The organism is Clostridioides sp. ES-S-0054-01, assembly GCA_021561035.1.
Lineage (GTDB): Bacteria > Bacillota > Clostridia > Peptostreptococcales > Peptostreptococcaceae > Clostridioides.
In genome coordinates this window covers 155,001-212,671 of the sequence record CP067346.1, presented here as the reverse complement: position 1 = coordinate 212,671, position 57,671 = coordinate 155,001, and the positions used below count along the sequence as shown (strand labels likewise).

Here is a 57,671-nt window from a genome sequence, read left to right as displayed (position 1 = left end):
TCTTTAAATATTTTATTAAAAACTTCATTTGATACACATGCACTTGTTTCAATGGCAGTGTGTATATTTACCTCATGACATTTCAATAATACTTCATGTAAAAATTCATGTTGAAGTAGTGGCTCACCTCCACTAAACGTTACTCCTCCATTACTTCTCCAATTATTAGAATCACGTTTAATTACCTTTACAAGTTCATCTACAGTATAAGGTTTTGCACATAATTTAAACGCATTATAATAACATGAGTTGACACATTCAAAGCTTTCACAGTTCTTACATATGCTCCATTCTATGATTGGCTTATTATCAAGGTCAAAACCTAATGCACCATTTTTACATCTACCATGACATACGGTACATCCATTTTCATATTGACATGATAACTCACTAAACATCATATGTGGTTTAACAGTCCAACTTTCTGGATTTGCACACCATTTACAGCTAAGTGGACATCCATTTAAAAATACAGTTGTTCTGCAACCTGGTCCATCATGGACTGAAAAACTCTGTACATCAAAAATCATTCCCTCTAGTTGATTTTGACTACTCATTAAACACATGTCCTTCACAAGTAATTGCATTCAATGTTGAATATACCCAATCTTCCTTCTCTAAACCAACACATTTACCTATGCCTTCATCATTAACATCAACAAAATTTTTACAATTTTTACATTTTGGCATTGCTTTTATTTCTGGACATGCTTCATCATCTAAATTAATCATTTGTTTTGATAATCTACAAATTCCTTTGGTTGCATCTACTGCACAAAAATTCATACAATCACTATGCTTTCTCATATTTTACACCCCTTCATACTCTGTTCTAGCAATTACTTCATCTTGTATTGGTTTACCTAATTCACACCAATATTGAGTAAATCCAGCAACACGTACCATTAATTGACGATAATTATCAGGATTTTTTTGTGCATCTTTCAATGTTTCTGAATCTACAACATTATATTGAATATGGAATCCACCTTTTCTTAAATAACTTCTTGTTAAATCTAATAATTTTTGAGTACCCTGTTGTCCTTTTATAGTTGTTGGATGAAGTTTTAAATTCATCTGAGAATTTTGAACTACTGCTTGATCCCAAATAGTTGCAGATTCAAATAATGCATATACACCATTTTTATCTGTTCCTGCATATGCAGAAACTGAACCATCTGAATATGTTGTTCCACTTAGTCTACCATCTGGAGTAGCCAACGTAGCAGCCCCTTGTGGTCCATGTGTAGAAACAGATATTTGGCAAGGATACATCTTCTTAGCATATAAAGATTGTGCTTCTTCACATACTTTTGATAACCATACCTCATAGTTTTTAAGAATATTATCTGCATACAAATCATTATTTCCATATTTAGGTGCATCAAGACAAGCCTTATAAATAGCATCATACTTACCAGTCTTATCTACTTTTATTTGGTCTGCCATAGAGTAATTTCCTACTTCTAATGCATCTTTAAATCCAAAATTATTTAATATGGCATCCTTCATCTCCTCTATTGTAAACGTTTTGTCATCATATACAAGCTTTTTAAGTGCTGCAAATGAATTGACCATAGTAACAGTACCACAAGTTTCTACGTTTAATGTTGCATTATAACGATACCCCATATTTCCTATATGTTGACCTTTGTCTAAACAATCTGGCTTTAATAGTGAATTTATTATAGAAGTATCAAATTTTCTCCATATATCTAACTCAATATTGTTTGCTCTTTCTAAAACATTTATTGCTTGTTTATAGTAATCTTTAAATACTTCTATAACTTCTTCATAAGTATCTAGTGACTTATTATGAGGTTCAAATACTTGTATATTCATACGATGGTCTTTACCATTCATAAGAACAAGTTCTAAGATTTTAGGATTAGCTATAAAGTGGACTCCAGAGCCAGCAGATTGACCTGCTCCTCCTGCAATAGAATATGTCTTTCCATTTAAAGTCAACTGTTTCCAACACCCTGGAGATGTTTCCAAACATCCACCTAATGCAAATGCTCTTGCTTCCTCAACAGTCATACCTTCATCAGCAAATTGTTTCATCATAAAGGTTGTCCCATTTGAATTATTCACCCATGCTGGATAACCAGAACCAAGCTTTGTACATTCCGCAGCTTTCATTAAGAAATCTTCTGGAAGCTTTTCATCATATAACATAGTTAAACTAGGCTGAGGAGTTCTACATCTCATACTTGCTTCTAATAATAACTCTTCTAACTCGTTAGCTCCTGTAGAACCATCTTCTCTTAATCCACCTATAGATAACGTATTAAATGTGTTTCCTGATAACACTCCTCCATTTACACCTGCTGAGGCAAAACAGTCAATACAAGTGATTTTTATTCTATAAAGCTCCAATAATTCGATAACCTCTTCTTTTGTAATTAGTCCTTTTTCCATATCTTGTTCATACCAAGGATATAAAATTTGACCAAAACGACCTATAGACATACCAGATATAGCATCCTCATTTACTGATGCTATATGAATTGTATAAGTTAACTGAAGAGCTTCCCTAAATGTACGAGGTTGTTTATGTGCAATATGCTCTAATATCTCCACTAAATCTGAATATTCTTTTTTAGCTCCTAAATCCGTCTCTATACTTTCTAAATATTTTGCATGTTTTGCATAATTTAAAATCCAAGTTTGTAATCCTTCAATAACTTGAATAACGGCCTCATAGAAATATAGGCGGTCCATACCAATAAGCCCATCTCCAGATGCATTTCCTGCAACTGCTTTTTTACATTCTTTTGCCATTTCTATAATTCCATCTAACCCATAATTTAAAGGATAAAAATAATTTATAACTTCTCTACCTTGAGGAAGTGTATACCCTGAATCAAACATACATATAAGCGTACTCATTAGATTTTCTTTTAAATCATAATCTGGCATCATTTTTTCATAGTGAAAACCTAAATCTTCAACAGACTTTCCAACCCATTCTTTTGCCATTTTTACAAGTACAGGTACTTCTTCTTTTCTCATTCCGAATTTACCAGCTATTGAAACGACATTTCCAAAGCTTTCAGTAACATTTCCTCCACCAGACCCAAATTTTGTAAGCTCATCTGCTGTATTACTGGCTAACTTCTTTGCTTCTTCTTTCATTTGTTCTCCTTGAGCAACAAAGAAACTTTCACTTACCCAAGGCATTGGAAAAGAGCCTCTATAATGACGAGTCTTTTGCATTACTATTTTCTCGCCAGGTATTATGTTTGGTGTCATATGTGAAAAAGCAGCTCTAAGAGCTTTAGCTCTTCTAACTACTGGTATATCACCATCCGATTTTCTATATTCTCTATTATACCAATATGGAAATTCCATATCAGCAGTAGACAATGTATTATAATATACATCTAATAAGTCTTCTGCTCTTTTACTTGCTTTTTTTTCATTAAATTCATTTAAATTTTCTTTATTCTGAAAATTCGACTTAATATTTTTTGCTTTCAAAATACTTCTTATTTTGTCTTCTTTACTTTGACTCATCTCTTCCCCTCCTTATACTTTCTATAATTAGTATAAAACTTTTTAATAACGAAAAAAAAGGGTATATTACCCACTTTTTAAAATAATCTTTCTACAAAAAAATTAAACTTGAAGCAAATTCAAACCAAAGATAACCTTTATACCCTAAATATGTTGCAATTCATTAGAATATAAAGGTTATACGTAGTTTTACTCCAAGTTTAATAGATACTATGTTGATTCTTATTATATTTAATTTTACTTCTATTTACTTCTTTGAAACAATGACTTAACATACTTATAAATTTAGTTTATTCTACTGATTTATCTTTAAATTTGGAACTGCATTTAAACTCATATCATGTATTTTACCATTTATAAAATTATAATATCCTGCACATCCTATCATAGCAGCATTATCTGTACATAAAATTAGAGGAGGATATTTAACAATAATATCACTCTCTTTTGCAAGCTCTGTTATTTTAGCCCTAAGCCCTGAATTAGAAGCAACCCCACCAGAAAGAGTTATGATATTATATCCTTTATCTTTTACTGTTTTTAGTGCCTTAGTAGATAAAACCTCTATCACAGCCTCTTGAAAAGATGCTGCTACATCTTCAACTACTATTTCTTCATTTTTCATTCTTTTTCCATTTAGGTAATTTAGCACAGAAGATTTTAATCCACTAAAACTAAAATCATAACTATCTTCTTCTAAATAGGCTCTTGGAAATTCTATAGCATGCTTATTTCCTTTTTTTGCTAGATTATCAATAATAGGACCTCCTGGATAACCTAAATTCATTGCTCTTGAAATCTTATCAAATGCTTCTCCAGATGCATCATCTCTTGTTTTTCCTAAAATTTCATACTTACCATAGTCTTTAACTTCAACCAAGTGAGTATGACCTCCAGATACTATTAATGTTATAAAAGGAGGTTTCAAATCCTTATGCTCTATATAGTTCGCACTTAGATGACCTTCTATGTGATTTACTCCTACAAGTGGTATATTCAAAGTATATGCAAGTGCTTTAGCATAAGATAAGCCTACTAGTAAAGCTCCTACTAGCCCAGGTCCATATGTAACTGCAATATGGTCTATATCATTAAATACTATATTTGCTTTATCTAAAGCTTCTTGAACAACTATATCAATATTTTCCACGTGTTTTCTTGAAGCTACCTCTGGAACTACACCACCAAATTTTTTATGTGTCTCTATTTGAGTAGAGATTATGTTTGAAAGTACTTCTCTACCATTTTTTAAAACTGATGCAGCTGTTTCATCGCAACTACTTTCTATAGCTAATGTTATTATATCACTCATAAACTCTACACCTCTTTTATTTGGTTCCACATTATAATTGCATCTTCTTTATTATCACTGTAGTATTCTTTTCTTATTCCATCCATTCTAAATCCATATTTTCTATATAAATTTTGTGCTATTTTATTTGATACTCTAACTTCTAATGTAATAGATGAAATATTATTATCTTTACATAAATCAACTATACTTTTTATCAACTTGTCCCCTATTTTTTTGCCTCTATAGTCACTATGGACAGCCACATTGTTTATATGCCCTTCATCAAGTATAAGCCAAATTCCCACATATCCAACAATTTTTCCATCTAACTTAGCTACTATATACCTTGCTACTTCATTAGACAACTCTTTTCTAAAAGACTCTTTCGACCAATAATCTTCAAAACAATTTTTTTCTACTTCAAAAACTTCATCTATATCTTTAACGGTCATTTCTTCTATTTTTATATCATCCACTATTAATTTTGTATTATCTTTCATTGTTTAACCTCTTCATTTTTTCATCATATTGTACTTCAGCTTGAGATTTTCTGATGTACATAGGGTTTATTGTATAACAAGTATGTACATCTATATTTTTATTATATTTATTTAATGCCAAAGAACATAAGCTTCCTGCATTAGATACATTGTGAGATGGCGAAGATATTTTTATGTTTTTTATATTCTCTAGCTTATCTTTATATTTGTATACAGCTTCTCCAACTATTATAAATTCTTCATTACTTGATACAATTTCCTCTACTAAAGTATTAAACTCTACAACATCAACACCATCTAATTCTATAAGCTCTCCATTTTTAAACTTGTATTTAGCTGAATAAACTTGATTTTTCTGTGCATCTAATATACAACATATCTTTCTATCACAGAAATTCATGTTATTTGCTAGAGATTCTAAAGAATTCACTGCTATTATTGGTATATTATTTACATGAGCCATAGCTTTTACTGTAGCCATACCTATTCTAAGACCTGTAAACGAACCTGGACCTATACATACAGCTAACAAATCCATATCTTTTATACTTAAATCACTCATGCTCAACATATTTTCTATCATCGGCATAAGCTTTTGCGAATGAGTTTTTTTGTTGTTTACTGTAAATTCACATATTAAGCTATCATTTTCTACAACTGCTACACTTGCTGCCATAGAAGAAGTATCCATACCTAGTATTTTCATTATTTAGTCAACTCCTCAACTATCTCTTTATAAAACTCTCCTTTTGGAGTTAATATCATTTCTCTTCCTTCATCTTTGTATCTCAACTCTATATTTAAATATTCTTTTGGAAGTATATCTTCTATTAGATTAGCCCATTCTATTATACATATTCCTTTTGAGTTTACATATTCATCATATCCAATATCATACATCTCATCACTACTACCTATTCTATAAACATCAAAATGATACAAAGGTATTTTTCCTTCATATTCATTTATTATAGTAAATGTAGGACTTGTTATATAATCTTTTATCCCTAATGAATCTGCCAAACTTTGTGTCATTGTAGTTTTACCAGCTCCTAAATCTCCCACTAAACAGATAACGCTACCTTCTTTTAAAAGTTTACCTAATTTATATCCTATTTCTCTAGTTTTATTTTCATTTTCTAAATATATTTTTACCATCAATTCATCTCCATTTTGATATAATCGTCATGTGAATTTATATCACTGCTTAATTAATTATAGTATAAGGCTAGATGATTATAAAGTACTTCTATTTATCTTTTTTTATCTTTCACTATTGATAACTTATATCTACACCTTACATACAATCATCAATGGCAATTTTTACGTACTCTTTTGCTTTATAATTTTGCTTTAATGCTTCTTTGCATATTCTCTCAGATTGCTCTTTTACATACTTAAGAGACTTATAATTCTCTTTTACTGCCTCAATACACATTTTTTCCGTTTGATTTTTTATATACATAAGCATCTTCCCATTTTGTCTTACAATCTCTATACATATATCCTCTGTATAGTTATCTATGTAGAGTAGCACGTCTTTAATATTATATCTTTTATTTAAATATCTTATAGCATTTATACATATTTCTTCTGTCTTATTATTAACAAATTGTATACTTCTACCATCTTGTTTAACAGCTTCTATACATATTTTGTCAGTTTGTTTATTTACATATTGTAATGCCATACCATTTTGCCTCACAGCTTCTATACACATTTTTTCTGTTTGATTTTGTACATATTTTAATGCTTTATAATTTTGCTTAATAGCTTCTATACATAATTCTTCACTATGTTCTCTAACATATGCAAGACACCTGCCATCTTTTTTAATTGCTTCTAAACATATACTTCTTGTTTGAACCTCCAAAGCCTTTAATATACTTACAACATCTATATTGGAAGAGTGTCTTATTGCTTTTACAATAAGTTCCTCTGTTTTATTTCGTACATACTTAAGTGCATTACAATCTTTTTTTATAGCTTCAAGACATAGATATTCTGTTTGTTCTTTTACATATTCAAGTGCTCTATAGTTGTACTTTATTGCCTCTAGACATAATTCTTCGGTTTGACATTTTACATACTCTAGTGCCTTATAATTCTGCCTTATAGCTAAAATACACATACCATCAGTTTGATTTTCTATATTTTTTAATTCACGATAATCGTATTTTACCCTTTCCATATTTTCAATATATTCATTAGTGATATACTTTAAAGAATCTCCTAACTTTGTATCATAAATACCAATATGAATATTTTCCCAATTACTATTAAAATAATACCCTTTATCATCTAAAAATAGTTTTTTTATCTTTTTAGATAAGTTCATGAATATACACTCCTATCATTATTAAATTAGTTATTATTAAAAATTTGATTACTAATCTTTATATACATTTAATAATAACTTTACTTTTTGTTTATTATGAATTCGCTCTGTATATTGTAGATACCTTTTTCGTATTTTAATAGTTAATCGCTTTAATTCTTCCTTTATTTTAAAAATTAAATCTGTCTAAATATTTCTTATTTTATATACATTTTTTGATAAATTAATAAAGCCATAATATATTTAATATATCAATCACAGCATAGGACTGAAATTATAAATAAATTATGGCTATTCAATACATTTAATTTTAAAATCTTATATTTTCTTGTCTAATTATTTTTTTATTATATTACCCATTTTCTTATAAAGTGGTAATGTTGCTAAAGATATTATTACAGCTTTTAATACATTAAAGGGAGCTATAATCCAAATTACAAAAGTGAATAAATCATGAACTTGGGGATTTATAGCTGAACCTAGTCCTATTATAGCATTTAATCCCATAAATTGACCATAAAGTGGCATCATTACAAAATAGTTTACTAATGAACCAATTATAGTCATAGCTACTGTACCTAACACAAAACCAATTAACACACCTTTTAAATCTTTACTTCTCTTATATGAATAACAAAGTATCATTACATAAGAACCACCAATTAATATATTTGCAAATTCTCCTATCCCTCCAGTTGTTGTTGCTGTTATTGCTTGTAACACATTTTTTACTACAACTATTCCAAATCCAACTAATGGTCCTAAGGACATTCCTCCAAATATTGCGGGAATATCTGATAGGTCAATTTTTAAGAAATCCGGAAATATACCTGGTATCGGTGCTTGAATAAACATTAATAAATAAGATATTGCAGATAAGATTGACATTACTACTAAAGTTCTTGTTGAAATCATATTATTTTTTTTTGCTGTGTTTTGCATAATTATTATCCTCCTAATCAATATATTTATATTTTTTAGGAAAAACAAAAAACTCGAAGACCCCATCTTCGAGTTTTTATGGATATAGTTTAAACAAACTAAAATAAACTTATTTATATTCCATAAATATCTTCTCCCATCCAGACTTTACTGTCGGCTTTGGAATCTCACCAAATCAACTACATAAGTAGTTCGCGGGCTATACCGCCGGTAGGGAATTTCACCCTGCCCCGAAGATCTTCTTTGATTTTTAATTTTCCTTACATCCTCATATTAGTTAATTTTTTAATAATTGTCAAGTTATTTTTTCTCATACACTACTTTACCATTTATTATAGTGTAAAGTACATTACTTTGAATTTCTAGTGGCGAATTATCCCAAATTACTATATCTGCATCTTTACCAACTTCTATAGAACCTACTCTATCTTCTATACCTAAAACCTTAGCTGGATTTATTGTAATTGATTCTATTGCTTTTTCTTCTTTCATACCATGTTTTACTGCTATACCTGCACATATAGGAAGATATTGAACTGGTATTACTGGGTGGTCTGTCATTATGCATACATCTAGACCTGCATTTGAAAGTATCCCAGCAGTATTAAATGTCAGATTTCTAAGTTCAAATTTAGACCTTTCTGATAAAGATGGACCTACTATCACAGGAAATCCTTCTTCCAACAATTCATCTACAATAAGATGACCTTCTGTACAATGGTCTAATGTAAGTTTTAAATTAAATTCTTTTGCAATTCTCATTGCTGTAAAAATATCATCAGCTCTATGAGCGTGTGCCTTGAAAGGAATTTCTCTCCTCAGCACAGGTATTAAACTTTCCATTTTTATATCATATTCAGGTTTTTCACAGTCTTCGTCATCATGACTTTCATACATATCAATATCTTCTAGATATTCTTCTGCTTTTTTTATGTTTTCTCTAAGTAAGGCTGCTATAGCCATTCTAGTTTGAGGAGATTTATCATCCTGACCATAACAGCTCTTTGGATTTTCTCCAAAAGCTATTTTAGATGCAACTGGATTTTTTATTACCATTTTATCAATTCTTTTTCCATACGTTTTTATAGCTATACATTGCCCACCCATAACATTTGCACTTCCAGGAGTTGTACAGACAGAAGTTATGCCACCTTCAAAGGCTTCTTTAAATGTTCTATCCATTGGATTAATTCCATCTATAGGATTTAATTGTGGTGTTATTGGGTCAGTCTCTTCATTTCCATCGGCTCCCTCAAACCCTATACCATCTTCCCATAAACCTAAATGAGTATGAGCATCTATAAATCCAGGAAACACAAGTTTATTACTAGCATCTATTACCTCCACATCTAAAGGCGCTATCAAATCTTCTCCAATTTCTATTATTTTTCCTTCATCTATAAGGATGTCTCCATGAATTATCCCATTTGTTATGGTGTTTATTTTACCATTTTTTATAAAAATCATTCATTTTCCTCCTGATTTTCAAGACTATTGTACTTCTTTTTAACATTATTTCCTTACAACACACTTTTAAAATTTTTTAATATTTGTACCTTCTATGAATTTCATTTGCAGACATAGAGTTCAAGCATTATAATCATATATAAACTTATCTATTTTTTCATTGATAAAGCTACTCTTTTTTTGTTTAAGTCAATTCCAATCACTTTTACATCTACTATATCACCTACTGTAACAATACTCATAGGGTCTTTTACAAAACTATTACTCATTTCTGATTTATGAACTAATCCGTCATTTTTTATTCCAATATCTACAAATGCACCGAAATCTACAACATTTCTTATTGTACCTTTTAAAGTCATACCTTCCTGTATATCTTCAATTTTTAAGACATCAGTTCTCAGTATAGGTTTTATACCTTCTTCTCTTGGGTCTCTTCCTGGCTTCTTGATTTCAGCTATGATATCTTTTAATGTAACTTGCCCTACTTCCAGTTTTTCACTTAAGTCTTTCAAACCAATCTCTTTTATTTTTTCATCTATTTCTTCTATATTTTTATTCTTTACATCATCTAAAGAATATCCAATTATCTCAATCATTTTTTTACATATCTCATAACTTTCAGGATGCACACCTGTATTATCTAGTGGATTTTTGCCCTCTAAGATTCTCATAAATCCAGCACATTGAGTAAATGCTTGAGGTCCTAGTCTTTTTACCTTTTTCAATTGTGCTCTTGATGTAAAATCTCCATTTTCTTCTCTATATGCTATTATATTTTTTGCAATAGCCTTACTTATTCCTGCAACATGTTCTAGTAGAGAGTATGATGCTGTATTTAAATCTACTCCAACACTATTTACAGAATCTTCAACAACTCCATCTAGTACTTCTTCTAATCTCTTTTTGTTTAAATCATGCTGATATTGACCCACGCCAATACTTTTAGGGTCTATTTTTACAAGCTCTGCCAATGGGTCTTGTAATCTTCTAGCTATAGATATAGCTCCTCTTATTGATACATTTATATCTGGATGTTCTTCATTTGCAAGTTCAGATGCTGAATAAACAGATGCTCCAGCTTCACTAACTATAACATATTGCACCTCTCTATCTATATCTTTTATCATTTCTGATACAAAAGTCTCCGATTCTCTGGATGCAGTTCCATTCCCAATTGAAATTATATCTATATCGTATTTTTCAATCAATCCTTTTAAAACTTTCTTTGCTCCTTCTACATCATTTTGAGGGTCTGTTGGATATACGGTTGTATAATCTAGTAGTTTACCATTTTTATCTACTACAGCTATTTTACATCCAGTTCTAAATGCAGGGTCAAATCCCATAACCACTTTGTCTTTAACTGGCGGTTGAAGTAATAAACTTTTAACATTCTTTCCAAATACACTTATAGCTCTTTCTTGAGCTATTTCTGTTAAATGATTTCTTATTTCTCTTTCTATAGATGGAAAAATTAATCTTTTATAAGAATCTTCTATTGAATTTACAATTTCTTCTTTATTTTTGAAATTTTTATCATTTACATATTCATTTATTATGTAATTTAAAACTTTATCATTATTTATTTCTAACTTAACCTTTAAGAAATTTTCTTTTTCTCCTCTGTTTATTGCCAAAACTCTATGTGGAGCCATGCTTTTTACTGCTTCACTATAGTCATAATACATATCATAAACCGATTTCTCATCAGTAGAACTTTTACTAACTATCATTCCTTCTCTTAAAGCCAATTCTCTTATATATTTTCTAATCTTAGCATCATCTGAAACTAATTCTGCAATTATATCTCTAGCACCTTTTAACGCATCTTCAACAGAAAAAACTTCTTTCTCTTCATCTATATAGCTATTTGCCTCTATTTCTATACTATCCAAATTATTCTCTAGTATTGACAATGCTAGATTTTCTAATCCTTTTTCTTTTGCTATTGTTGCTCTAGTTCTTTTCTTTTGCTTATATGGAGCATATATATCTTCTACTTCTTGTAGTGTCTTTGCTTTTTCTATATTTTTGCTTATTTCATCAGTTAATTTACCTTGTTCATCTATTAGCCTAACTACATCATCCTTTCTACTTTGAAGGTTTCTCAAATACATCAATTTTTCATAGAATTCTCTTAGTGTAACATCACTCATTTCGCCAGTCATTTCTTTTCTGTATCTAGCTATAAACGGTATTGTATTCCCTTCATCAATAAGCTTTAATGTATTATTTATTTGTTCATCTCTAAGATTAAATTCTTTTTTTAATATTTGATTTATATCCAATTTATTCACTCCTAATGTTAGTTTTTTCATAAGTATAACAAAACAGAACGAAGGCTGAGGGTTGTCGTCCTCAGCCTAAGTGCTGTAAGTGCATAGTAAGCACTAACCTTCTTATACATATATCTTAATTACAGTGCATATTTATTAAACTGTTTTATTCATTTTTAAGTATTCATTAATAAACAAGTCTATATTTCCATTCATTACACTATCTACATTTCCAAACTCAGCATTTGTCCTATGGTCTTTAACCAACTTATATGGTTGAAAAACATATGACCTAATTTGGCTACCCCAAGTTATTTGTGAGTATTTTCCTTGTATATCTTCTATTTTTTCCTTTTGTTCTAACTCTTTTAATTCTATCAATTTTGCCATTAAAAGTCTCATAGCTCTATCCTTATTTAGATGTTGAGACCTTTCATTTTGACACTGGACTACTACACCTGTAGGAATATGTGTTATTCTAACTGCTGAATCAGTCGTATTTACATGTTGACCTCCAGCTCCAGATGCTCTATATGTGTCTATCTTTAAATCTGATGGATTAATTTCTACTTCTATATTCTCATCTAGCTCTGGTGTTACATCTATAGATGCAAATGAGGTATGTCTTTTTCCTGATGGGTCAAATGGAGATATTCTTACCAGCCTATGAACTCCTTTTTCACTCTTTAAATACCCATAAGCATTTGTTCCTTCTACAAGAATTGTAGCTGTCTTTATTCCCGCTTCAGGGTCTGATATTATATCTAATAGCTTAACTTTATATCCCTTACTTTCTGACCATCTTATATACATTCTCAAAAGCATCTGAGCCCAATCTTGAGCATCCAAACCACCAGTACCAGCGTTTATAGATAATATAGCATTATTTTTATCATACTCTCCATTTAAAAGAGTTTTTATTTTCATTTCAGATAATTTTTCTTCTATTGATTCTATAGACTTTTCTATATCTCTTTCTACAGAATCATCCTCTTCTTCTAGACCTATTTCAATCAATACTTCTATATCTTCTAATAAGTTTTTTAAGCTTTCATATTCTTCTAGTGTCTCTTTTAAAGATTTATTTTCTTGAAGTACTCTTTGAGCGACTTCATTATCGTCCCAAAAGTCTTGTTTATTCATCTTTTCTTCATTAATTTGTATCTCTTCCATCAATGAAGCTATGTCAAAGAGAAACCCTCAATTCTTCTAAATTTGAAGCTATCTGCTCCATACTATGTCTGTACTCTTGTAACTTTAACATTTAATCCTCCAAGATTATCTTCCACAACAGTTTTTATATTTTTTACCACTTCCACAAGGACATAAGTCATTTCTTCCAACTTTTTCATCTTTTTTAACAGTTTTACTTGTTGGAAGTGTTCCATCTGATGGAGAAGATAGATTTTCAACATCTACAACAGCTTTTCTTTCCACTGGAGTTTCTATTGTTATATTGAATAAATACCTTACAGTATCTTCCTTGATATGTTTATTCATTTCATCAAACATATCAAAACCTTCCATTTTATAAGCAATAACTGGGTCTTGTTGACCTATAGCACGAAGACCAATACCTTGACGCAATTGGTCCATAGCATCTATATGGTCTATCCAATGGTTATCAACAGCTTGAAGTAAGATTACTCTCTCAACCTCTCTCATTCTCTCATAGCCAACTTGTTCTTCTTTTGAAGTATATATCTTCATAGCTATTTCATAAACTTTTTCCGTTATTTCAACTGGATTAAGTTTTTCTATTTCTGGTATTTCTATACTACCTTTTGGTAAGAACAGATTATACATATGTTCTTTGAATCCTTCTTCATCAAATCCTTTATCTTGTGTATAAAGAGTAACTGCCTCTTCTATTATAGAATGAGTCATTGATTGTATTTGTTCTTGTAAATCTTCACCCTCTAATACACGTTTTCTTTCTGCATATATTATTTCTCTTTGTTTATTCATAACATCATCGTATTGAAGTACATGCTTTCTTATACCAAAGTTTTTGCCTTCGACTTTCTTTTGTGCTCCTTCAATAGATTTAGATAATATTCTATGTTCTATTGGCATATCTTCTTCAAGACCTATTTTATCTACAATTCCAGATATTCTATCACTTCCAAACAATCTCATAAGGTCATCATCAAGACCTATATAGAATCTTGAACTACCTGGGTCACCTTGACGACCAGCACGACCTCTCAACTGGTTATCTATTCTTCGAGATTCGTGTCTCTCTGTACCAATTATAGCAAGTCCACCTGCTTCTACAACTTTTTTTTGTTCTTCTTGTGTTTGTTGTTTAAACTTTTCAAATAGTTTTTCATACTCTGCTCTAGCTTCAAATAGAGTTTCATTCCCTTTTACAGGTATCCCTTCTATTGGAGTATCTACTCTATTTACTATTTCTTCTTTAAATCCATTTCTTCTCATTTCTCTCTTAGTTAAGAAATCTGGGTTTCCACCTAGAACTATATCTGTACCACGACCAGCCATATTAGTAGCTATCGTAACAGCTCCAAGTCTACCAGCTTGTGCTATTATTTCTGCCTCTTTATCATGATGCTTAGCATTTAACACTTCATGTTTTATGCCTTTTTTCTTTAGTATTTGTGATAATAATTCTGACTTTTCTATTGATACTGTACCTACAAGTATTGGTTGATTTACCTTATGTCTTTCAATTATTTCTTGAGCCACAGCATTAAACTTACCTATTTCACTTTTGTATACACAGTCTGGTAAGTCTTCCCTTATCATAAGTTTATTGGTAGGTACTTGAAAAACATCCATTTTATAGATTGCTTTAAACTCTTCTTCTTCTGTTTTTGCTGTACCAGTCATACCAGAAAGTTTTTTGTACATTCTAAAGTAGTTTTGGAATGTTACAGTAGCTAGTGTTTTAGACTCTCTTTGTATTTTAAGACCTTCTTTAGCTTCTATTGCTTGATGTAAACCTTCTGAATATCTTCTACCAAACATAAGTCTACCTGTGAACTCATCTACTATTACTATTTCTCCATCTTTAGCAACATAATCAACATCTTTCTTCATTATTACATGTGCCCTTAAAGCCTGATTTATATGATGATATAACTCTGTATGAGATATATCTGTTATATTATCAACATTAAAATATACTTCTGCTTTTTGTATACCTGATGCTGTTAGAGATACAGCCTTATCTTTTTCTTCTAATTCATAATCATCTGGTTTTAAAGTTAAAACAAATGTATTTGCATCTGAATATAAATGAGTTGATTTGTCTCCTGGTCCAGATATGATAAGCGGTGTTCTAGCCTCATCTATTAGTATAGAGTCAACCTCATCCACTATGGCATAATTTAATCCTCTTTGAACTCTTTGCTCTTTGTGTATTACCATATTGTCCTTTAAGTAGTCAAATCCATACTCATTATTTGTACCATAAGTTATATCACAATCATATTGTTCTTTTCTAACTTTTGGGTTTTGACCATGTATAATAACACCTACACTCATTCCTAAAAACTCATAGATTTTTGCCATTTGGTCTCTATCACGTTTTGCAAGGTAATCATTTACTGTTACAACATGTACACCTTTTCCAGTAAGCGCATTCAAATAAACAGGAGCAGTTGCAACCAAGGTTTTACCTTCACCTGTTTTCATCTCGGCTATTCTTCCTTGATGTAGCACTATACCTCCAATCATTTGAACTCTGTAGTGTCTAAGTCCTAACACTCTCTTAGAAACTTCTCTAACTACTGCAAAAGCTTCTGGAAGTATATCATCTATACTTTCACCATTTGCTAATCTCTCTTTAAATATATTTGTCATATTTTTAAGTTCCGAGTCTGCCATAGATTCAAACTTAGGTTCTAATGAATCTATTATATCAACAGTTTTATTGAACTTTTTTAATTCTTTTTTATCTGCCATGTTGAATAAATTATCCATAAAGCTCATATTTTACATCTCTCCTCGTTCTTTATTGTACTATTATTCATTTTACCATAAAAACTATACTTTTAATATTAATTTAAAAAGCTATCGATAATTTATTTATCGATAGCTAATATGATTAAATCTAAATTGCTTTATTCATGTTCTATTATACCATATCCACCATTATTACGCTTATAAACTACTGCTATTTCATCTGAATCTATATTCTTAAACATATAAAAATCATGTCCTATTAACTCCATCTGTAATACAGCTTCCTCTTCGCTCATTGGCTTAACACTAAATTTTTTACGTCTTTGAATTACTAACTCTTGATTTTCATCCCCATAATCCTCTTGCTCGTCAGCTAGATTTATCTCTGCGTCTTGGAATCTTATACTCTTGTTGTCTTTATGTTTATCTTGTAGTCTCTTTTTATATTTTTTTAATTGTTTACTTAATTTATCATATACAACATCTATGGCTGTGTATAAATTTTCCTGCATATCTTCTGCTCTAATTATAGGTCCATTTACAGTAGCTATTGTTACTTCTATTTTTTGTCTTGCTTTTCTAGCACTTACTGTAACTTTTACATCAGTGTCTGGATGAATGTAATTATCTAACTTGCTTAGTTTGCTTTCAATTTTATTTTTTATTGCATCAGTTAATTCGATTTGTTTTCCAGATATAATTATGTTCATAAGTACATCTCCCTTCAATTATGCCAGTATAAGAAAATTTATACTTTAATAATATATTCTACACGAACTCTCATAATCCTCTTTTCATTATTTACTTTTATGATTTTTTCTATTCAATTGATAGAATTATTTATCATTTTTAGTTATCTTAATACTCATGTGGATTAATATTATTACAAATACCTGTGGATAATGTGGATAAAACTGTTAATAACTCTTGTTTTTGTTTATTTAAAGCTATTTTTACTACTATTTCTATCCACAAAAATCTCCATTAATTGTTTATTAATATGTGAATTCATGTCATAAGATGGTAATTTTAGGAAATTATATGTATTATATGCCATTTAATCTTTATAATTTTTTACAAATATAAACCCTCTAAAACCTCCATATTCTATCTCTTCTTTCATTATTTATATTTAAGACTCTAAAAAGTCGTAAAGCATACTAAACAATAATTTCATATTTAATACCTATTAACATTCATATACCCAAATTATAATTAACTCACACTCTTTATTTAGACCAAGTATTTCATATTACTATCTTGAAATTATATTTACGAGTTGTTTAAGCTTTTGTCTATCTATATCTTCAAAAGGACTGTTATTCATTCTAATAGCTGTACCAAAGTGAAAATTACTTGCTTTAGTTGAGTCTTTTATCTTTTCTATATTATCTAAATTAAGCCCTCCACCTAAAAGAATTTTTATGTGATTAGAACTAAACATCATATCCTTTATTATTTGTATATTATCAACTATACTTCCCTTCCCCCCTGATGTTAGTATATTTGTAATCTTATCATAATCCTTCAAAATTTTAACACTATCCGTTGTATTTGATTCATCTATAGCTCTATGAAATGTAACATCAAGATTATCACAACATCTTAATAAAATATTTAGATTTTTTTCATCTATTTTATTGTTTTTATCTAATACACCAAATACAACTCCATTAGCACCAATCTCTTTAATCACACTTATATCTTTTTGCATTATACTTATATCTTCTTTACTGTATACAAAACTTTTCGCATGATGTCTTATCATTACGTTCACAGGTATCTTTACACTGTTAACAACCCTTTCTATAAGACCAAAACTTGGTGTCAACCCACCTTCAGTTAAAGCACTAACTAGCTCTATTCTATCTGCACCACAATCTTCTATAATTTTAGCGTCTTCTACTGACATTCCTATTATCTCTAACATAACTACTCCTTTGCCAATTCATATATTGCATTTGCAAATATCTTTGCATTTAATATTATATCTTCTATATCCATGTATTCATCAGGATTATGAGCTATTCCTTTTTGTCCTGGAAATGAAGGTCCAAATGGAACTATATTTGGCATTACTTTTGCATATGTACCTCCATTAGTCGTTACTGGAGTTCCATCTAATGATGTGACCCTTTCATAAGCTAGCTGAAGTTTTTTAATGAGATTACTATCTTTATCAAAATACACAGGATTAAAATTAGAAATTACCTCTATCTCTATATTATCTGGAAAGCTAGATTTTATTTCATCTAACACATCTTTTAGTTTATAGCTAAAATCGTACTTTACCTTTATATCCAATATAATATCATTATTTTCTTTATTTAAATCTTTATATGTAACAAGCACATTTTCTGACATACTTTCTATAAAACCTAAAAATGTATCTTCTTCATAATTGTTTTTACTTTTTATTCTAATCTTTGCCATACCTTTTTCACCATATACAACAGGATACTTACAATCCGGTGTAAAACCCATAACAGGAGCTTTTTCTTTTTTTAAATAATATGGTATATCTTCAAATCCACTTTCTTCATTTGTACCAAATATTATCCTAACTTTTTTATCTAATTTTAAATTTAATTCTTTAATAGCATATAATCCATATAAAGCAGAAATTATAGGTCCTTTATTATCCAGTACTCCTCTTCCATAAATTCTTCCATTAGTTTCTTCTCCCTTATAGGGCTTATACTTCCAACCTTCTCCTTCATGTACAACATCCACATGCCCAATTACACAAACATAATCTTCGCTATCTCCATGTTCTGCATAACCAATATAATTATCCAAATTTCTAATCTTAAACCCCAATTTTTCTGATATTTCTAATGCTTTATTAAGTGCTTCCCCTATTTTTTCGCCAAAAGGGAAGCCATCTTCTGACTCCCCTTTGACACTAGGTATTTTTACAATATCTATAATATCACTTAATAAATCTTCTTTTAATTCATCTATTTTATTACTTATGATATTCATAAAAATCTCCTCATTATAAAACTCTATTCTAATTATGTAACTACTACTTTATTCACTTACTTCTATTGGTGCTTTTATTCTAGCTTCATATGCTTCCATCCACTCATTTGATATAACCTTATGTATAGTTTTTCCATTTACTCTATTTGAAATATATACAGTAGGGGACTCTTCTCTAGTTACTACTGAAAAAGTAAAATCAGCTATATTTGTAGCTACTCCCCATTCACCCTTATTATTCATGGCAACTAATGATAAATCACCAGCTTTTCCTCTTCTTTTGATAAGTTGTTTATCAAGTTCATTTACTGCTATATCACACGCTTCTTGTGGATGTTTTCCTTCTTTCATAAGTCTAACTATCTCATAAGATATACATCCCTTCATTAAATCTTCTCCCAAACCAGTAGCTGTAGCTCCTCCTATATTACTATCAACATAGAATCCTGAACCAGATAGTGCAGAATCTCCTATTCTACCTCTCTTCTTCATAAATAATCCACTTGTTGATGTAGCTACACACATCTTTCCATTTTTGTCTAAAGATATCATACCAACAGTATCATGACCAGCATATGGGCTTAATCCTTTGTCTAAAGTTTCTTGTTTTCTCTTTTTATAATGTAACTTTGCTCTATCAGTCAACATATTTTTTCTTTCAAATCCATTTTTATGAGCATACTCTTCAGCACCTATTCCAACTAAGAAGTTATTTACCTTCTCATAACTTAACTTCCTAGCTATACTGACAGGATTAGAATAATCTTTTATACCAGCAACTGCTCCAATATCTAACGTGTTACCATCCATAAATGCAGCATCAAGTTCTACCTCGCAGTTTTCATTTGGAAGTCCACCATATCCAACCGATTTATAGAATGGATAATCTTCAACTCTTCTTACAGCAAGCTCCACAGCATCACCTGCTTCCATGCCTTTTTCTAAATGTTCTGATGCCTCAGTTATTCCTTCTAGGGCCATTCTCCATGTCGCTATCATTCCCCACATGTTAAAATTCCCCTCCTTAAATTGTATAGATTTTAATAATGTATATTTATCATAAACAGTATAAACATTCAAACTTGTTAATATTTAATACTCAAATCAATAACAAAAGTCTTCTTTCATCAAAGTTATATCTTCTTTATTTGCCATTGCTTTCGCTAATTTACATATGTTATTTAATGAGTCGTTAAGACCAATTCCACCTTTTTTTGGAGTCTTAACTATACATATATCGTTTTTATATTCGTTTATCACATCTACATTTTCTTCTGACATAGCTGCAAAAGCTGGTATGTCTGCCTTATCATTTATATTTTTAGATATTATCGCTGACATCTTAGAAAAATTTTCATAATTAAAACTTGGTCCACAGATTACTACATCAGGGTTTAATTTTTTTACCATAGCTATCATTTTGTTTGTTACTTCTTCTTCATTATTTACAAAAAATTCATCTCCACAAAATAATGTCGCTATTACCTTAGATTCCTTTAAAAATGGTTCCATCATTACACCTGGTCCTAATGGGCTTGATTTTCCAGCAGGAGGTATGTTACTTTTCTCTTTTCCTCCAGCCCCAGCTTGTATTTGGTCCAATATCATAACTATTTTCTTCATAATCTTCCCCCTATAGTACTAAATCATCAAAAGATATATCATCATCTTCCTCTTCAACATTTGATTTTTCTTCTTTCAAATATTGTTTATCTAGCATTTTTATAAATGGTATATACATAAATATTCCTAGTATAAGAAGTACTAATTGTAAAACTGCACCTTGCCATCCTGTTGTTAGAAAACCAGAGAATATAATTGGAGTCGTCCACGGTAGCTGAACTCCATTTGTAAGTGGTACTAATCCTGTTGACATGCAGAAATAAGCTATTATTATATTTACTGTTGGAACTAATGCAAACGGTATCAATAGTATTGGGTTAAGCATTATTGGTAGACCAAATATCAATGGCTCATTTATACCAAATATGCCTGGTAAAATTGACAACTTTCCTATTGACTTTATACGTTTACTTTTACATATTAATAACATAGCTATAATTAATGATAATGTACTACCTGCTCCACCAAATGTTGCAAACATGTCTTGAAATTGAGCAGTTATTATATTCGGTAGTTTTGTACCAGCTTGAAAAGCAGCTAAATTTTCAGCTGATAGAATTTTTAATATAGGATTATACACAGCCCCAACAACACTACTTCCATTTATTCCAAAGAACCAGAATAGATGTAAGAATACGTAAGCTATTGCTGTAGCACTTAAAGTATTTCCTAATTTTAATAATGGTATTTGTAAAAACTTAAATATAAATTCATGTATACTTCCATATGGCGTAGCTTCAAAAGCTATCTTAACTAAAAAGAAAACTATCATAACTATTGCACTTGGTATTAATGCTGCAAATGATTTTGATACAGTTGGAGGAACTCCATCTGGCATTTTCAGTGTCCATCCTTTTTTTACAACTGCACCAAATAATCTTACAGAAGTTATTGCTGTTATCATACCTACAAACATTCCCTTAGAACCCATCCATCCTAGTGGTATACCTGTTACCATGTATACTGATTCTGTTCCTTCTGGTGTATATGGTATTACAAATGGTGTTACTATAAAAAAAGCAACTATTGCAACTGCTGCTGATGCTATTGGGTCTACATCTATTTGCTTTGCATAAGAATATCCAATTCCTAAAACTGCAAGTAAAGTCATTACTTCAAATGTTGCTACAGTTGGTTGTTGCAATTTTACAGCCCAATCTGGACCAAAAATTTGACCTACAAATTCATTCCAGCCTTTTATAGGAAAATTTGCTACTAATAAAAATAATGAACCTATTATCAATAATGGTGATGATACTAAAAAACCATCTCTAATTGCAATTAATAATTTATTTTTACCTATTTTTTCAGCCAATGGCATAAGTATTCTTTCCAATCTATTCATCTATCCACCCTCATCTCTCATTATTTTTTATTATAATTCTATGCTTGTTTAGATTTTATTAGCTTTATAGCGACCTTTAGTACTTTTTCCCCATTCATAGTTCCATAATCAACCTCATTGATTATATCTATAAGTTTACCTTGAGCTTCAAACTTTGGTTTTAATTCCTTTAACATGTATTTAACTTGTGGTCCTAATAATATACAATCTGGATTTTTTTCTTCAACTATTTTATCAATCTCTGCTATTGGAAATGCCTCTACTTCTATTGGTAAATTGTGTTTATCTGCTACCTTCTGCATTTTCTCTGCAAGTAAACTTGTTGACATTCCAAAGCTACAAAACAAATATATTTTTCTTTTCATTCTTTTAAATCCCCCTTAATTTTTTATTTTAATTTTTGAATTTCTTTTCTTAACATAATCATTTCTTTTATAAGATTTCTCTCACTCATACAAGTCATTAAATGGTCTTGAGAGTGAATCAATAAGATAGATATATCTGACTTATCTCCTCCAGCTTCCTTTTGTATAAGTTCAGTTTGTACTTTATGTGCTTTTAAGATTTCTTCATTTGCACTTTCAATTAATTCATCTGCTTTTTTAAAATCGTTTTCCTTTGCACAGTCAAGTGCTTCATAAAGTATAGATTTTGCATTTCCAGCATGAATTATAATCTTTAAAACTATTTCTTCCATTTTTTCCTCCTAAGTTGCTTCTCTTTTTTAGCTTATTTATACCTTACAAATATATAATACCTCACAAAAACAAAAAAACATGCACAACTTTTTCCATCACATGGAAAATTTTGTGCTTATCCATAGTTCACTATGAATTTTATATAAGAATATCTTTTACTTTTTCAATGTCACATTTACTTAAAATATCTAGCATATTTTCATCTTCTGTTAGATTAGATATTTCTTTAAATAACTCTCTAAATATTTTTCTATCATCATCCTTTTTATAAGCTAATAAAAGTATAAACTTTATATCCTTTCCATTTCTAATTTTTATTGGTGTTTTTAACCTTGCAAAACATAGAACAGATTGCTTTATATATTTCATATCTCCATGAGGGAATAGTATTCCTTTCCCAACATTGGTTGGGTATGACTTTTCTCTTGTTATAATAGATTGTAAATACTCTTTTTCTGCATAATGTTTTTCAATTAATAAATTAGTTAAATATGTTATAGCTTCATAAATATCATCATGCTCTAACTCCCTTATTAAATAATCAGACATCATTAATCTGTTCATAAGCTTATATGAAGTATCTTTTTCTTTTATTTTGTTTGTAAAATCTTTGAGTTTATTCTCATCCTCATCAGTAAATAATGGTGTTGTTATAAAAATTGGCTTTTGAACATTCTCATACTCTTGAAATGCAATTATAAAATCTATTGTCTTATTAAAGTTATCTCTTTTTAAATCTTCCTCTCTTAATGTTTCAATAATTTCTATGTTATTAAATCTCTTTTCTATTTTTACTTTTAATAGCATACTTACTCCAAAACTAAATGGACATACAATACTCGCTTTTTTATTTGATTCCTTTTTATTGTACTTTCTTTCTAGAGAGGTTTGAAAGTGAAGTGTAAGATAGCCGATTTCATCTTCAGTTATTTTTTTACCTTTTAATTCAATTTCTATTGAACTTGATATTACTGTAAATAAAAAGCAAAATTTAGTCTTTATATTATCTAAAAGTGGATTTTCTAAGTAAACATTACTTTTCATTTGGTGCATTGTAACATTCAAATGACATATTAATTGCTCATAAAGTAATATATCATTATTGAAATTTATTCCTGATTCTTCCGATACTAAACTTATAATTTTTTTTGTATAATTTACTAATTCTTCATTTAGATATAATGATTTTTTAGTATTACTACTATTTATTTGTTTATTCATACCAAATATTAAAGATTCTATAAATAATTTTTCTTCATAATTTAATGCTATGGATAAATTAGATTTTAGCTCATCTTCTATACCTAAGATAAGCATTTTTAGTTTAAGTTCTTTCTTAGCATTTTTTACTTTTAAAGAGTTTCCCAGCCTTATTCGTATTATGTTTATAAGAAAAAATAACATCAATTGCTTAAATGATATATCTGTAAGTCTTATCTCCATATTATCCTCTATAGTAGACATTATGTTTTTGACAATTATTATATCTACTATATGGAAATATTCTATTTCATCTATGTTTAACCTGTATCTATCTATGTATTTAAATAAGAATGATACTAACATTATCCTTATGTCTTTCTCATCCCCTTCAATATATATACCACTACCTTTTTTAGTTGAGACATTTAGATTATAATTATTTAATGCCACTGATAATTTACTTATTTCTTCTCTGACAATATTTTTATTTATATACAACTTATTCGATAAATCATTTAAAGTAACTTTTTTATTATTACAAAGTATTAAATTTAATATCTCAACTTGCTTATGAAGCTCACTATTTACTCTTTTAACTTCACCTCGTAACTTCTGATTTACCAGTATTTTATCTGTATCATCTCCACTAAATTTAATTCCTATATTAGGTTTTCTTTTAATATAAGCATTACAAAAAGTAGATAACCATTCGTCAATATATTTGCAATCATTTCTTATTGTCCTTTCCGAACACTCAAAATCATTGGCAATCTCATTGACATTTATAAACTCTTCTTTTAATAGCAATGTTGTTAATAAATTTTCTTGCCTTTTATTCAAACATATCACCTCTTTATGACTCAACCTAAATTTATTATATGTAAAAAAGAGCTATACATAAAGGTATTATGCTAGCTCTCTTTTAATATGATATTTAGCTGACCTGGTTTTTGACCCCACACTCGCCTACTGGAGGGTTCGCTTGGGTTCGCCGCACTACTACTCTCTCTCGATTTTATTATCGGTAGGTCTTACTTCTAAGCCGCACCATGATCATTAACCCAATTTTTAGTGTTAACTTACGTGGATCCCTTTGCCTGCGACTGGCTTGGACTTTCAACCACAGACCTAAATATCACTTATCCATTTTAATATTTTAAATTAGAATTGTCAATATATAAGATTATTCCATAACATAATTATCGTTTGCTTTTGTAAGTAAAGTCAATACAAAGACCTTATTAACACCAGATAACTTTAAAAGTTTAGAAATTTCATTTGTTGTAAAACCAGTAGTAAATATATCATCTATTAAAAGTATATTTTTATTATTTATTAATTTAATATTTTCTTTAACAACAAATACATTTTTTAGTTCTTCTTTTCGTTCCTTTTTGTTTAATTTATATAGCATTCTTGTATACTTTTTTCTACTTATACAATCCAATAATGGAATATTTATCATTTTACTTAAATTAAATGCTATTTTTTGTGCCTGATTAAAACCTCTTTTATTTAGTCTTTTTTTATGAAGTGGAACAAATAATATATAATCAAATTTTATGTTTTCTAAATACAATTTTTCTTTCATTATCTGAGCTATATACTTAGCCATAAATGTTTTTTGATTATATTTCATCCCTAAAACTATCTTTTTGGTTACATCATTGTATTCAATGCAGGATATTGATTTGTCAAAATAAAAATCTTTATTAAAACAATAGCTACACTCTTCAACAAACTCTTTTTCGATTGAATGACGTATTATTGGCTTTCCACACTTCATGCAACCATCCTGTATAAAATTCATTTCTTTAAAACAGCTTTTACATATTGAATATGTATTTGTTTTCTTTATGGATTTATCACAAATTATGCAACTTATATTCTCAGGATATATAAAATCCAGACATTTATTAATCATATTTTTAAAACTCTTAATAAAATTATCATTGCATATTCTCATATTTATTCTATCAACAGCCCTTCTCGCTTAAATTTATTCAGCTTATACCCTAAATTTGAATACCGTTGATTAACTCTATTATTTTTTATCATATATTCAAGATATTTCACATCTCCAACTAATACAACTAATTTTTTTGCTCTTGTTACTGCTGTATATAATAAATTACGGCTAAGTAACATAGGAGGAGCCCAAGTTATTGGCAATACTATAACTGGAAATTCACTTCCCTGACTTTTATGTATCGTTGTACAGAAACTATGGTCAATTTCATCTAATTCATCATATAAGTACGATACGATTTTAATTTGATCAAATAATACATAAATAGTTTTCTTATCTTTATCTATGTGATAAACATATCCTATATCTCCATTATATATACCTTCTCCACTTTCTTTTTGGTCCTCTGTTTCCCACTTTTTTGTATAATTATTTTTTACTTGCATTACCTTATCGCCAACTCTAAACAATCTTTTAGAAAAACTTTCTTCAACTTTAAATTTTTCTTTTTTGTTAAGATACTTTTGTAACTCTATATTGAGATTAGTAACTCCTAACTCACCTTTTCTCATTGAAGATAAAACTTGTATATCTTTTAATTTATCAACTTTATAAAATTTAGGTAATCTTTCATTAACTAATCCTATTATTTCATTTAAAATTTCTTCATTAGTTGATTTTCTTATAAAAAAGAAATCTTTACCTTTTGTATTTAGATAAAGTGGCTCTCCATTGTTTATCTTATGAGCATTTACAATTATCATACTCTCTTGTGCTTGTCTAAATATTTCATTTAATTTAACTACATTTATAATACTAGAACTAATCATGTCCTTAAGTACATTTCCAGCACCTACAGAAGGTAATTGGTCACTATCTCCAACCAAAATTACTCTTGTCCCTAACTTTATAGCTCTAAGCAAGTTGTACATTAAGATAATGTCTACCATTGATACCTCATCAACAATTATTACATCTGAATTTATTGGGTCTTCTTCATCCTTAAAAAAAGTTAAATCATCATCTGTTGAGAATCCCATTTCTAATAATCTATGTATAGTTTTTGCTTCTTTATCAGAAGTTTCACTCATTCTCTTTGCTGCCCTTCCTGTTGGAGCTGCTAAAGTTACACTTTTCCCATTGTTTTCAAATATATCTATGATAGCATTGATAGTAGTTGTCTTACCAGTTCCTGGACCACCAGTTATAATTAATACTCCACTATTAACAGACTCTTTAACTGCTAAAATTTGTTTTTCTGCTAGCTTAATTCTCTTATCTTCTTCTAAAATTTTAATCTCTCTATCTATGTCTATTTTTAAGTCTTCAAATTCATATTGTGATAATTTTACTATTTGACTACATACTCCATTTTCAGCTAAATAGTACGGCATAAGATATATAAGATTTTCATTGTTTACTTTCTCTATATGTATTTTTTGATTATAAACTAACATCATTATACACTCTTTTATTATTTCTCCATTTAGTTCCAATAACTTTTCTGAATCTTGTATTAGAACATGCTCTGGTAAATATGTATGCCCATTACTTAAAGATTTATTCAAAGTGTATAAGATTCCTTGACAAATTCTATCTTTAGAGTTTTTATCTATACCAATTTTATTTGCTATACTATCAGCTACCTTAAATCCAATTCCTCTTATATCTTCAGCAAGTTGGTATGGGTTTTTATTTATAACTTTTATTGCCCTGCTTTTATATTTCTTATATATTTTTAGACAGTAATTTGGTGTTATTCCAAAAGGAGATAGCTCTATTATTATACTTCTCAATTCTCTGTCTTCTTCATAACTTTTTACTATTTGTTTTACTTTTTTACGCCCTATGCCCTCTACTTCTTGTAGTTTTTCTGGTGAATTTTGTATCACATCTAACGTATCTACACCAAATTTATCAATTATTCTCTTAGCCATTTTTTCGCCAATACCATGTATCATTCCAGAAGATAAGTAAACATAAATTCCTTCTAAGGATGATGGTGTTACTGGCATAAAACTATTCACCTCAAATTGAGTCCCATAAATCTTATGGTTTACCCACTTTCCTTCAACTTCTATGCTTTCTCCAATTGCCAAAGTAGGCATACATCCCACAATGACAATTTCATTATTTCCATTTACCAAATGAGCTATTGTATAGCCATTATCTTCATTTTTAAAGACTATTTCACTTATCATTCCTTCTAATTTTTCCATTTTTATCTCCTAAAAATACTAATAATCGCTCTGTTTAAACGTTAGTATACTTACTATGTTAAAACTATGATAGTCTTAGAGAAGCTTTTATATTTTTATACTTAACGTAATTTCCAACTATTATACATTTTATCAGAAACAAAAAAGATCTGCATCCAAAAAATATGGTACCTTAAAATATAGGTACCATATTTAACTAGTTATTCTATTTCAATTACTCTATATTTAAAATACAAATCAAATTTCACAAATAATATTATAATACTAACTTATTTCAGATTTATTTTCTTTATATCCCTCGGTTTTAGTGATTCTTCTATAAAGCATACATAGTAAAATTAAAATTCCCATGTAACCTGTATATGGATATAGAGTTCCTACTAACTTATCAAATGGTAGTAAACCTCCTATACAAGCTAATATACTTACTACTATTGTTATAACTTTAAATTTAGGATGGTCATCTTCTACAAATCTGTTAGTTACTGACCATAACAATGGTACAGCTGTAGTGTATATTCCTAATAAAAGTACTACTGAGAATAAAATGCCTATTGTTGGAGATATCTTATCAGCTAAGTAAAGTGATGGTATCTCTTTTGTGTATATATTTCCTATATCTGAAAGTAATGCTAAATTCATCATTATAGCTGCTGCCATAAGGGCTATTCCACCTACTATACCACCCCACACTGCATCTTTTTTATTTACTGCAGAAGCTCCCATTCCTGTCAAAAATGTTATTACTATTATTACATTATAACAAGTATAAAGTACTCCTGAGAAATATCCATTTGATGTAACAGTTTTAATGTTTAAATTATCAACCATAGTCCCAGCATCTGATAAAGCACCAATATTACTAAATAAACTAATTGCTCCTACTAAAAGTGTAAATATTATTATTATAGGACCTATATTACCTAGTATCTTAGAAAGTCTTGTCAAACCTAGTGAAACAGTTATTAGGGAAACTATTGCCATACCAATCCTACCCACATATGGATTTAATCCATAGTATTCTGACAATGTAGCTCCTGCTCCTGCAATCATTATTACTAATGTTCCAAATAAAAATAATGGTCCAAACCATTCAAAGAATGTTCCAAGATATTTTCCACAATATACTTGATAAATCTTTATTGGTTCTTTAAGCTTCAATTCTCTTCCCTTCTCTATAACTTCTGCTCCAAACCATGAAAATAATAACATAGATATTATTCCACCTATAATACCAGCATATCCATAAAACGTAAAAAATTGCAATATTTCTTGACCAGTTGCAAATCCAGAACCTATTACAGTAGCTACATAAGCTCCAGCAAAACTTATAACAGTTTTAATATTTACTTTACCTGACATACACTACTCCCCCTAATTAAAATTATTTTTAAAGTGTAAGTTTATTAAGATTATATTAGACTCGTTGGTGTGATATTTTAATACATTTGTAATTATTTAACATTAGTTAACACATTCTTAACCATTTTTTAACATATATCCCATAATATATATAAATTTAGTATATAATTGTAAAACAAAATGTATTAATCTAATTAAATACGGTTTATTTATTATATGATGAGAAATTAACATTTATTAAAAATATTTAACTCATAATAAAAAAGCTATTAGAAAGTAATCATAAAATTACATTCTAACAGCTTTTTAGTTAAAAATTATTCACCTAAAGCATCTTTTCTTAACTGTTCAACTTTGTCAGTTCTTTCCCAAGGTAAATCTATATCTGTTCTACCAAAGTGACCATAAGCAGCAACTTTTTTATAAAGAGGCTTTCTTAGACCTAAGTCTCTTATTATCGCTCCTGGTCTTAAATCAAAGTGCTTATTTACTAATTCAACAAGTTTTTCTTCTGAAACTTTACCTGTCCCAAAAGTATCTATAAATATAGATAATGGTCTAGCTATACCTATAGCATATGCAAGTTCTATCTCACATTTATCTGCAAGACCAGCTGCAACAATATTTTTTGCAACATATCTAGCTGCATAAGCAGCAGATCTATCAACTTTTGTAGGGTCTTTTCCTGAGAAAGCTCCTCCACCATGTCTAGAATATCCACCATAAGTATCTATTATTATTTTTCTTCCTGTAAGACCTGTATCTCCTTGAGGTCCTCCTATAACGAATCTTCCTGTTGGATTTATATAAATTTTAGTTTCTTCATCAAGTAATTCTGCTGGTATAACCTCTTTAATAACATGATTAATTAAATCTTCTCTTATTTTATCATTTGATACTGTTTCACAATGTTGAGCTGATATAAGAACTGTATGTACTCTTACAGCTTTACTTCCTTCATATTCAACAGTAACTTGAGTTTTTCCATCTGGTCTTAAATAATCAACTAGACCTGTCTTTCTAACTTCTGTAAGTCTTCTTGATAATTTATGTGCCAAAGATATTGGAAGTGGCATTAATTCTGGGGTCTCATTACATGCAAATCCAAACATTATACCTTGGTCTCCAGCTCCAACCTTTTCTATTTCTTCTTCTATCTCTTCTCCAGTCTTACTTTCTAGACCTTCGTCAACTCCCATAGCTATATCTCCAGATTGTTCATCTATAGAAGTTATAACTGCACAAGTATCACAATCAAATCCATATTTTGCTCTTGTATATCCAATTTCTCTTACTGTTTCTCTTACTAACTTAGGAATGTCTACATAAGCAGATGTACTTATTTCCCCTGCCACTAAAACTAAACCAGTAGTAACTGTAGTTTCACAAGCTACTCTAGATTGTGGGTCTTTTTCTAATAATGCATCTAATATTGAATCTGATATTTGGTCACATATCTTATCAGGATGTCCTTCTGTAACTGATTCTGACGTAAATAAATGTCTTGCCATTTTTATTCCCCCTTATCCATTCTTAATTTTTATTATAGGTTTTACCTTATTTCTAATTTTAGAAACTTTACTCAAAATAAAAAACCTCTCCTTTATAAGAAGAGGTTAATAATCGTAATTATATACTAATTAACTGACCTCATCTTTCAAGACTTTTGTCTTGTAGGAATTAGCACCTTTTCCCATTTGGGTGGTTGCCGGGCTTCACAGGGCCTATCCCTCAGCCTCTCTTGATAAGGTAATCAAGATTTAAGTTTTGTTTTACTTTATTAGCTTACTATTTTTTTTGAATTTTGTCAATATTTTTAGTCACATTTTTTCTATTCCTTTTTTTGTAAGACAAATAAAATATTCTATCTATCTGAAATTTAAAGTTAGGTCTTTTTAATGCTTTTTATTCATATATTTTTTTGAAGGGGGTGTTCCTATTGTATTTAGCTAAAGTAAATTACAGCGATGATGATGTTATACAGATGCTAAGTTCAGTTCTAAAAACTATAATTAATGAAAATACGATTGTTGTTTGCATAGGAACAGACAGGGCTATAGGTGATACTTTAGGCCCTTTAGTTGGAACAATACTTAAAAACAGTAAATTTAAATACCCCGTTTACGGTACACTAGATAACCCTATTCACGCCTTAAATATATATGAGTCTTTAGATACTATAAAAAATACACATATACAAGGTAACTTCTTAGCTATAGATGCTTGCTTGGGGTCGCAGAGTAACATAGGTAATATACAGATTAGAGAAGGACCTATCCTGCCCGGAAAAGGTGTTGGTAAAAAACTACCTCAAATAGGAAACTATTCTATAGTAGGAATTGTAGATAAAATTGATGAAAATAATAAACTTTCATTTAATAATATACGTCTTAGCTTTATATTGGACTTAGCCGAAACAATAGCTTTAGCTTTATTAGTATCCACCTAATCCCAATATAAACCAACTGATAAAATTTTTTATATAAAAAGGTAGATATTTTAGAGTATCTGATTAAATACTCCAAATTATCTACCTTTTTACTTTTATATTTTAGATTTCTACTTTTCTACTAAAGCAAACATTAATTCACCTTTACAGACAAGTTCTTCACCGACATATGCCTTAGCATCTGCCTTAGCTATATTTCTTCTAAGAGTTGTCATTTCGACTTCCATAGTTAGTGTATCTCCTGGTCTTACTTCTCTCTTTATTCTAACTTTATCTATACCTGCAAATACACCTAATTTTCCTTTATTTTCCTCTACAGACATCATTGCCACTCCACACACTTGTGCTAGAGCTTCTACTATTAGCACTCCTGGCATTAAAGGATATTCTGGAAAGTGCCCTTGGAAAAATGGTTCATTAACTGTTACATTTTTTATGCCAATAGCTCTTTTTCCAACTTCTAACTCTGTAATCTTGTCTACTAATAAAAATGGATATCTGTGTGATAGTAATTCTTTTATTTCATCTATATTTAACATTCTAAACTCTCCTAATTATTTTCTTCTGAAAGACCCACCCGTTTCAAGTAAGTCTATTGAACCTAAAGCTATTCCTGTACCTTTTGCAACACAAGATAATGGTTCATCTGCTATTGTAACAGTTATTCCTGTTCTCTGTTCTATTATTTTATCTAATCCATATAATAATGAACCTCCTCCTGTCATTATTATACCAACATCTCCTATATCTGCCGCTAGCTCAGGAGGAGTTTTTTCTAAAACAGCATGAGTAGCAACTACTATTTGCTCAACACATTCTCTAAGTGCTTCTAACATTTCTGTTGAATTTATAGTTATAGAACTAGGAAGCCCTGTAATTAAATTTCTTCCTGTTATCTTCATATATTTTTCTTCTTCTCTCTTAAATGCAGAACCTATTTCAAACTTGATTTTCTCTGCTGTTCTTTCTCCTATAAGAAGATTGTGTTGTTTTTTCATATATTTAACTATAGCATCGTCAAATCTATCTCCACCAACCTTTATAGATTCACTTACAACAGCTCCTCCTAGAGATATTACAGCTATATCTACAGTACCTCCACCAATATCTATAATCATATTACCATTAGGCTGTGATATATCTACACCAGCTCCTATGGCTGCTGCTATTGGTTCTTCTATGATATATACTTCTCTAGCCCCAGCTTGCCTTGTAGCATCTTCTACTGCTCTTTTTTCTACTTCTGTGACACCTGTTGGTACACATACCATAATTCTTGGCATGAAAAATCTTCCAAATCCCTTTTTATCAACTATCTTATCTATAAAAGATTTTAACATCTTCTCAGTTACATCATAATCTGAAATTACACCATCTCTTAAAGGTCTTATAGCGACTATATTACCTGGTGTTCTCCCTATCATCTTTTTAGCTTCTTCTCCCACAGCTAAAACAGAATCTGTTCTCTTGTCTATCGCCACAACAGATGGTTCTTCCAAAACGATTCCCTTACCACTAACATAAACAAGCACATTTGCAGTACCTAAATCTATGCCTATATCAGCTCCAGCCATTTTTTCAACTCCTTTATTTATAATATTAGATTATAAGCCTATTTTAATACTCCTATAATAAAGCATATACAAAAATCTCGCTTTAATCAAGAGAAAATAAATGTTTTGAGAGTATTATTATTTTGCTATTTATAATTATTTAATATATTTCTTTATATAATTTAATTCAATAAAAAAAGTAGGCTTTTAACCTACATTTTTTTATGTTCCTTCTCATATTTTAATTTCGTTGCTAATCCCCCTCTAATATGTCTCTCTGATTTATTTTTGTCCAGCACATTTTTAACTTCTTTGGCAAGGGATGGATTTATTTCCTTCAATCTTTCTGTAACATCCTTATGAATTGTACTTTTACTTACTCCAAATGTCTTGGCGGTTTGTCTTACTGTAGTGTTTTTTTCAAGTATATATTTTGCTACCACTATGGCCCTTTCCTCTATATGAGATCTCAAAGATTACCCCCCTCACATAATAGCTTTAATGATATATATGTAAAAACACCAAAAAATATAACAAGCTTAACCAAATATGATTAAACTTGTTATATCTTTACTTAATTAGACTCATTGGGTCTATAGATTTTTCTCCACTATATGCCTCTAAATGCACATGTATGCCCTCTTCGCTTTCTATTTGAGAAGTACTGCCTACAGTACCTAGAGATTGTCCTTCTGTTATCTTCTGTTCTTTCTTAACACTAACATTTTCATCTAGATTTGAATATACTACTACAATGTTATTGTCACTTTTTATTTTTACTGATTGTCCATATTCTTCATCGCTAAATACATCTACTACTATTCCGTTTAATAGAGATTTTATTTCTTTACCTTTAGTACAACTAACATCTACACCTTTATGAGTTTCCCAGACATCTAGTGTTTTAGAGTAACTAGGTTCTTTCTCTGAATATCCTCTTATTACTTTATCTCCAATGTAATTTAATTTTGTTGCACTCGATTTATTTTCCTCTTTTGACTTAGCTTTTTCTAAGTTTTGTTTTGAATCCGTTGCAGTAGGAATAGCATCTTTCTTATCTTTTTCAATTAAATGTATTTCCTCTTCACTATCTTTATTAGCATTTTCTATCATGCCTTTATTAGAAGCCAATTTATCTACATTATTATTTGTAAACCAAACTCCACCTACTGCTAATAAACAAACACATACAAATAAAGATAAATAAAAACCATCTTTTTCTAACAGCTTTTTCTTCATTTTGCACCTCCAAATATATTTCTACATTTGGATTATTGACTTGTTTTTTGCATTTTATACAATTATTAGTATATATCTTTTATTTTTGTATCGGTGTAATAATGTGATAATATATCATGATATTTATAGCCCTCTTCTGCCATTCCTTCTGCTCCCCACTGGCTCATGCCAACACCATGACCATATCCTTTTACCACAAAATCTATGTATCCTTCTCCAAATTTTATGTCAAAGTTTGCAGAGTTCAACTTAAAAACAGTTCTAATGTCTTTTCCAGTCAATTCTTTATTTCCTAATTTTATTTTTTCTACAGTTCCAGCATCACTTCTTTTAGTTATTAAGACTTGTTTACTTAAATTATTAACATCTATCACAATAGTGCTATATGCTCTTCTAAGACTTTTAACAAAATCTGTGTTACTTATTTTAAGTGTTGATGCAAATTTAGGTGAATACTTATCATAAGGACTTTCCACAGACTTTAGATAAGGATATTTTGCAGAAAATACTTCTTCACTATTTTCTGTTTTTCCTGAAGATGTAGAAAAATAAAGAGGAAGTATTGCCTTATCATTATAAGTTATTATTTGACCTTTAGTTCCTCTAACTGCATCTTGGATTTTAGAATATTTATTCTTAATCCATTCTTCACCATTTAGCTTTTTAAGAGTATCATAACTCTTATATTCTTGACAGTGTTTATAATCAGTACATACTACTGCATTTTTATGTTTGCTTGATTTACTATGTTCCTGTTTATATACTACATATGTTCTAGCTGCTACAGATTGAGCTTTTAAAGCTTCTATATCAAACTCTGAAGACATCTCACCAGCTAGTACTCCACATAAATAGTTCTCCATGTCCATTTTTTCAGTTTTCCCTGTTATATGATTATACACATTGATAATAGGTGCTTTTTTATTTACAGTTTCATAGTTCATCATGTTTTTTTCTTCTTTATTACTGTTATCCTTAATATCACTTTTTTTAATAGTTTTGTTTATAGATATTGATCTTTCTGGTTTTTCAGTTAACTCCACATTTTTATAAGACACTAAAGTTATAAGTGACGGAACTAACACAGAGCAAGTCACAAATCCTAACAAAACAACCAATGGGTTCTTCATATACTCTCCTCCTTAGCTTTTAAAACCTTGTATTTAAGTATATGAACAACCCTATTAATTTATAACTTTCTTATATAAACCAATTATTAATCTTCTACTATTTCGATTTGACCACCTAATGCTGTTATCTTCTTATCTATATCAACGTAACCTCTTTGAATATGGTATATTTCTCCTATTTGAGTTTCTCCTTCTGCTATAAGACCGCATAAAATAAGGGCTGCCCCAGCTCTTAAATCAGTAGCGTTTACTGCTGCACCATGTAGCTCATCTACACCATTAACAACCGCACTTCTTCCATCTATTTTTATATTAGCACCCATTCTATTGAACTCAGCAACATGCATAAATCTGTTTTCAAAAACAGTTTCTATAACTACACCAGTTCCATTAGCTACAGTAAGCATAGCCATAAATTGTGCTTGAACATCTGTAGGAAAGCCCGGATGTGGTAAAGTTTTTATATCTATTGGTTTTAATACCTTTGGACCTACAACTCTTACAGAATTGTCCATTTCTGTAATTTCACAACCAGCTTCTCTTAATTTAGCTACAACTGGTTTTAAATGCTCCATTAAAACATTTTCAACAGTTATATCGCCTTTTGTCATAGCTGCTGCAACCATATAAGTTGCTGCTTCTATTCTGTCTGGAATTACATTATGTTCTGCTCCTTTTAGCTCTTTAACACCTTTTATCTTTATAGTATTAGTACCTGCACCTTTAACATCTGCTCCCATTTCGTTCAAGAAGTTTGCTAAATCTACTATTTCTGGCTCTTCTGCTGCATTTTCTATTATTGTAGTCCCTTCTGCTAAAGAAGCTGCCATCATTATATTTTCAGTTGCTCCAACAGATGGAAAATCTAGATACAATTTATTTCCTACTAATTTTTCTGTTGCTGCTTCAACAAAACCATGGTCCATCTCTATCTTTGCACCTAAAGCTTTAAATCCTTTTAGATGTAAATCTATAGGTCTTGTTCCTATAGCACATCCTCCTGGCATAGAAATTTTCGTACTATTAAATCTAGCAAGTAATGGCCCCATAACCAAAAAAGAAGCTCTCATCTTTCTTACAAGCTCATATGGAGCTTCACAAGTTTTTATATCACTTGCATCAACAGTAAGTGTATTTTCCTTATATTCAACTTCTGCTCCTATATGTCTCAATAAATCTGATATAACATGAACATCTCTTAAATTTGGTACTCCATTTAATGTTGATTTCCCGTTTGCTAATAAAGTCGCTGCTATTATTGGTAAAACTGCATTTTTTGCACCATCTATTTTAACACTACCTTTAAGTGGATTACTCTTTTTTACTATTATCTTAGCCATATTTTTTGATCTCCTCATAATTAATAATCTAATTTTATAATTGGTGTGGCAATATATATGAGTGTTTTTTCGTCATCCTCATTATATTTAATTCCTATATTTAAATTAATTTTTTCCCCTAAATATTCTAAATCATCATCATTTAATACTTTACTATATGCTGTTATAGATAAAAAGTTTACGTCTTTCACTTTATCTATTTGCTTAGCACTCATATTATATAATATTTTTTGTAAAATATCATCATATTTGTTGTTTTGTAACCTTTTTGTGTATTCTCCAACAATACAAGCAGACACATCTACTTGAGATGAATATTTATTTAACACATTTTCTACGTTACTATAAATATCCTCTTTATGTTTATATACTTTGTTGTCCAATATGTCAACTATTATGTAACTTTCTTTATTATTTTTATTTATTCCTTTTATAGAAATTTCTTTATCGCTACCTTTTATAGTAGCACATAATTGTATTTTATCGCCAGACCCTTTTTGATTCCAATTTATTCCTTTTTTATCTAACTTTAGATTGTTAATTATTTCTATAAAAATGTTATGAAACTCTTTATTTGATAAATTATAATTTATAACAGAATTAATTTTAACATTATAAAATTTAAAATCTGCTTCTGAAATTTCAAGAGCATTAGTTAATCTATTATATCTAGTATTTATACTTGTATCTGCATAAGATATTGTCATTCCTATAATCATCAATATAAGAAAGCTTATGGCTAATTTTATTCTTTTCATAATAAAAAATCCCCCTTAAATATGTTTTTCTGTATAACAGAATTATTAACAAATTTAAGAGAGATATACTTTCTCAATATGTATTTTTATACATTTTTACATTTTATATCAATTAAATGTCTTTCAAACTCTTCAATACCTATTCTCTCTAATACTTTACTTATTCTTTCTCCTGGACTTGCTAATTTTTTATATGTATTAAACACATCTTGCACTAATTCTTCTATATTCTCTTCTGTATATAAATTACTAAGTCTATCTCCAAATCTATAACCTCTTCCCATTCTACCACCAAGATAAACAGCTAATCCTTTTTTATCAATTTCCATAGCTCCAAATGGACATACCTGAGCACACTTCCCACAATTTACACACTCATCTTTACTCCATACTAATTTTTTATTTTCCATATAAACTGATTTTTGTCTACATGATGATGTACATAATCCACAATTCTTACATTTATCTTCATTAAATTTTACATATGCTTGTCCTACAATACCCACATCATTAGTATTAGCCTTTGCACAATTGTTTGGACATCCAACTAAAGTAATCTTAGTCTTAGATGGCAAATCACACCCAAAATATAAATCATGTAACTTTCCACATAGTTTTTGTGTATCATATATTCCATGTTGACATACAGTGCCTTTGCACGCAACTAGTGGTCTTACTTTTTTTCCTGTACCACCATGTTTTAAACCCGCTGCTTTTAAATCTTCTTTTATTGAATCTATATCTTCATACTTTATCCATGGTATTTCAACAGCTAATCTAGTTGTAACACCTAAATAACCTCTACCATATTTTTCAGATAATTTTGATAAGTTGATAAGCTGTTCTGCTGTAAAGTTCCCAGCTCTACTTAATATTCTTATTGAGAAATATCCTTCCTGACTTTGAGCCAATATACCTTCCGCTTTCAACTTTACTTTTTCGTCTTTGCTAATCATATCTCACACCTCATAATATAAATAAATTTATAATTCTATGTTGCTAATAATATGTTTAAATAAGTTGTATTTATGTAATCATATTCTAACTACTTTTATATTTTAAAACATAATAAAGGTATATTCAACTTAATAAAATGAATATACCTTTGTATTAAATAATTCTGTTGTAATTTCAAAGACTCTATTTGTGTTCTCCCACTTCAATTAGATTTGAACTATCAAGACTCCAGCCCATCCATCCATCACTATAAAGAGAAGTCTCCTCAACTCCTATGACATTTGCATATGTTAATACCTCAGCAGCACGCCATCCACTTCCACACATAAATATAAGCTGTTTATTTACATCTATATTTTCTTTATTCCACATTTCTAAAATCTCATATTTATTTCTCATTGTATTATCAATATTACGATATTCTTCTAGTGAAACACTATCACTGCCTGAGTGTCCATATAAAGCTCCTGGTATACGCCCTTTTTTATCATAATATGTATATCCAGATACTTTGCCTATATATTCATCCCAAGTACGGTTATCTACTAGTATAAACTTATTTTTGTCTTTTAGTTTTTGCTTTAATTCAGATGTGGTAACAACTAATTGTGAGTTAACTGGTATATCTGCTCCAAAATTAGTACATGAATTCTTTGGATTACTAGTAAATTCTAATTCGTATCCTGCTGACAACCATGAATTTATTCCACCATTCAAAACTCTTACATCTTTTACTCCTATATATCTCAATATAACAGCTAATCTATAAGAAGCCATAGATGCACTACTTGAAACTATCACGGTATCATTCTTTGTGAATCCATAGTCTAAAGCAAACTTAGTTAAGTTATCATCATTATCAAGCATCCATGTTGGAGGAGGTTCTATAATATCGGTATTTACATGAACACTTGTAGGTATATGCCCTTTTGTATATGATTCTTCTTCTTCTCCCCAGCTTGCTTCAATCATTTTTATATTCTTGGAATTTTCAAATGTCTCAGGCGTTTTTCCATCCAATATATCTTTTATTATAAAAGCAGGAACTATCATTTGATAATTTTTATATCTTTCCATTGGAAGATTTTCGTTCTCTGCCCATTGTTTAATATCATATTTATATAGATTTTTATATCCTTTTTTAGATAAATAATCTGCTACAATCAAAGCATCTTTTCCATTTGCATCATATAATACTATATTTTTATCTAAATCAATTTTCTTAATTTTCAGTGCTTGTTCTAGTACTTCATCTTTTTTATCTGAATATACACTTAACCAATTAGCAGAAAAATCTACTGCTCCTTTTATATGTCCACCTCTTTTTACTCCATCTAATTTCCAGCCATTATACACGTCATTTAAGCGAGTATCAACTATAATCCAAGAATTATCTTGAACTTTTTCTTGTAAAACTTCAGTAGATATTGCCTTAAGATTAACAAAATAATCTTCTTTCTTTTCTTTTTTAAAATCATATGCCATAATCTATACTCCCATTTACAAAAATTTTTTTATTTAAAAGTATTTCACTAAGATAAAATAATTTTCTTATAACCTATTAACTTCTTTATATTCTTTTATAAATAGTTCCTTATATTTTTTCTTTTAAACTGCTTAAATTATCTTCTAACAAGGTTACAATATATTATGTGTTCTAATCTTTCTCATAATCCTTTATTATTCCTTATACTTGATATAGACTATATATATTTATTATTCTTACAAATGCTTTAATCTCAATCTTTTTATAAGATTTATTATAGCAAAAACAAAACAGATTTAATACTTATTAAAAAAGCTCATCCTATAAAATACAAATAATAGGATGAGTTCTTTTCAATAAATATTATCTATTTAATTTTTAATCTGTTTTTACTCAACTGTTACTGACTTTGCTAGATTTCTTGGCTTATCAACATCGCAACCTCTTAATACAGAAACATGATAAGCAAGTAACTGCATTGGTACAACAGCTAATATAGGTGATAAAATATCGTCTGAATTTGGTATATAGATTATTTTATCAGCAGCTTTCTCAACATCTTTATTATGGATTTGAGCAATTGCTACCACATAAGCCCCTCTTGCTCTTACTTCTTCCATATTAGAAACCATTTTTTCAAATAATTTCTCTTGAGTAGCTATTGCAATTACAGGAGTTCCTTTTTCTATTAGAGCTATTGTTCCATGCTTTAACTCCCCTGCTGCAAAAGCTTCTGCATGTATATATGAAATTTCTTTTAATTTTAATGACCCTTCCATTGCTAAGCTATAATCTATACCTCTTCCTAAATAGAATGCATGGTCAGAATTAACAACTGTTTTAGCAATTTCTTTTATATATTCTTCATTGTCTAGTATTTCTTGTATTTTTGATGGTATTTCTTTCATCTTAGAAATCATACTATCATAAAATTCTCTAGTTATTGTTCCTTTTTTAATAGCAAAGTCTAAAGCTATCATATATAAAGAAGTTATTTGAGTAGTATATGCTTTAGTCGATGCAACTGCTACTTCAGGTCCTGCCCAAGTATAGAATACATCATCTGATTCTCTTGCTATAGATGAACCTACAACATTAGTTATTGAAAGTATTCTTGCTCCTTTAGCCTTTGAATCCCTTAATACTGCTAGAGTATCTGCTGTCTCACCAGACTGACTAACTAATATTACTAATGAATTTTCATCTACAAATGGGTCACTATATCTAAATTCTGACGCTATATCAGTTATTACTGGTATATTTACAAATTTTTCTATAGCATACTTACCAAGTAATCCAGCATTATATGCTGTTCCACAAGCTACTATATAAACTTTATTTATTTTATCTAAATCTTCTTTAGAAATATTTATACTATCTAAAACTATGCTTCCATTATCATCAAGTCTTCTTTCTAAAGTTTCTCTGACACCTGCTGGTTGCTCATGAATTTCTTTTGACATAAAGTAATCATATCCACCTTTAGATGCAGCTTCTACATCCCAAGTTACATGAAATACTTCTTTTTCCACGAGATTTCTATTAGAATCATAAACTGTTACATTTTCGTCTTTTAGATGAACTACTTCTCCATTTTCTAAGAAATAAACATCTCTAGTATATTTTAATAAGGCAGGTATATCTGATGCTACAAAGTTTTCACCATCACCAACACCAACTACAAGAGGACTATCTTTTCTTACTGCAACTAATTCATTTTCGTGTTCTTTACATATAACACCTAATGCATAAGCTCCTCTTAATTTCGATATAGTTTTGTATACAGCATCTAATAAATTACCCTCATAGTATTTATCTACTAAATGTGCTATTACTTCTGTATCTGTTTGAGATTCAAACTTAACACCTTCAGAAAGTAATTCTTCTTTTATTTCCATATAGTTTTCTATTATCCCATTATGAACAACTGCTATTGTTTTAGCTTGATTAAAATGAGGATGTGAGTTTACATCAGATGGTTCTCCATGAGTTGCCCATCTTGTATGCCCTATCCCTAAATTTCCATCAATAGAATTCTTTTCTAAATCTTCTGCCAGTACAGAAAGTCTACCTTTAAATTTTCTAATATTAAGTTCTTCTCCATTAGAACTATTAACTGCTACTCCTGCTGAGTCATAACCTCTGTACTCTAGCTTAGAAAGCCCTTCTACTATAACTTCTGCTGCCTTTCTACTTCCTAAATATCCAACTATTCCACACATTATTTGTGTCCTCCTAAAAATATTATTTATATATTTTAAGAGTTAGGTCATATAAGTTTACTTTGGCTTCCCTTTGTCCATAGGATTACTCCTATTATTTAAAGAAGTCTTTCGATGGTAAACACACCGCAGAGCATCCGCCGACAATTCGATTAACTCTGACCTCGTCAACTTAGTTCCTATATTACTTAATAATTATGTCTATAACTAAGTTCTGGCGCTTAGAAAGGTGTCCTCAGTGTTTATATCTGAGAATACCCTTATAAATTACGATAATTTTTCTTGTATAAGATTAGCTAAATTTGTTGCTAATTCTTTTATTTGACCTTCCTCTTTACCCTCTAACATAACTCTAACTAATGGTTCAGTTCCTGATGGTCTTATCAAAACTCTACCATTTCCATCTAAAATAGATTCTATTCTTTCTATCTCAGTTTTTATTTCTGGATATTCCATATATTTGTTCTTATTTTCATTTTTTATTGTTGCATTCACTAATACTTGTGGATATTTACTCATTATTGATGCAAGTTCTGATAAAGATTTTTTTTCTTGCAAAATTATATTTGCAAGTACTAGAGAGCTAAGCACACCATCTCCAGTAGTATTGTAATCTAAAAATATCATATGTCCAGACTGTTCTCCACCAAGATTATATCCATTCTTGACCATATCTTCTAAAACATATCTATCTCCTACTGCTGTAGTAGATAAATTTATTCCATTTTCTTTAGCAGCTATTGTTAGCCCTATGTTACTCATAACTGTAACTACTAAAGTATCTTGTGCTAATTTATTATTTTTCTTTAGATTTAAAGCGCTCAATATCATTATATGGTCTCCATCAACAATTTGACCCTTTTCATTTACTGCAATTAATCTATCAGCATCTCCATCATATGCAAGACCTAAGTCAGCATTATGTTCTAAAACAGCTTTTTGAAGTTGTTCTGGATGCGTAGAACCACATTTATAGTTTATATTATTTCCATCTGGTAAACTATTTATTGAAATTACACTTGCTCCTAATTCATCAAATACTATTGGTGCTACTTTATATGATGCACCATTAGCACAATCCAACACTACTTTTAATCCTTTAAAATCAGTGCTAATTATTGATTTTAAATAATCTACATAATCTCTTTGTGCGCAATGTTCATGTAATTTTCTTCCTACATTTTCTCCAACAGGAAGACAATCTACTTTATCTATATCATCTATATATTCTTCTATTTTTAACTCGATTTCATCATCTAATTTATATCCATTTTTATTAAAAAATTTGATTCCATTATATTCAACAGGGTTGTGAGATGCAGATATAACCACACCACAATCAGCACCATATTTTCTAGTTAAATATGCCACTGCAGGTGTTGGTATTATTCCAACAGTAATAACATCACATCCAACAGACATAAGCCCTGCTATTAAAGATGCCTCTAACATATCTCCTGATATTCTAGTATCTTTACCTACTACTACTTTTACCCTATGGTCTCCTTGTGCTAAAACAAAGCCACCAGCTCTACCAAGTTTATATGCTAAATCACATGTTAATTCTGTATTTGCTACTCCTCTAACTCCATCTGTTCCAAAATACTTTCTCACTAAAGATTCTCCTCTCATAATTGAAAAGCTTGTAATTTGTATAATACTTTTATAATCCATAAAATCTCATTATATTCTTAATTTCAGTCATAAAAATATTTTAATACTTCTCAGCAAAAAAGACAATAGAAATAATTCTATTGTCTTTTTTTTGACATCTTTTTTCTTTATTAGTTAGTTGCTTTAGAACATGCAGCATCCATACCTTTTTGTAGCGCTTCTCTGTTTAATGGAACGAATTTTTCTTTTCTAGGTCCGAAAACTTTTTTAAATGCTTCTAATACAGATTCTATATCTACAGTATCAGCTACTTTTAAGTAAGCACCTAACATTATCATATTAGCAACTTTATCATTTCCTAACTCAGCTGCTAATTCATTTGCTGGTATATAATAAACATCTACATCTGTTCTTTCAACTTTTTCTTTTATTAAAGAGCTATTTACTATTATTTTTCCACCAGGAATAACATCATCTTTGAATTTTTCAAATGCTGGTATATTTAATAATATAGCTGCAGTTGCATCATCTGTTATAAGTGGAGAACCAACTGGCTCACTAGATACAGTTACTGCACAGTTTGCTGTACCTCCACGCATTTCTGGTCCATAAGATGGTAACCAAGAAACTTCTTTTCCTTCTAGCATTCCTGCATAAGTAAGTAATTGCCCCATAGACATAACACCTTGGCCTCCGAAGCCTGCACATATTACTCTAGCTGTAGACATTTACTTCACCTCCTCAACTTCAACATTTTTGAAATTTCCTAATGGATAGTATGGTATCATATTGTCTCTTAACCATTGTAAAGCATCATTTGGAGCTAGTCCCCAGTTTGTAGGACAAGTAGATAATACTTCTACTATTCCAAATCCTAATCCCGCTTGTTGAACTTGGAATGCTTTCTTTATAGCTTTTTTAGCTTGTCTAACATGAGCTGGAGTATCAACTGCTACTCTTTCTACAAATACAGCTCCTGTTAATGTAGCTAACATTTCGCTTACTCTTATTGGATAACCTTGAGTTTCAGCATTTCTTCCTGATTGAGCAGTAGTAGCTCTTTGTCCAACTAATGTAGTTGGAGCCATTTGCCCACCAGTCATACCATATGTTGTATTGTTTACAAATATAGTAGTTATTTTTTCTCCTCTAGCAGCTGCATGAACTATTTCAGCAGTACCTATTGAAGCTAAGTCTCCATCACCTTGATAAGTAAATACTGTATTTTCAGGATGAACTCTTTTTATTCCTGTAGCAGCAGCTGGTGCTCTACCATGAGCAGCCTCTTGAGTGTCACAGTTAAAATATTTATATCCTAAAACTGAACATCCAACTGGAACAACACCTACAGCATCACCTAATACTCCTAATTCTTCTAATACTTCACCAACTAATCTATGGATTATACCATGTGTACATCCTGGACAGTAGTGAGTTTGAGTATCTTGTAACCCTTGAGTTTTCTTAAATACAACAGCCATTATCTAGCACCTCCTGCAACCAATTCTCCGGCAATAATTTTTTTAGCTTTTTCAACTATTTCTGCTGGTGTTGGAGTCATTCCTCCTGGTCTTCCATGGAAGTAAACTGGTAATTTACCTTCTACTGCCATTTTAACATCTTCCACCATTTGTCCCATACTCATTTCAACAGTTAATATGTTTCTAACATTAGGAATTTGGTCAAATGCTTCAAATGGGAATGGCCATAATACTTTAGGTCTTATAAGACCTGCTTTTATTCCTTCTTCTCTTAATATATCAATTGCGCTTTTTACTACTCTTGAAGTAGTTCCATAAGCTGCAAATACAAATTCAGCATCTTCTGTTTTGTACATTTCGTATTGTACTTCATTTTTTTCCATTGCTTCAAATTTTTCTTGTAAATGCCAGCAGTGGTCTTCTAATACTTCTGGCTCTAAGTATAGAGAGTTTATTACATTAGGTTTTCTTTTTCCTTTAGTTCCAACAGTTGCCCAATCTTTAGGAGGCAATTCTCTTTTCTTCTCAGGAGCTCTAAATTCAACTGGCTCCATCATTTGACCTATCATACCATCTGCAACTACCATAACTGGTGATCTGTAATAATCTGCAACATCAAAAGCTTCCATTATCATATCAACAGCTTCTTGAACTGTAGCTGGTGCGAATACTGGAGTTCTGTAGTCTCCATTTCCTCCACCTCTTGTAGACATGAAGTAATCAGCTTGTGAAGGTTGTATACTTCCAAGTCCTGGACCACCTCTCATTACGTTAAGTACAACGCAAGGAACTTCTGCTCCAACTGCATATGTTATACCTTCTTGTTTTAAAGCAACTCCTGGTGAAGATGAAGAAGTCATAACTCTTGCTCCTGCACCTGCTCCACCATAAACCATGTTTATTGCAGAAACTTCTGATTCAGCCTGAACGAACGCTCCACCTATTTTTGGTAACTCTCTTGATAAATATTCTGGTAATTCACTTTGTGGAGTTATTGGGTAACCGAAGAAATATTTGCAACCAGCTTCTATAGCTGCTTTTCCAAACGCTTCGTTACCTTTCATAAGTATCTTAGCCATTAAAATTCCCCCTTAAATATTAATTAAATTAATCTCTTTCTACTGTTATAACTACATCTGGACACATAGTTGCACAACTTGCACATCCTACGCATTTTTCCATTTCAAAAACAGTTGCTGGGTTATACCCTTTTTTGTTTATTACATTTGAGTCTAATTGTATGATTTTTACTGGACATGCTTCAACACATAATCCACAACCTTTACAACGTTCTTGATTAAAAGATACTTTTCCTTTAGCCATTTACCTAAGCCTCCTTAAACTTTCTATATATTTGAGCTCAAACTACATCCAGTCTTCTCTCATATATAATTTTATAGGAAAAATTTCTCCCTCTAAATCTTTTGGTAATTGTTCAACAAGATTTTCTAAACATGCAACATATCTTATAGGTATATTACACTCCTTAGAAACTTCTTCTGCAACTTTTTGACCTCTTAAAACATCATCAACAGTAGTAAATCTAATGAGATGAGTATTATTAATTAGACCTGTTACCTTTAATTTAGAAGACTTTTCTATTTCCTTTATATATTGGATAACTTCTTCAGAAGTTTGAGTTTTCTCCCTATTTGCATTTATTACAAAAAGCATATCATAGTCGCCTTCTTTTAACAAATGACTAAATCTTCCTATAACTCTAGCACCTACATTATCTCCACCTAAATCTATAACAGAATTGTATGAATGATCAACCATAGGAGACATTACCTCCGCTGATACTGCTGGTAAGTCTAATGTTGGAGCATTGATTGAGCTATCTATTGGTTGTATACCTAAAGATTTCATTAGCTCTTTCTTCTCTCTAGTTCTAAAGTATACATTTACCACATCTAAATCGGCTATAGCAACTTTGCCAGAAACCATATCTCTTAATTTAACAACATAGTTCATCGCAAATTCACTTTTACCACTTCCATAGTGACCAGTTATGATTCTTATTCTTTTATCATTAGTTATCATAAACCTGAGCCTCTTCTTCACCAGTTAAAACTCTAAGTCCACCTTGAGCTAATGCAATCATTTCATCTTCACCTGGATAAACTTTTACATCTGCTATAAATTGAACTCTATCTGCAATCATTTCTGTAAACATTTTTGAATATGCGATTCCACCAGTTAATAGTATTGCTTTTACATCTCCCTTAAGAACTGCTGCACTAGCTCCTATTTCTTTAGATATTTGATATGCCATAGCTTCATATACTAATTTAGCCTTTTCATCTCCAGCTTCAATTCTTTCTTCAACTTCTCTAGCATCATTAGTATTTAAGTATGCAACTAATCCACCATTGCCTTTTATTTTCTTTTTAATTTCATCTTGAGTATATTCTCCACTAAAGCACATTTTTACTAATGCACCTACTGGTAATCCACCACTTCTTTCTGGAGAGAAAGGTCCTTCTCCATCTAATGCGTTTGCAACATCTATTATTCTACCATTTTTATGGGCTCCAACAGAAACTCCGCCACCCATGTGAGCAACTATAAGATTTATATCTTCATATTTCTTGTTTATTTCTCTAGCATATCTTCTTGCTATTGCCTTTTGATTTAAAGCATGCACTACACTTGCTCTACTTATTTCAGGCATCCCAGAAATTCTAGCAACATCTTCTAATTCATCCACAACAACAGGGTCTACTATGTATGAAGGAACATTTACTTCATCACCTATTTGTTTTGCTATTATTCCACCTAAGTTTGAAGCATGTTCTCCTAGAACTCCTACTTTTAAATCTTCAATCATAGCAGCACTTACTAAATAAGTACCACCTTTTATAGGTTTAAGAAGTCCTCCTCTACCTACTACAGCATCTAATTCAGATGTTTTTATTCCACCTTCTTTTAGAGCTTCTTCTATCACTTGTTTACGGAATTCAAATTGGTCTGACACTTTCTCATATTTTCCTATTTCTTCTGAAGAATGTCTTAAAGTTTTTTCAAATACTAAATCCTCATTATCAAATACAGCTATTTTAGTTGACGTCGAACCAGGATTTATTGTTAAGATTTTAAATATTTTGCTCATTTGCCTATTTCCCCCTTAAAATTAAGCCTTTGCTGCCATTAAAACACCTAAAGCTATTGAGTTAAGTTTAGTTTCTTCGCTGTCTGCTCTAGAAGTTAATATTACTGGTGCTTTAGCCCCAACTATAACTCCTGCATTTTTTGATTTTGAGAAGAATACCAAAGCTTTATATAATATGTTACCACCTTCGATATCTGGAGCTAACAATATATCAGCTCTTCCTGCTACAGGATGATTTATACCTTTATGTTTAGCTGCTTCTAAAGACACTGCATTATCAATTGCAAAAGGTCCACCAACCATACAACCTTTGATTTCTCCTCTTTCATACATTTCTTCTAGCTCTTTAGCTTCAACTGTATCTTTCATTTTTGGGTTTACTTTTTCTTTTGCGCATATTGCAGCAACTTTTGGTTCACTTATATCTAATGAATGTGCTACTGTGCAAGCATTTTCTATGATTTGCTTTTTAGTATTTGTGTCAGGAGCTAAGTTCATAGCTGCGTCAGTTACGAAAAATAATCTGTCATATCCCTCTACATCAAATACTGCTACATGACTTAATACATTTCCAGTTCTAAGACCTACTTCTTTGTTTAAAACTGCTTTTAGTATTATTGATGTGTCTACTAAGCCTTTCATTACCATGTCGGCTTTTCCTTGTGAAACTAATTCAACAGATTTTAGAGATGCTTCTGCTAAATCTTTTATATCTATCACTTCATAATTTTCGATATCCATGTCTATGCTTTTTGCAATTTCTTTAGTCTTTTCTATATCACCTATTAAAATGGCATTTGCTATTTTTTCTTTTCTAGCCATTTCAACTGCCATTAAAACTTCCTTATCTTGGCAACATGCTACTGATATAGTTTTAGGTCCTCTTTCTTTTGCAAACTTAATTACTTCTTCAAAGCTTTTCATGCATTTCCACCTCATCTTGAATTTTTTGAAATAGAACTTTTTATATCTCAATTAAATTATAACTCGTTCAGCAACGTTTTCCTAGTGATAATTGAAATATTTAATTCAAAAATATTTATTTAAATCTATTTATCAGTCTTTTTTCATATATCTAGTGCTTTTTAGATTTAACAAATATCTCATTGTCCTTATTTTATAATATAACTAAAATAAACAAGATGCAACAAAAACATAAAATTAACAAACTTAATTTTATAGGTTTTTTTGTCGCATCTTGTAACAACTAAATATTCGAAATATTTGTTCATTCCACTTCAACAATATTAGGTTCTATATTTATTTTTTTAAATTGATATGTTGTTTCATATTTTATTTTATATTTATTTTCTTCCTCAGGAGCTTGTGATAAATCAATATACAATGAAATATCTTTTTTATTTAACTTACTCAAATCTTCTGTCGATTCTACAACAACTTTTATATCTACGTCAGAAATTATACTTGGATTATCCATATTTGTTGGGGTATTCCTTAATTCAATATCTCCTGCATTATATAGAAACTCTGCACTCAATTGTTTTGTCCCATTTAATTTGATTGTTATAGAACTATCCTCAAGAGTTATACCCTCTGGTACTTCTAAGCTTACTTCTTTTTCTTCTCCACTAGCTAAATCATCTAAATCAACAGGTTTTGTCTTAATATAATTTATTTTGTCTATATTTTCCTTTTTACCTTTTATTGTGACCTGTTCCTTACTTAATTCATAATTTTTCAATGTATCATTATCTTTATTATCATTTAGATTTACTTTTATTGGTACAGTTTTTTCCTTTAACAACTCTATTTTTGCAGTTACAAAAGATGAACTTAATTTTACACCTTCAACTTTAGTTCCGTCACTATTTAATGGTATTAATTCCAATTTTTTAGAAAAATCCTCCGTCTCATTGCCAACATCTAAATTAGCCCTTACACTTTTAACTTCTTTAACTAGAGTTCTTGGACCCGATACTTCGACAAACTTCTTACTAAGTTCAATTTTATTTATATTTCTTTTTGAATTCCCACTTACTTCTATCTTTATATCTCTTTTTTCTTTTATATTTTTTTCAAGATTTACTACTAAAACATCATGCTTAAATTCTATAGTGACGCCTTGAGGAATATTTGCTTTTAAATAAACCTCCTTCTGTCCTTGTATTGGGTCTTCAATAGTTCCATATACATGTATATCCTCTTTTTTAACACCTTGCACCTTTGATAAACTACCCTTTATATATACATCTGCAGTTAATTTTTCGTCTGGATATATAACAAGATTTTTATCTTTTAAATCACTCATATTACTTATAGATACAGGTATGTCTTCAAACCCTTTAGTTTCTTCAGGGTCAACTACAGCCATAACATACATCCATAATGCAATCGCACTTAAAAATGATATTATTTTTATTTTGGTATTATTTTTCAGTCTATTTATCATTTAAATATACCACCTTTGAAAAAACTTCTTGTTTCTGTATTTGTTTTTAAATTACTACGTAATATATTCGTCATTCTTTCTCTAGAAATATCTCTATATAACTTACCTGCTTTAGCAATTGATACGCCACCTGTTTCCTCTGATACAATCAACGTTATACAGTCAGACACCTCACTTACTCCTATTCCTGCTCTATGTCTAGTACCTAAATCTTTACTTAAGTCCTTACTTTCTGTCAATGGTAAAAAACATGCAGCTGCCTTTACCTTAGAATCTCTAATTACAACAGCACCATCGTGTAATGGCGTATTTGGTATAAATATATTTATTAATAGCTGTCTAGAAATTTCAGCATCAATAATAGTTCCTGTATTTATTATATCACTTATTCTAGTTTCTCTCTCCATTATGATAAGAGCTCCTATTTTTTGTCTAGAAAGTGAATATAAAGCTTCTACAATTTCTTCTATATTTCTATTGAGAGTCTCTTCAGAAGTATTTACATTCTTTCCAAATAAATTAAATTTTGCTCTTCCTATATGTTCAAGCCCTGCTCTAAATTCTGGCTGAAAAATTATAAGAGCAGCTATAACTCCATAATCTAAAGCTTTAAGAGATATCCAATAAACGGTGTGCAATTTAAATGTATTACTAAGTTGAGTTGCTAATAAAAGAAATATTATTCCTTTAAACACTTGTTCTGCTCTTGTATCTTTTATAAACATAAATATTTTGTAAAAAATATACGCTACTATAGATATGTCAATTAAATCATATATACTCATTCTTAATATTATATTAAAAAATCCATTTAAAAAAGAATTTATATCTAACACAGTTTTATCCTCCTGTTTGATAACTTCTTAATTATTTACACTAAGTATTATACTATATAAATCTAACTCTATACAAACTATTTAACTTTTATGTAAATAATTCTAATTTTATGTTTAGAGATTGTTAAATAATCTCTAAACACATTAAAAATATCAACTTAATAAATACATTTTTTTATTAAAGTTAGTTTTTGTTTAAATAATTCAAACCATCAAGGCGCGAATACAAAATAGTACTCGCGCCTTAATGCAGTTTTATGCTCTAAAATATCTTTAATATATCTTTACTTAATATATATTCATCATTATAAATTCGATAATCTATTTATCAGCTACAAACAACTACAAAATTTAAATATTATTTGTCATCAATATTATTCTATTAGAATCATTTTTATATTAGAGTAATAATTTATTTTATATCTAGTTTATATAAATTTATTTTAATATCTTACTATAAACTATCACTAAAACTTACCTTATGTAACTAGACAAGCTCTTCTACAACCAAAATAACATATAATATTTAAAGTCGTATATCTATTCCACAATATAATAATTCATTTAGTATAACTTATAAATATTACATTAAATTGTCAATTCTTTATAGTACCTAATTTTCTTTTATAATTCCTTGTACTTATTATTTAGGTGAAATGAATTTCTTTATAAATAAATTCATATGTTATTTCAATATATTAATACTATAAAGTATACAGTATAATGTATATAATTCTTATATAATTATGATTGCATTCAATTGATGCTTTCATAAACTTCTTGTAGACTATTATACATTACCCTTCATATCTTTACAATATTAATGAATATAATGTAACTCTTACATAGTTTAAAGTTTATAAAGATAAAGACACAGGTAATATACATGTATCCTGTGTCTTTTTAAACAATATAAAAGTTTACTATAAAATATAGTAAACTTTTCTTAATGAGCGCACAGGGATTCGAACCCCGGACACACGCCTTAGAAGGGCGTTGCTCTATCCAGCTGAGCTATGCACCCAAATTATTATGGAGCGGGAAACGAGATTCGAACTCGCGACTTCAACCTTGGCAAGGTTGCGCTCTACCACTGAACTATTCCCGCTTATTTAATTTGGCGACCTGGAAGGGGCTCGAACCCTCGACCTCCAGCGTGACAGGCTGGCATTCTAACCAACTGAACTACCAGGCCGCAAATGGTGGGACCAACAGGGCTCGAACCTGTGACCCCCTGCTTGTAAGGCAGGTGCTCTCCCAGCTGAGCTATGGTCCCATCTTTGGAGCGGGTGAAGGGGATCGAACCCTCACAGCTGGCTTGGAAGGCCAGAACTCTACCATTGAGCTACACCCGCATATTTAATTGGTGACTCGTAGGGGAATTGAACCCCTGTTACCGCCGTGAAAGGGCGGTGTCTTAACCTCTTGACCAACGAGCCATTTTAATGGTTGCGGAGGCAGGACTTGAACCTACGACCTTCGGGTTATGAGCCCGACGAGCTGCCAACTGCTCCACCCCGCGATATTGTTTCATAAGTGCCGAAGACCGGAATCGAACCGGTACGAGAGGTAAGTCCCGCAGGATTTTAAGTCCTGTGCGTCTGCCAGTTCCGCCACTTCGGCTTTTTTGGCTCCAAGGGTGGGGCTCGAACCCACAGCCTACCGGTTAACAGCCGGTTGCTCCACCGTTGAGCTACCTTGGAACATTTAACGTGGCTACGTCCTACTCTCCCAGACAGTTTCCCACCAAGTACCATCAGCGCTAGAGAGCTTAACTTCTGTGTTCGGAATGGGAACAGGTGTATCCTTTCTGCTATTGTAACCACATAATCTTTATGCTTAATATTTCTATTAAGTTCTTAGTAAATTTTTAGAATCTAGTAATACTAGTTTCTTTAGAGTTAACACTCTAAAAACTACATATATACCTTAATTAATGAACATCAAATAAATATTGGTCAAGTCCTCGACCTATTAGTATCGATAAGCTAAATACATTGCTGCACTTACACCTTCGACCTATCAACCAGATAGTCTTTCTGGGGTCTTACCCTTGCGGTGGGAAATCTTATCTTGAAGTTGGCTTCGCGCTTAGATGCTTTCAGCGCTTATCCATTCCGTACATAGCTACCCAGCCATGCCCTTGGCAGGACAACTGGTACACCAGAGGTACGTCCATCCCGGTCCTCTCGTACTAAGGACAGGTCTTCTCAAATTTCCTACGCCTGCGACGGATAGGGACCGAACTGTCTCACGACGTTCTGAACCCAGCTCGCGTACCACTTTAATGGGCGAACAGCCCAACCCTTGGGACCTACTACAGCCCCAGGATGTGATGAGCCGACATCGAGGTGCCAAACCTCCCCGTCGATGTGGACTCTTGGGGGAGATAAGCCTGTTATCCCCAGGGTAGCTTTTATCCGTTGAGCGATGGCCCTTCCACGCAGAACCACCGGATCACTAAGTCCGATTTTCATCCTTGCTCGACCTGTATGTCTTGCAATCAAGCTCTCTTTTGCCTTTACACTCTACGTACGATTTCCGACCGTACTGAGAGAACCTTTGAGCGCCTCCGTTACCTTTTGGGAGGCGACCGCCCCAGTCAAACTGCCCACCTGACAGTGTCCCAAGACCAGATTCATGGCCTATGGTTAGAGTCCCAGTACTACAAGGGTGGTATCCCAAGGATGGCTCCGCCAAAACTGGCGTCCTGGTTTCAAAGCCTCCCACCTATCCTGTACATGTAGTACCAAGACCCAATGTCAAGCTACAGTAAAGCTCCATGGGGTCTTTCCGTCCTGTCGCAGGTATCCGGCATCTTCACCGGAATTACAATTTCACCGAGTCTGTTGTTGAGACAGTGCCCAAATCGTTACGCCTTTCGTGCGGGTCGGAACTTACCCGACAAGGAATTTCGCTACCTTAGGACCGTTATAGTTACGGCCGCCGTTTACTGGGGCTTAAGTTCACTGCTTCGATTGCTCTAACAGATCCCCTTAACCTTCCAGCACCGGGCAGGCGTCAGCTCCTATACATCGTCTTGCGACTTAGCAGAAACCTATGTTTTTGGTAAACAGTCGCTTGGGCCTATTCTCTGCGGCCACCGGATGGTGGCACCCCTTATCCCTAAGTTACGGGGTCATTTTGCCGAGTTCCTTAACAACAGTTCTCTCGCTGGCCTTAGGATACTCTCCTCACCCACCTGTGTCGGTTTGCGGTACGGGTACCTTTAACCTCGATAGAGACTTTTCTTGACAGTGTGAAATCAGCTACTTCGCTACTAAATTTCGCTCCCCATCACATCCCAGCATTATCAAAGCGGATTTACCTACTCTGACTGCCTCAATGCTTGGGCACACATAACCAACAGTGTGCTTAGCTTATCCTACTGTGTCATCCCATCTCTCAAACGGTTATCGGTAGTACAGGAATATCAACCTGTTGTCCATCACCTACGCCTTTCGGCCTCAGCTTAGGTCCCGACTAACCCAGGGCGGACGAACCTTCCCCTGGAAACCTTGGGTTTACGGCCTGTGGGATTCTCACCCACATCTCGCTACTCATGCCAACATTCTCACTCCCATACTGTCCACATGTCCTTACGGTCATGCTTCAACCCGTATGGGAAGCTCCCCTACCCATCATAATGATGCCGTAGCTTCGGTAGTAAGTTTTAGCCCCGGAAATCTTCGGCGCAGGATCACTCGACCAGTGAGCTATTACGCACTCTTTGAATGAGTGGCTGCTTCTAAGCCAACATCCTGGTTGTCTGTGCAATCCCACATCCTTTACCACTTAACTTACATTTAGGGACCTTAGCTGACGATCTGGGCTGTTGCCCTTTCGACTATGAATCTTATCACCCACAGTCTGACTCCCAAGTATAAGATGACGGCATTCGGAGTTTGATAGTCTTCGGTAGGTGCAATACCCCCTAGGACATTCAGTGCTCTACCTCCGTATCTCTCACCTTGAGGCTAGCCCTAAAGCTATTTCGGGGAGAACCAGCTATCTCCGGGCTCGATTGGAATTTCACCGCTACCCACAAGTCATCCCCGAGCTTTTCAACGCTCGTGGGTTCGGACCTCCACGAAATTTTACTTTCGCTTCATCCTGCTCATGGGTAGGTCGCCCGGTTTCGGGTCTACGTCAAGTAACTGAACGCTCAGTTAAAACTCGCTTTCGCTACGGCTCCACACCTTAAGTGCTTAACCTTGCTACTTAACGTAACTCGTTGGCCCGTTCTACAAAAAGTACGCGGTCACACAAGAAATGTGCTTCCACAGCTTGTAAGTGCAGGGTTTCAGGTTCTATTTCACTCCCCTCCCGGGGTTCTTTTCACCTTTCCCTCACGGTACTATACGCTATCGGTCACTAGGTAGTATTTAGCCTTGGAGGGTGGTCCCTCCTGCTTCCCACAGGGTTTCACGTGTCCCGTGGTACTCTGGATCATATCTGAAGTCTTCTCGTTTAACATACAGGACTATTACCTTCTGTGGTGGGTCTTTCCAAACCTCTTCAATTACAATACCTCTTCGTTATGATATGTCCGCAACCCCAATAAAGAAAACTTTATTGGTTTGGGCTAATCCGCGTTCGCTCGCCGCTACTTACGGAATCGAATTTCTTTCTCTTCCTTCAGGTACTTAGATGTTTCAGTTCCCTGAGTTCCCCTCATTAAGCTATGTATTCACTTAATGATACTTAGACATTACTCTAAGTGAGTTTCCTCATTCGGAAATCTTCGGATCAAAGTTTACGTGCAACTCCCCGAAGCTTATCGCAGCTTATCACGTCCTTCATCGGCTCCTAGTGCCAAGGCATCCGCCCTGCACCCTTAATAACTTGACCAGTTAAAAAGGTTTGATAGATTAAAGTCTATCAACTTGATAATTTTAAAAAGTTATCAGCTTTATATATTACAAATTAGATGTCATATCACTAAATATATATGCAGTTTTCAAAGTGCTAAAGCACAGCGTCAACGAATAAATCCCGTTGCTTAAAGTGCTAACGCACGTCGCCAACAAACAAACTTCACATGCGTTCAGTTTATTCTGTTGCTTAAAGTGCTAACGCACAAAGCTTGTATAAAGTTAAGCTATAAGTGCATGTAAGAGGCTACTAGATAAATCAAAGATTTAGGTAATATACTCTTAAATGGTGGAGATGAGGAGAGTCGAACTCCTGACCCCTTGCTTGCAAGGCAAGTGCTCTCCCAACTGAGCTACACCCCCATATATGAAGTTCATAAAGAACTCTCAAAATTAAACAGTAGGCAATTCTCCTTAGAAAGGAGGTGATCCAGCCGCACCTTCCGATACGGCTACCTTGTTACGACTTCACCCCAGTTATTGATTCCACCTTCGACGACTTCTTCCAAAAGGTTAGATAATCGGCTTCGGGCGTCTCCA

General features: G+C 31.3%; 47 protein-coding genes, 10 tRNA genes, 3 rRNA genes and 2 riboswitches (2 of these 62 cut by a window edge). Of the genes, 1 reads left to right on the top strand and 59 read right to left on the bottom strand.

Annotated features, from left to right (window positions below):
• From hpdA to JJC02_01215, 26 genes are all read right to left on the bottom strand, one after another.
• Positions 1 to 557, bottom strand: partial view of a 4-hydroxyphenylacetate decarboxylase activase gene (gene hpdA, locus JJC02_01340; protein ID UDN54872.1) — the 5' portion only. Its footprint begins 394 nt before the window's first position; 557 of the gene's 951 nt are visible here — the first part of the coding sequence; the start codon lies at positions 555 to 557; its stop codon lies beyond the left edge, outside the window.
• Positions 550 to 807: a 4-hydroxyphenylacetate decarboxylase small subunit gene (gene hpdC / locus JJC02_01335; GenBank protein ID UDN54871.1), complete on the bottom strand. Its 258-nt coding sequence runs from the start codon at positions 805 to 807 to the stop codon at positions 550 to 552. The genes hpdA and hpdC overlap by 8 nt, the downstream gene beginning before the upstream one ends.
• A gap of 3 nt (positions 808 to 810) precedes the next feature.
• The gene (hpdB, locus tag JJC02_01330; protein UDN54870.1) at positions 811 to 3,519 is read right to left on the bottom strand and encodes a 4-hydroxyphenylacetate decarboxylase large subunit; all 2,709 of its coding nucleotides are present in this window, start codon (positions 3,517 to 3,519) and stop codon (positions 811 to 813) included.
• Positions 3,520 to 3,814: 295 nt separating this feature from the next.
• Positions 3,815 to 4,831, bottom strand: a complete 1,017-nt coding sequence (gene tsaD / locus JJC02_01325) for a tRNA (adenosine(37)-N6)-threonylcarbamoyltransferase complex transferase subunit TsaD (GenBank protein ID UDN56357.1) — start codon at positions 4,829 to 4,831, stop codon at positions 3,815 to 3,817.
• A gap of 5 nt (positions 4,832 to 4,836) precedes the next feature.
• Positions 4,837 to 5,313 (bottom strand): ribosomal protein S18-alanine N-acetyltransferase, encoded by a 477-nt coding sequence (rimI, locus tag JJC02_01320; GenBank protein ID UDN54869.1) that lies wholly within the window; start codon positions 5,311 to 5,313, stop codon positions 4,837 to 4,839.
• Positions 5,303 to 6,019 (bottom strand): tRNA (adenosine(37)-N6)-threonylcarbamoyltransferase complex dimerization subunit type 1 TsaB, encoded by a 717-nt coding sequence (gene tsaB / locus JJC02_01315; protein ID UDN54868.1) that lies wholly within the window; start codon positions 6,017 to 6,019, stop codon positions 5,303 to 5,305. Before tsaB ends, rimI begins: the two co-directional genes overlap by 11 nt.
• Complete coding sequence (gene tsaE, locus JJC02_01310) at positions 6,019 to 6,471, bottom strand: tRNA (adenosine(37)-N6)-threonylcarbamoyltransferase complex ATPase subunit type 1 TsaE (GenBank protein UDN54867.1); 453 nt, start codon at positions 6,469 to 6,471, stop codon at positions 6,019 to 6,021. The genes tsaB and tsaE overlap by 1 nt, the downstream gene beginning before the upstream one ends.
• A 139-nt stretch (positions 6,472 to 6,610) precedes the next feature.
• On the bottom strand, positions 6,611 to 7,651 hold the full coding sequence (locus JJC02_01305) for a DUF4116 domain-containing protein (protein ID UDN54866.1): 1,041 nt from the start codon (positions 7,649 to 7,651) through the stop codon (positions 6,611 to 6,613).
• Between the two features lie 336 nt (positions 7,652 to 7,987).
• A complete protein-coding gene (locus tag JJC02_01300; GenBank protein UDN54865.1) occupies positions 7,988 to 8,593 on the bottom strand; it encodes an ECF transporter S component in 606 nt (201 codons plus the stop codon).
• Positions 8,594 to 8,717: 124 nt separating this feature from the next.
• Positions 8,718 to 8,835, bottom strand: a riboswitch (FMN riboswitch).
• A 58-nt stretch (positions 8,836 to 8,893) separates the two neighbouring features.
• A complete protein-coding gene (locus JJC02_01295; GenBank protein ID UDN54864.1) occupies positions 8,894 to 10,060 on the bottom strand; it encodes an amidohydrolase in 1,167 nt (388 codons plus the stop codon).
• 149 nt (positions 10,061 to 10,209) lie between these two features.
• Positions 10,210 to 12,351: an RNA-binding transcriptional accessory protein gene (locus tag JJC02_01290; protein ID UDN54863.1), complete on the bottom strand. Its 2,142-nt coding sequence runs from the start codon at positions 12,349 to 12,351 to the stop codon at positions 10,210 to 10,212.
• A gap of 144 nt (positions 12,352 to 12,495) precedes the next feature.
• Positions 12,496 to 13,603, bottom strand: a protein-coding gene (gene prfB, locus JJC02_01285; protein ID UDN54862.1) for a peptide chain release factor 2 whose coding sequence is annotated in 2 segments (ribosomal slippage) — positions 12,496 to 13,527 and positions 13,529 to 13,603 — 1,107 coding nt in all. Because the reading frame shifts where the segments join, the coding sequence is not laid out codon by codon here.
• A 14-nt stretch (positions 13,604 to 13,617) separates the two neighbouring features.
• The gene (gene secA / locus JJC02_01280) at positions 13,618 to 16,293 is read right to left on the bottom strand and encodes a preprotein translocase subunit SecA (protein UDN54861.1); all 2,676 of its coding nucleotides are present in this window, start codon (positions 16,291 to 16,293) and stop codon (positions 13,618 to 13,620) included.
• A gap of 131 nt (positions 16,294 to 16,424) precedes the next feature.
• On the bottom strand, positions 16,425 to 16,976 hold the full coding sequence (raiA, locus tag JJC02_01275) for a ribosome-associated translation inhibitor RaiA (GenBank protein UDN54860.1): 552 nt from the start codon (positions 16,974 to 16,976) through the stop codon (positions 16,425 to 16,427).
• A gap of 545 nt (positions 16,977 to 17,521) precedes the next feature.
• Positions 17,522 to 18,196, bottom strand: coding sequence for a copper homeostasis protein CutC (locus tag JJC02_01270; protein ID UDN54859.1), 675 nt, complete (start codon positions 18,194 to 18,196; stop codon positions 17,522 to 17,524).
• Between the two features lie 2 nt (positions 18,197 to 18,198).
• Complete coding sequence (locus tag JJC02_01265) at positions 18,199 to 19,251, bottom strand: Sapep family Mn(2+)-dependent dipeptidase (protein UDN54858.1); 1,053 nt, start codon at positions 19,249 to 19,251, stop codon at positions 18,199 to 18,201.
• Between the two features lie 48 nt (positions 19,252 to 19,299).
• Positions 19,300 to 20,259, bottom strand: coding sequence for a N(4)-(beta-N-acetylglucosaminyl)-L-asparaginase (locus tag JJC02_01260; GenBank protein UDN54857.1), 960 nt, complete (start codon positions 20,257 to 20,259; stop codon positions 19,300 to 19,302).
• Positions 20,260 to 20,355: 96 nt separating this feature from the next.
• The gene (locus tag JJC02_01255) at positions 20,356 to 20,874 is read right to left on the bottom strand and encodes a glycine/betaine/sarcosine/D-proline family reductase selenoprotein B (GenBank protein ID UDN54856.1); all 519 of its coding nucleotides are present in this window, start codon (positions 20,872 to 20,874) and stop codon (positions 20,356 to 20,358) included.
• A 10-nt stretch (positions 20,875 to 20,884) separates the two neighbouring features.
• Positions 20,885 to 22,219, bottom strand: a complete 1,335-nt coding sequence (gene celB / locus JJC02_01250) for a PTS cellobiose transporter subunit IIC (GenBank protein ID UDN54855.1) — start codon at positions 22,217 to 22,219, stop codon at positions 20,885 to 20,887.
• Between the two features lie 38 nt (positions 22,220 to 22,257).
• Positions 22,258 to 22,584 carry a PTS sugar transporter subunit IIB gene (locus JJC02_01245; protein ID UDN54854.1) on the bottom strand — a complete coding sequence of 109 codons (327 nt, stop codon included), beginning with the start codon at positions 22,582 to 22,584 and terminating at the stop codon, positions 22,258 to 22,260.
• Positions 22,585 to 22,607: 23 nt separating this feature from the next.
• Positions 22,608 to 22,916, bottom strand: a complete 309-nt coding sequence (locus JJC02_01240) for a PTS lactose/cellobiose transporter subunit IIA (GenBank protein ID UDN54853.1) — start codon at positions 22,914 to 22,916, stop codon at positions 22,608 to 22,610.
• Between the two features lie 139 nt (positions 22,917 to 23,055).
• Positions 23,056 to 24,969, bottom strand: a complete 1,914-nt coding sequence (locus JJC02_01235; protein UDN54852.1) for a transcription antiterminator — start codon at positions 24,967 to 24,969, stop codon at positions 23,056 to 23,058.
• A gap of 334 nt (positions 24,970 to 25,303) precedes the next feature.
• Positions 25,304 to 26,086: a ComF family protein gene (locus tag JJC02_01230; protein ID UDN54851.1), complete on the bottom strand. Its 783-nt coding sequence runs from the start codon at positions 26,084 to 26,086 to the stop codon at positions 25,304 to 25,306.
• Positions 26,087 to 26,088: 2 nt separating this feature from the next.
• Complete coding sequence (locus JJC02_01225) at positions 26,089 to 28,308, bottom strand: ATP-dependent RecD-like DNA helicase (GenBank protein UDN54850.1); 2,220 nt, start codon at positions 28,306 to 28,308, stop codon at positions 26,089 to 26,091.
• A 264-nt stretch (positions 28,309 to 28,572) separates the two neighbouring features.
• Entirely contained in the window at positions 28,573 to 29,670 is a 1,098-nt protein-coding gene (locus tag JJC02_01220; protein ID UDN54849.1) for a hypothetical protein, read from the bottom strand.
• Positions 29,671 to 29,987: 317 nt separating this feature from the next.
• Positions 29,988 to 31,181 carry a methionine adenosyltransferase gene (locus JJC02_01215; protein ID UDN54848.1) on the bottom strand — a complete coding sequence of 398 codons (1,194 nt, stop codon included), beginning with the start codon at positions 31,179 to 31,181 and terminating at the stop codon, positions 29,988 to 29,990.
• Between the two features lie 136 nt (positions 31,182 to 31,317).
• Positions 31,318 to 31,421: riboswitch (SAM riboswitch) on the bottom strand.
• 188 nt (positions 31,422 to 31,609) lie between these two features.
• On the opposite strand from JJC02_01215, the gene yyaC reads away from it, so the two are divergent.
• Positions 31,610 to 32,119: a spore protease YyaC gene (gene yyaC, locus JJC02_01210; protein UDN54847.1), complete on the top strand. Its 510-nt coding sequence runs from the start codon at positions 31,610 to 31,612 to the stop codon at positions 32,117 to 32,119.
• Positions 32,120 to 32,229: 110 nt separating this feature from the next.
• Here the strand turns inward: yyaC and fabZ are convergent, their stop codons facing one another.
• The 33 genes from fabZ to JJC02_01045 form a co-directional block, all read right to left on the bottom strand.
• Positions 32,230 to 32,658 (bottom strand): 3-hydroxyacyl-ACP dehydratase FabZ, encoded by a 429-nt coding sequence (gene fabZ / locus JJC02_01205; GenBank protein UDN54846.1) that lies wholly within the window; start codon positions 32,656 to 32,658, stop codon positions 32,230 to 32,232.
• Between the two features lie 15 nt (positions 32,659 to 32,673).
• Positions 32,674 to 33,693, bottom strand: a complete 1,020-nt coding sequence (locus JJC02_01200) for a rod shape-determining protein (GenBank protein UDN54845.1) — start codon at positions 33,691 to 33,693, stop codon at positions 32,674 to 32,676.
• Between the two features lie 191 nt (positions 33,694 to 33,884).
• Entirely contained in the window at positions 33,885 to 34,145 is a 261-nt protein-coding gene (gene spoIIID / locus JJC02_01195; GenBank protein ID UDN54844.1) for a sporulation transcriptional regulator SpoIIID, read from the bottom strand.
• 97 nt (positions 34,146 to 34,242) lie between these two features.
• Positions 34,243 to 34,911, bottom strand: a complete 669-nt coding sequence (locus JJC02_01190; GenBank protein UDN54843.1) for a M23 family metallopeptidase — start codon at positions 34,909 to 34,911, stop codon at positions 34,243 to 34,245.
• Positions 34,912 to 34,976: 65 nt separating this feature from the next.
• Positions 34,977 to 36,041 (bottom strand): stage II sporulation protein D, encoded by a 1,065-nt coding sequence (gene spoIID, locus JJC02_01185; protein ID UDN54842.1) that lies wholly within the window; start codon positions 36,039 to 36,041, stop codon positions 34,977 to 34,979.
• An 86-nt stretch (positions 36,042 to 36,127) separates the two neighbouring features.
• The gene (gene murA / locus JJC02_01180) at positions 36,128 to 37,381 is read right to left on the bottom strand and encodes a UDP-N-acetylglucosamine 1-carboxyvinyltransferase (protein UDN54841.1); all 1,254 of its coding nucleotides are present in this window, start codon (positions 37,379 to 37,381) and stop codon (positions 36,128 to 36,130) included.
• 20 nt (positions 37,382 to 37,401) lie between these two features.
• The gene (locus JJC02_01175; GenBank protein UDN54840.1) at positions 37,402 to 38,139 is read right to left on the bottom strand and encodes a YwmB family TATA-box binding protein; all 738 of its coding nucleotides are present in this window, start codon (positions 38,137 to 38,139) and stop codon (positions 37,402 to 37,404) included.
• An 86-nt stretch (positions 38,140 to 38,225) separates the two neighbouring features.
• On the bottom strand, positions 38,226 to 39,095 hold the full coding sequence (locus JJC02_01170) for a 4Fe-4S binding protein (GenBank protein ID UDN54839.1): 870 nt from the start codon (positions 39,093 to 39,095) through the stop codon (positions 38,226 to 38,228).
• A 184-nt stretch (positions 39,096 to 39,279) separates the two neighbouring features.
• Positions 39,280 to 40,581 (bottom strand): thiosulfate sulfurtransferase, encoded by a 1,302-nt coding sequence (locus JJC02_01165; GenBank protein UDN54838.1) that lies wholly within the window; start codon positions 40,579 to 40,581, stop codon positions 39,280 to 39,282.
• A 390-nt stretch (positions 40,582 to 40,971) separates the two neighbouring features.
• On the bottom strand, positions 40,972 to 42,804 hold the full coding sequence (gene glmS / locus JJC02_01160; protein UDN54837.1) for a glutamine--fructose-6-phosphate transaminase (isomerizing): 1,833 nt from the start codon (positions 42,802 to 42,804) through the stop codon (positions 40,972 to 40,974).
• Between the two features lie 267 nt (positions 42,805 to 43,071).
• Positions 43,072 to 44,418: a phosphoglucosamine mutase gene (locus JJC02_01155; protein UDN54836.1), complete on the bottom strand. Its 1,347-nt coding sequence runs from the start codon at positions 44,416 to 44,418 to the stop codon at positions 43,072 to 43,074.
• A 170-nt stretch (positions 44,419 to 44,588) separates the two neighbouring features.
• Entirely contained in the window at positions 44,589 to 45,146 is a 558-nt protein-coding gene (locus JJC02_01150) for a 2-oxoacid:acceptor oxidoreductase family protein (protein UDN54835.1), read from the bottom strand.
• On the bottom strand, positions 45,147 to 45,899 hold the full coding sequence (locus tag JJC02_01145) for a 2-oxoglutarate oxidoreductase (GenBank protein ID UDN54834.1): 753 nt from the start codon (positions 45,897 to 45,899) through the stop codon (positions 45,147 to 45,149).
• Positions 45,899 to 46,978 carry a 3-methyl-2-oxobutanoate dehydrogenase subunit VorB gene (locus JJC02_01140; protein UDN54833.1) on the bottom strand — a complete coding sequence of 360 codons (1,080 nt, stop codon included), beginning with the start codon at positions 46,976 to 46,978 and terminating at the stop codon, positions 45,899 to 45,901. Before JJC02_01140 ends, JJC02_01145 begins: the two co-directional genes overlap by 1 nt.
• A 28-nt stretch (positions 46,979 to 47,006) precedes the next feature.
• Positions 47,007 to 47,222 (bottom strand): 4Fe-4S binding protein, encoded by a 216-nt coding sequence (locus JJC02_01135; protein ID UDN54832.1) that lies wholly within the window; start codon positions 47,220 to 47,222, stop codon positions 47,007 to 47,009.
• A gap of 42 nt (positions 47,223 to 47,264) precedes the next feature.
• On the bottom strand, positions 47,265 to 47,942 hold the full coding sequence (locus JJC02_01130) for an ATP-binding protein (protein UDN54831.1): 678 nt from the start codon (positions 47,940 to 47,942) through the stop codon (positions 47,265 to 47,267).
• On the bottom strand, positions 47,932 to 49,011 hold the full coding sequence (gene buk, locus JJC02_01125; GenBank protein UDN54830.1) for a butyrate kinase: 1,080 nt from the start codon (positions 49,009 to 49,011) through the stop codon (positions 47,932 to 47,934). The genes JJC02_01130 and buk overlap by 11 nt, the downstream gene beginning before the upstream one ends.
• 21 nt (positions 49,012 to 49,032) lie before the next feature.
• Positions 49,033 to 49,935, bottom strand: coding sequence for a phosphate butyryltransferase (gene ptb / locus JJC02_01120; GenBank protein UDN54829.1), 903 nt, complete (start codon positions 49,933 to 49,935; stop codon positions 49,033 to 49,035).
• A 304-nt stretch (positions 49,936 to 50,239) separates the two neighbouring features.
• On the bottom strand, positions 50,240 to 51,421 hold the full coding sequence (locus tag JJC02_01115) for a hypothetical protein (GenBank protein ID UDN54828.1): 1,182 nt from the start codon (positions 51,419 to 51,421) through the stop codon (positions 50,240 to 50,242).
• Positions 51,418 to 52,257 (bottom strand): TIGR00159 family protein, encoded by an 840-nt coding sequence (locus tag JJC02_01110; GenBank protein UDN54827.1) that lies wholly within the window; start codon positions 52,255 to 52,257, stop codon positions 51,418 to 51,420. The genes JJC02_01115 and JJC02_01110 overlap by 4 nt, the downstream gene beginning before the upstream one ends.
• A gap of 950 nt (positions 52,258 to 53,207) precedes the next feature.
• Positions 53,208 to 53,281, bottom strand: a tRNA-Arg gene (locus JJC02_01105).
• A 9-nt stretch (positions 53,282 to 53,290) separates the two neighbouring features.
• Positions 53,291 to 53,365, bottom strand: a tRNA-Gly gene (locus JJC02_01100).
• 10 nt (positions 53,366 to 53,375) lie between these two features.
• Positions 53,376 to 53,452: transfer RNA gene (locus JJC02_01095), tRNA-Asp, on the bottom strand.
• A 5-nt stretch (positions 53,453 to 53,457) separates the two neighbouring features.
• Positions 53,458 to 53,533 (bottom strand) — tRNA-Val (locus JJC02_01090).
• Positions 53,534 to 53,538: 5 nt separating this feature from the next.
• Positions 53,539 to 53,612: transfer RNA gene (locus JJC02_01085), tRNA-Gly, on the bottom strand.
• A 9-nt stretch (positions 53,613 to 53,621) separates the two neighbouring features.
• Positions 53,622 to 53,696: transfer RNA gene (locus JJC02_01080), tRNA-Glu, on the bottom strand.
• Positions 53,697 to 53,703: 7 nt separating this feature from the next.
• A tRNA-Met gene (locus tag JJC02_01075) sits at positions 53,704 to 53,779 on the bottom strand.
• Positions 53,780 to 53,794: 15 nt separating this feature from the next.
• Positions 53,795 to 53,880 (bottom strand) — tRNA-Leu (locus JJC02_01070).
• Between the two features lie 5 nt (positions 53,881 to 53,885).
• A tRNA-Asn gene (locus JJC02_01065) sits at positions 53,886 to 53,960 on the bottom strand.
• 7 nt (positions 53,961 to 53,967) lie between these two features.
• Positions 53,968 to 54,084, bottom strand: a 5S ribosomal RNA gene (gene rrf, locus JJC02_01060).
• A 127-nt stretch (positions 54,085 to 54,211) separates the two neighbouring features.
• Positions 54,212 to 57,108 (bottom strand): 23S ribosomal RNA (locus tag JJC02_01055).
• Positions 57,109 to 57,418: 310 nt separating this feature from the next.
• Positions 57,419 to 57,494, bottom strand: a tRNA-Ala gene (locus tag JJC02_01050).
• A gap of 55 nt (positions 57,495 to 57,549) precedes the next feature.
• A 16S ribosomal RNA gene (locus tag JJC02_01045) occupies positions 57,550 to 57,671 on the bottom strand; it runs 1,381 nt beyond the window's last position.
• Together the 16S, 23S and 5S rRNA genes with 10 tRNA genes alongside form the textbook arrangement of a ribosomal RNA operon.

Coding starts and splice junctions, on each gene's coding strand:
- tsaB (UDN54868.1), bottom strand. CDS start 6,019: ATGAAAATACTAGGTATGGATACTTCTTCTATGGCAGCAAGTGTAGCA.
- JJC02_01140 (UDN54833.1), bottom strand. CDS start 46,978: ATGGCTAAGATACTTATGAAAGGTAACGAAGCGTTTGGAAAAGCAGCT.
- glmS (UDN54837.1), bottom strand. CDS start 42,804: ATGTGTGGAATAGTTGGATATTTAGGAAGTAGAAAGGCAGCAGAAGTT.
- JJC02_01295 (UDN54864.1), bottom strand. CDS start 10,060: ATGATTTTTATAAAAAATGGTAAAATAAACACCATAACAAATGGGATA.
- JJC02_01200 (UDN54845.1), bottom strand. CDS start 33,693: ATGGCTGGAGCTGATATAGGCATAGATTTAGGTACTGCAAATGTGCTT.
- rimI (UDN54869.1), bottom strand. CDS start 5,313: ATGAAAGATAATACAAAATTAATAGTGGATGATATAAAAATAGAAGAA.
- JJC02_01175 (UDN54840.1), bottom strand. CDS start 38,139: ATGAAAAGAATAAAATTAGCCATAAGCTTTCTTATATTGATGATTATA.
- tsaE (UDN54867.1), bottom strand. CDS start 6,471: ATGGTAAAAATATATTTAGAAAATGAAAATAAAACTAGAGAAATAGGA.
- JJC02_01220 (UDN54849.1), bottom strand. CDS start 29,670: ATGTCAGGTAAAGTAAATATTAAAACTGTTATAAGTTTTGCTGGAGCT.
- JJC02_01245 (UDN54854.1), bottom strand. CDS start 22,584: ATGAAAAGAAAAATATATTTGTTTTGTAGCTTTGGAATGTCAACAAGT.
- JJC02_01215 (UDN54848.1), bottom strand. CDS start 31,181: ATGGCAAGACATTTATTTACGTCAGAATCAGTTACAGAAGGACATCCT.
- JJC02_01270 (UDN54859.1), bottom strand. CDS start 18,196: ATGTTAGAGATAATAGGAATGTCAGTAGAAGACGCTAAAATTATAGAA.
- secA (UDN54861.1), bottom strand. CDS start 16,293: ATGAGCTTTATGGATAATTTATTCAACATGGCAGATAAAAAAGAATTA.
- tsaD (UDN56357.1), bottom strand. CDS start 4,831: ATGAGTGATATAATAACATTAGCTATAGAAAGTAGTTGCGATGAAACA.
- hpdC (UDN54871.1), bottom strand. CDS start 807: ATGAGAAAGCATAGTGATTGTATGAATTTTTGTGCAGTAGATGCAACC.
- JJC02_01135 (UDN54832.1), bottom strand. CDS start 47,222: ATGGCTAAAGGAAAAGTATCTTTTAATCAAGAACGTTGTAAAGGTTGT.
- JJC02_01240 (UDN54853.1), bottom strand. CDS start 22,916: ATGGAAGAAATAGTTTTAAAGATTATAATTCATGCTGGAAATGCAAAA.
- fabZ (UDN54846.1), bottom strand. CDS start 32,658: ATGTTAAATATAGATGAAATAAAAGAATTACTATCACACAGATATCCA.
- celB (UDN54855.1), bottom strand. CDS start 22,219: ATGAATAGATTGGAAAGAATACTTATGCCATTGGCTGAAAAAATAGGT.
- hpdB (UDN54870.1), bottom strand. CDS start 3,519: ATGAGTCAAAGTAAAGAAGACAAAATAAGAAGTATTTTGAAAGCAAAA.
- JJC02_01190 (UDN54843.1), bottom strand. CDS start 34,911: ATGAAGAAAAAGCTGTTAGAAAAAGATGGTTTTTATTTATCTTTATTT.
- JJC02_01130 (UDN54831.1), bottom strand. CDS start 47,942: ATGATAACTAATGATAAAAGAATAAGAATCATAACTGGTCACTATGGA.
- JJC02_01300 (UDN54865.1), bottom strand. CDS start 8,593: ATGCAAAACACAGCAAAAAAAAATAATATGATTTCAACAAGAACTTTA.
- JJC02_01230 (UDN54851.1), bottom strand. CDS start 26,086: ATGAGAATATGCAATGATAATTTTATTAAGAGTTTTAAAAATATGATT.
- JJC02_01225 (UDN54850.1), bottom strand. CDS start 28,308: ATGGAAAAATTAGAAGGAATGATAAGTGAAATAGTCTTTAAAAATGAA.
- JJC02_01255 (UDN54856.1), bottom strand. CDS start 20,874: ATGAAGAAAATAGTTATGATATTGGACCAAATACAAGCTGGGGCTGGA.
- JJC02_01265 (UDN54858.1), bottom strand. CDS start 19,251: ATGAATATCATAAGTAATAAAATAGATGAATTAAAAGAAGATTTATTA.
- JJC02_01170 (UDN54839.1), bottom strand. CDS start 39,095: ATGATTAGCAAAGACGAAAAAGTAAAGTTGAAAGCGGAAGGTATATTG.
- JJC02_01115 (UDN54828.1), bottom strand. CDS start 51,421: ATGATAAATAGACTGAAAAATAATACCAAAATAAAAATAATATCATTT.
- JJC02_01260 (UDN54857.1), bottom strand. CDS start 20,259: ATGTGGGGAATGATAGCGACATGGAGAATGGCCCTAGAAGGAATAACT.
- JJC02_01165 (UDN54838.1), bottom strand. CDS start 40,581: ATGGCATATGATTTTAAAAAAGAAAAGAAAGAAGATTATTTTGTTAAT.
- murA (UDN54841.1), bottom strand. CDS start 37,381: ATGGCTAAGATAATAGTAAAAAAGAGTAATCCACTTAAAGGTAGTGTT.
- JJC02_01145 (UDN54834.1), bottom strand. CDS start 45,899: ATGGCTGTTGTATTTAAGAAAACTCAAGGGTTACAAGATACTCAAACT.
- ptb (UDN54829.1), bottom strand. CDS start 49,935: ATGAAAAGCTTTGAAGAAGTAATTAAGTTTGCAAAAGAAAGAGGACCT.
- JJC02_01150 (UDN54835.1), bottom strand. CDS start 45,146: ATGTCTACAGCTAGAGTAATATGTGCAGGCTTCGGAGGCCAAGGTGTT.
- buk (UDN54830.1), bottom strand. CDS start 49,011: ATGAGCAAAATATTTAAAATCTTAACAATAAATCCTGGTTCGACGTCA.
- JJC02_01305 (UDN54866.1), bottom strand. CDS start 7,651: ATGAACTTATCTAAAAAGATAAAAAAACTATTTTTAGATGATAAAGGG.
- spoIID (UDN54842.1), bottom strand. CDS start 36,041: ATGAAGAACCCATTGGTTGTTTTGTTAGGATTTGTGACTTGCTCTGTG.
- raiA (UDN54860.1), bottom strand. CDS start 16,976: ATGAACATAATTATATCTGGAAAACAAATCGAATTAACTGATGCAATA.